Here is a 57,671-nt window from a genome sequence, read left to right as displayed (position 1 = left end):
CACGCCGAGCGCGGTCGTGCTCGGTGGCCCCGGCGCCGCCGAGGCGCTGAGCGCCAAGCTGGGCGAGTACGGCGCGGAGAAGGTCTACGCCGCAGAGGGCGAGGAGATCGACGGTTACCTGGTGGCCCCCAAGGCCACCGTGCTGGCCGAGTTGGTCAAGCGGGTCCAGCCCGCGGCCGTGCTGCTCGCCTCCGCCCAGGAGGGCAAGGAGATCGCCGCCCGGCTGGCCGTCAAGCTGGACAACGGCATCCTGACCGACGTGGTCGGCCTCGCGGCCGACGGCACCGCCACCCAGATCGCGTTCGCCGGCTCGGCCATCGTGAAGTCCAAGGTCACCAAGGGCCTCCCGCTGGTCACCGTCCGGCCGAACTCGGTCCCCCCGGTGCCGGCCGCCGCCACCCCGACCGTCGAGCAGCTCACCGTGTCGGTGACCGACACCGACAAGCTGGCCAAGGTCGTCGACCGGGTCGCCGAGCAGAAGGGCTCGCGCCCCGAACTGACCGAGGCCGGCGTGGTCGTCTCCGGCGGTCGTGGCGTCGGCAACGCCGACAACTTCAAGCTGGTCGAGGAGCTGGCCGACCTGCTCGGCGGTGCCGTCGGCGCGTCCCGTGCGGCCGTCGACTCCGGCTTCTACCCGCACCAGTTCCAGGTGGGCCAGACCGGCAAGACCGTCTCCCCGCAGCTCTACGTCGCGCTGGGCATCTCCGGGGCGATCCAGCACCGGGCCGGCATGCAGACCTCGAAGACCATCGTCGCCGTGAACAAGGACGGCGAGGCCCCGATCTTCGAGCTGGCCGACTTCGGCGTCGTCGGCGACCTGTTCAAGGTCGTCCCGCAGGCCGCCGAGGAGATCCGCAAGCGCAAGTGAACGAGGCCCCCTGGGGCTGCCCGCAGATACCCGGAAGGAGTGGCCGTCCCACGTGGGACGGCCACTCCTTCCCGTATTTGCCGCGTTCGGTGCCCGGGTGGGGGAGGGAACTGATCGGCGGGCCGGGGAGCTGAGCCGGCCCGCCGATCAGCCCGTCAAGGTGCCCCTCGACCGGCTGTCGCCGGAGTGGGCGGGGGGTGTCGGGTCGATGAGGCTGACCTTGTACTACCCCGGAACGCTCGGGAGATTCGCCACGTGGGGTACGGCGGGTCTGCTCTCGCCATTCGCCCGCGTCCCGGCGGGCTCCCCGGAGCTGGGCGAGGTGCCCTCCGGCTTCGGGTCGCCGGTGCCCCGGTCAGTAGGCTGAACGGTGATGGCATACCTGGATCACGCCGCGACGACTCCGATGCTCGACGAGGCACTGGAGGCGTACCTGGCCGCAGCCCGCGAGGTCGGCAACGCGTCGTCACTGCACGCGGCCGGCCGGCGTGCCCGGCGCCGGGTGGAGGAGTCCCGCGAGCAGGTGGCCGCCGCGCTGGGCGCCCGCCCGTCCGAGGTGATCTTCACCGGCGGCGGCACGGAGAGCGACAACCTCGCGGTCAAGGGGATCTTCTGGGCCCGCCGGTCCGCGTCCCCGGGCCGGCGGCGGCTGATCTCCAGCGCCGTCGAGCACCACGCCGTGCTCGACGCGGTCGACTGGCTGGTCGACCACGAGGGGGCCGAGGTGGGGTGGCTGCCGGTGGACGCCGCCGGCCGGCTCGCCCCGGAGACGCTGCGCGCCGAGCTGGCCGCGCACGGCGACGAGATGGCCCTGGTCACCGCCATGTGGGCCAATAACGAGGTGGGCACCCTCCAGCCGGTCGCCGCGCTGGCCGCCGTCGCCGCCGAGCACGGCGTGCCGTTCCACACCGACGCGATCCAGGCCGTCGGCCAGGTGCCGGTCGACTTCGCCGCCAGCGGCGTCTCGGCGCTCACCGTGACCGGGCACAAGCTGGGCGGCCCCGCGGGCGTCGGCGCGCTGGTGCTCGCCCGGGACGTCGCGGCCACCCCGCTGCTGCACGGCGGCGGGCAGGAGCGCGACGTCCGCTCCGGGACGCTGGACACCGCCGGCATCGTCGCCTTCGCGGTCGCGGTGGAGGCGGCCGTGAAGGGCCAGCAGGAGTACGCGGCCCGGGTGGCCGCCCTCCGCGACGACCTGGTGGAGCGGGTCCGGCACGCCGTCCCCGAGGTGGTCTTCAACGGCGATCCCGCCGACCGGCTCCCGGGCAACGCGCACTTCTCCTTCCCGGGCTGCGAGGGCGACGCCCTGCTCCTGCTGCTCGACGCCCAGGGCATCGCCTGCTCCACGGGCTCGGCCTGCTCGGCCGGCGTGGCCCAGCCCTCGCACGTGCTGATCGCGATGGGCGCCGATGACGACCGCGCCCGTTCCTCGCTCCGCTTCACGCTCGGCCACACCAGCACCCAGGCAGAGATCGACGCCCTGGTGACGGCCCTCCCGGCCGCAGTCGACCGCGCTCGCCGCGCCGCCGCCCTCCGCACCCCCCGCTAGCCCTCACCCCCGCCGACCGTGGGCTCGTGGTGCCCGGTTCGGTGCCGCGCGCCTTCGGCCCCCGACACCTTTCCATGATCGACGGGGCGGCGGGCGGTGCCGGTAGGCTCGGGTGGGGAAGGGAGCGTGACGGGGTGAGGGTTCTTGCGGCCATGTCGGGCGGGGTGGACTCCGCCGTGGCGGCGGCGCGGGCCGTGGAGGCCGGGCACGACGTGACCGGCGTGCACCTGGCGCTCGCCCGCAATCCGCAGACGTACCGCACCGGGGCGCGGGGGTGCTGCACGCTGGAGGACTCCCGGGATGCCCGGCGGGCCGCCGACGTGATCGGTATCCCGTTCTACGTGTGGGACATGGCCGACCGGTTCCACGAAGAGGTGGTCGACGACTTCGTCGCCGAGTACGCGGCCGGTCGTACCCCGAACCCCTGCCTGCGCTGCAACGAGAAGATCAAGTTCGCGGCGGTGCTGGACCGGGCCGTGGCGCTGGGCTTCGACGCCGTCGTCACCGGCCACCACGCCCGGCTCGGCCCGGACGGCCTGCTGCGCCGCAGCGTCGACCTCGCCAAGGACCAGTCGTACGTGCTGGCGGTGCTGACCCGTGCCCAGCTCGACCGGTCGGTCTTCCCGCTCGGCGACTCGACGAAGGCGCAGGTCCGCGAGGAGGCGGCCCGCCGCGGGCTGGCCGTGGCCGACAAGCCCGACTCGCACGACATCTGCTTCATCGCCGACGGCGACACCCGGGGCTTCCTGGCCGGACGACTCGGCGAGGCGTCGGGCGACGTGGTCGACGCGCTCACCGGCGCGGTGGTCGGCAGCCACACCGGCGCGTACGCGTACACGGTGGGGCAGCGGCGTGGCCTGCACCTGGACCGGCCCGCCCCGGACGGGCGGCCACGTTACGTGCTCTCGATCACACCGAAGACCAACACCGTCACCGTGGGGCCGGTCGAGGCGCTCGAGGTCTCCTCGGTGCGCGCGGAGCGTCCGGTCTGGACCGGTGGGGGGCGGCCGGCCGCGCCGATCGGGTGCGAGGTCCAGTTGCGCGCCCACGGCGACGTGGTGCCGGCCACCGTCGAGCTGACCGGGGACGCGCTGCGCGCCGAGCTGAGCCGTCCGGTGCGCGGAGTCGCCGCCGGACAGGCCGTGGTGGTGTACCGGCCGGACCCGGCCGGCGACGTGGTGCTCGGCTCCGCCACCATCACCGCCTGATCCGTATACCCTTCGCCCGTGACAGATCTTGCGTGGCCATGGCCGGCCGGCGCGGCGACCGGTATCGGCTCGCTGCCCGGCACCGACGTCGCCGAGGCGCAGCGGGTCGTCCTCGGGGAGCTGCCCGCGCTGCCGCACCTGCCCGAGCTGCCCGAGCGCGGCCCGGGCGCGGACCTGATCGGCCGCACCGGCGGCCTGCTGGTCGAGCTGCCGGTCGAGCTGTACGCGGGCCGGTGGCGGGTCGCCCCCCGGCCGGGCCGGGACCTGCGCCGCGCCCGGGACCTGATGGAACGCGACCTCGACCAGCTCGCCGAGCAGGCCGAGGAGTACGCGGGGACGGTCAAGGTGCAGGCGGCCGGCCCGTACACCCTGGCCGCCTCGCTCGATCTGCCGATCGGCGGGCGGATGCTGCGCGACCCGGGCGCGGTGCGGGACCTCACCGGGTCTCTCGCCGAAGGGCTGCGCGCGCACGTCGCGGCGGTGGCCCGCCGGCTGCCCCGGGCCACGGTGCTGCTCCAGCTCGACGAGCCGTCCCTGCCGGCCGTGCTGGCCGGGCGGGTGCCCACGGAGAGCGGCCTCGGCACGTACCGCCCGGTGGCGCAGCCCGACGCGGCGGACCTGCTGCGCACGGTGGTCGAGGCGGTCGGGGTCCCGGTCGTGCTGCACTGCTGCGCGCCGGACGTTCCGCTGGAGCTGTTCCGCTCGGCCGGCGCCGCCGCGGTCGCGCTGGACCTGAGCCTGGTGCGGGACCTGGACCCGCTCGGCGAGGCGATCGACGCCGGGCTCGGGCTGCTGGCCGGCGCCGCCCCGGCCACCCCGCCGCCGGCCGGTGGCGCGCCGACCTCCGCCCAGGTCGCCGACCGGGTACGTCAGGTCTGGGACCGCCTCGGCTTCCCGCGCCGCCGACTCGCCGAGCAGGTGGTGGTCACCCCGGCCTGCGGCCTCGCCGGGGCCGGCCCGCAGTACGTCCGGGCGGTGCTCGCGGCGTGCCGGGACGCGGGGCGGCGACTCGCCGAGGACTGAGGTTTCCTGTCGGACCCGGTGGGCAGAATGACCCCATGGTTGGACAACTGCGTTCCACGGTGATCGACTGCCCCGATCCCCGCGCCCTCGCGGCGTTCTACGCCGAGCTGCTGGGCCTGCCGGTGGCGGAGGAGGACTCCGAGGGCGACGAGTGGGTGGTGCTCGGCGGCCCGGTCGGCCGACATCCTCGGCTCGCCTTCCAGCAGGCGCCCGACCTGCGCCCGCCGGCCTGGCCGGACCCGGAGCGGCCCCAGCAGTTCCACCTCGATGTCACCGTCTCCGACATCGAGGCCGCCGAGGAGGCGGCGCTGGCCCTGGGCGCGCGGCGGCTGCCCGGTGAGGGCGAGGGTTTCCGGGTCTACGCCGACCCGGCGGGCCACCCGTTCTGCCTGTGCTGGGACTGACCCGCGCTCCCGTGGCGCGGCTTGCGACCGCCGGGCATGATCATGGGGGTGATCGACTCCTCGCTCCGGCGGGCCTCCGGCTCGCTCTTCGGCCTCGCCTACGGTGACGCGCTGGGCCGACCGACCGAGTTCCTGACCGTCGCCGAGATCCACCGCCGGTACGGCCCGTCCGGCCCGCGCGAGCTGGAGGGTAATCCGGCGCTGGTCACCGACGACACCCAGATGGCGCTCGCGGTGGCCTGGGCGTTGCACGACGCGCCGGCGTTCACCCCGGAGGCGGTCGAGCCGCTGCTGCGGGAGCGCTTCATGGCCTGGGCGGTCAGCCCGGACAACAACCGCGCCCCGGGGATGACCTGCCTGCGGGCCTGCGCCGAGCTGTCCCGGGGGGTGCGCTGGCAGGAGGCGACCGTCGCCGGCTCGAAGGGCTGCGGCGCCAACATGCGGGTCACCCCCGTCGGGCTGCTCCCCGTCGAACTGGACACCCTGGCCGGCCTCGCCCAGTTCCAGGCCGGGCTGACCCACGGCCACCCCACCGGGCTGGCCGCCAGTGAGCTGACCGCCTACGCGGTCCGGCTGCTGCGCGACGGCGTCGCCCTGGCCGAGTTGCCGGTGCTGCTCGCCGACCGGGCCCGGGAGCAGCGTCGGGTCTACCGGGGGGACTGGCTCGGCGACCTGTGGCAGCGCCCGGGGGTGGACTCCCCGGAGGAGTTCATCGCCCGTGGCTGGGACGAGTGCCTGGCCGCCCTGGGCCGGCTGACCACGACGCTCACCCGCCCCGACGACGGCGGCGACCCGTGCCGGCGTACCGGTGAGGGGTGGGTGGCCGAGGAGGCGCTGGCGACGGCGCTGCTCTGCGCGCTGTGGCATGCCGACGACCCGGTCGGCGCGCTGGCCCGGGGTGCGACCACCGCCGGCGACTCCGACTCCATCGCGGCCCTGGCCGGTGCCTTCGTCGGCGCCGCCCACGGCGTGTCCGCCTGGCCGCGCGACTGGTCCACCCGCATCGAGTACGCCGACCAACTGACCGCCCTCGCCACCCCCCACGACTGACCCCGCCCCCACCCGACCCCGTCGATCAAGAGGTCTGCGTCACGCACAGCCCCGCCGCCGGCGCGAACCTCTTGATCGGCTCTTCGGGGTCAGGAGGTGGGGAGGTGGGGGAGGGCGCGGAGTTGACGCCAGAGGGTGGGGTCGCACCTGCCCGCGTTGTCCCGGAAGGCCGAGGTGGTGATCCGGATGGGTTCGCTGATGTCGAGGTAGCTGTCGTGGTCGGCGCCGGGGTCCCAGTCGCGGGTGGGGATGCGGACGTGATCGTCCCGGTCGGACTTGTCCTGGCTGGTGATCTTGAGCACGTCGGCGCCCCGGTCGTCGGCCCGCAGCACCACGCAGGGGCGGACCTTCGAGCCGGTGCCGTCGGCGTACGGGACCTCGGCCCACCAGACCTCGCCGGGTCGGGGCGTACCGGCGGGGGCGGTGGTTCGCTCGGCGGCGCGCGGCCGGGGCGGTGCGGCCGGTCGGCCCGGGGCCCGCGTGCCGGCGCCCCGGCCGGGGCGCTGCCGGTCCCGCTGCGGCCGGGTCCGGTCCCGCCGGGCGCGCTCGGTCCCGGCGTTGCGCCGGCGCCACTCGCTCCACGCCCAGCCCGCCGCGACGGCCAGCACGATCGCCAGTGCCCAGAGCAGCCAGTCCGTCATCCGTGCCTCCCGCTGTCCGGCGTCGGCCCGGGCCCGCCGACGTGCGGCGATCCTCGCACGTCGGCGGGGTGACGGCCCGCCGGGCGCGGCGGGCGGCCGGCGGATTGTCACACCCGACCGATACGGTGCGGGGGTAGCTTGATCACGGGAGGTCGCACGACGTGTCCGGTGGCGGCAAGGTGTCGGGGAGCGGCGGGATGTCCGAGAGCGGCAGGGCGTCGGGGAGCGGCGGGATGTCCGAGGGCGGCGGGGCGTCGGGGGACGATCCGGCGTCGACGGCGGGTCCGGCCGGGCCGGACGGTGCTGAGGGTGTAGTCCCGCAGCAGGTCACCCCGGCACAGGAGGCGGCGGCGGGGGCCGAGCCGACCCCCGAGGCGCGGGAGCGGCACGCCACCCTCAGCCAGGAGCTGACCGAGCACCAGTACCGCTACTACGTGCTGGACTCCCCGATCGTCACCGATGCCGAGTTCGACCGACAGCTGCGCGACCTGGAGGCGCTGGAGGCCGAGTTCCCGGCCCTGCGCACCCCGGACTCCCCGACCCAGCGGGTCGGCGGCACCTTCTCCACCGACTTCACCCCGGTCGCCCACGCCGAGCGGATGCTCTCCCTGGACAACGCCTTCGCCGACGAGGAGTTGGCGGCCTGGGCCGAGCGGGTCGAGCGGGACGCCGGCGGCCCGGTGTCCTACCTGTGCGAGCTGAAGGTCGACGGGCTGGCGATCAACCTGACCTACGAGAAGGGCCGGCTGGTGCGCGCGGCCACCCGGGGCGACGGGCGCACCGGCGAGGACGTCACCGCCAACGTCCGCAGCATCCGGGACGTGCCGGCCCGGCTGGCCACGTCGGCCGAGTTCCCGGACGTGCCCGAGTTCATCGAGGTGCGCGGCGAGATCTACTTCCCGATCGCCGGCTTCGCCGACCTCAACGCCAGCCTGGTGGAGCAGGGCAAGGCCCCGTTCGCCAACCCGCGCAACGCCGCCGCCGGCAGCCTGCGCCAGAAGGACCCGCGGATCACCGCGTCCCGGCCGCTGCGGCTGGTGGTGCACGGCGTCGGCGCCCGGCGCGGCTTCACCCCGACCGCCCAGTCCGAGTCGTACGCGGCGCTGAAGGCGTGGGGGCTGCCGACCAGCGACCGTTGGCGGGTGGTGCCCGACCTGGCCGGCGTCGCGGAGTTCATCGCGTACTACGCCGCGCACCGGCACGACGTCGAGCACGAGATCGACGGCGTGGTGGTCAAGGTGGACCCGGTCTCCATCCAGGGCCGGCTCGGCTCCACCAGCCGGGCCCCGCGCTGGGCGATCGCCTTCAAGTACCCGCCGGAGGAGGTCAACACCAAGCTGCTCGACATCGACGTCAACGTCGGCCGCACCGGCCGGGTCACCCCGTTCGCCGTCCTGGAGCCGGTCCTGGTGGCCGGCTCGACGGTGGCCCTGGCCACCCTGCACAACGCGCAGGAGGTGGAGCGCAAGGGTGTGCTGATCGGCGACACGGTGGTGATCCGCAAGGCGGGCGACGTGATCCCCGAGGTGCTCGGCCCGGTGGTCGACCTGCGTCCGGCCGACGCCCGGCCGTTCGTCATGCCGACCACCTGCCCGGCCTGCGGCACCCCGCTGCGGCCGGAGAAGGAGGCGGACGTCGACATCCGCTGCCCGAACAGCCGCGGCTGCCCCGCGCAGTTGCGCGAGCGGGTCTTCCACCTGGCCGGCCGGGGCGCGTTCGACATCGAGGTGCTCGGCTACAAGGGCGCGGCGGCGCTGCTGGACGCGCAGGTCATCGCCGACGAGGGTGACCTGTTCTCCCTCGACGCCGAGCAGCTGGCCCGGTCGCCGTTCTTCGTCAACAAGGACGGCAGCCTCGGCAGCAACGCCGTGAAGCTGCTCGACAACCTTGCCGTGGCCCGCGAGCGCGACCTGTGGCGGGTGCTGGTGGCGCTCTCGATCCGGCACGTGGGCCCGACGGCAGCCCAGGCCCTCGCCCGGCACTTCCGCTCGATGGCGGGCATCGAGGCGGCCGGCGAGGAGGAACTGTCCTCGGTCGACGGCGTCGGCCCGACGATCGCGGCCAGCATCAAGGAGTGGTTCGCCGTCGACTGGCACCGCGAGGTGGTCCGCAAGTGGGCCGAGGCGGGCGTACGGATGGCTGAGGAGGCCGTCGACGAGGGGCCACGCCCGCTGGAGGGGCTCACCGTCGTGGTGACCGGCACCCTGGCCGGGTTCTCCCGGGACCAGGCCGCCGAGGCGATCCAGATCCGGGGCGGCAAGGTCACCGGCTCGGTCTCCAAGAAGACGGGCTTCGTCGTGGTCGGGGACAACCCCGGCTCCAAGGCCGACAAGGCGGTCAGCCTGAAGGTGCCGGTGTTGGACGAGGAGGGCTTCCGGGTCCTGCTCGACCAGGGCCCGGAAGCGGCCCGCGAGGTGGCCCGCGTCGGCGAGTGACCCGGCCGGAGGGCCTGCGGGGGCGGGTCGTGAATCTTGACCGCACCTGGTCGCGTATACCAACTTAATTACGACTACGACCGATTCGTGGCTGTCGTCTCGGAAAAAGCGGCACTCAGGGCGTTTCATGGGGGGCACGACGGGCGCAGGGCCCGCCGTGGCCGCTGCCCGGGAGGTGCGATGGAGCCCGCAGATCCGCGAAACTTCGTCCCGCCGGGACGGGTTACGCCCTTCTACGGCTTCGTCGCCGCCGTCGCGGTGCTGGCGCTGCTGGTCTCGGCCAAGCCGCTGATCGAGCTGCCGGGCCGGCTCGCCGGGCTGCCGGTGGCGTTCTGGACGATGGCGGCCCTCGCCGTGGTCTGCGACGCGCGGCCGTTCGTGCCCCCGGGGCGCCGGCAGTCCTCGGCGGTATTCCCGTCCACCTGCTTCACCTTCGCCATCCTGCTCGGCTGGGGGCTCGGTCCGGCCGTGGCGGTGCAGACGGTCGCGGTGGTCGTCTCCGGTTGGCGGATGGGGCACGCCGCCTGGCGGTCCGGCTTCAACGCCGCCCAGTACGCCTGCGCGCTGGCCGCCGCCGCGGCGGTCACGGGCCTGGGGCCGGGCGGGATCTTCGAGGGCGGGCACCTGGGCTGGAGCGACGTGCTGGCCGTCGGCGGGTCGGCGGCGGCCTGGTTCGTGGCCAACTACGGTCTGGTCAGCACCGCCATCCGATGGCGTTTCGGGGGCCGCTGGTGGCCCGGGTTCCGGTCGGGCCTGGGGTACGAGCTGATCTCCACCGGCTCGTTGTTGCTGCTCGCCCCGGTGCTGGTGACCGCGGCCCGGGCCAGTGCCGCGCTGATTCCGCTGGTGCTGGTGCCGCTGTTCGCGGTGTACCGGATGGCCCACCTCGCCGCCGAGCAGGAGCAGTTGGGCGCGCTCGACCCGCTCACCGGCCTGCCCAACCGCAAGGCGCTGCTCGCGGAGGTGGCCGAGCAGGTCCACCTGCACGCCGAGCGCGCCGCCCGGGGCGAGCCGGACGCCCACCTGGCGCTGCTGCTGATCGACCTGGACCGGTTCAAGAACGTCAACGACGCGCTCGGTCACGCCGTGGGCGACCGGCTGCTGGTCGAGGTGAGTGCCCGGCTGGCCGACGCGGTGGGGGAGCGGGACCTGCTCGCCCGCCTCGGCGGGGACGAGTTTGCCATCGTCAGCACCGGCCTGACCGGCGTGGACGCCGCCCGGGAGACCGCCGAGCGGCTGGTGGGCGCTCTCGCCGAGCCGGTGGCGCTGGACGGGCTGCCGCTGGACGTCGGCGGCTCCATCGGCATCGCGCTCTACCCCGAGCACGGGGAGGACTTCGCCACCCTGATGCGCCACGCCGACGTGGCGATGTACGACGCCAAGCAGCGCAGCGACACCGTCGCCGTGTACGCCGCCGAGTCCGACCACAACTCCGCCGAGCGGCTGGGTCTGCTGGCCGACCTGCGGCGCGTACTTGAAGCGGGGCCGGCGGGGCGGGACGACGGTCGGGGGGCGGCCGGGGTGCGCGGCGGGGACGGCGCCGCCCTGCCCGCCGCCCTCCCCCCGGCGGTCGCCGGCCCCGGTGGCGCGGGGCGCTCGACCGGCGGGTCGGCCCGCTGGGGCGCCCGCCGGCACCGGGAGCGCTCGGGGCCGGCCCACCCCGACGAGCTGATCCAGCGGATCGTCACCGCCGCCGACCCGATCCGCCGGCGGGCCGCGGCAACCGGCACCGGGCCAGATCAGCCGGTCGACCCCATCCGCCGGCGGGCCGCGACCGGTGTCGGACCGGAGCAGCCGGTCGAACCGGGCGGCGGCGCGGACGCGGCGGCGGATCCCGGGACCGGCCCGGGGACCGGGTTCGCGTACGCGGAGCGGACCGGCCGGCGGCCGGGGCCCGACGAGCCGGGCAGCCCCGGCGAGATCACCATGTACTACCAGCCGCAGATCGCCATCGCCACCGGCGAGGTGGTGGGCGTGGAGGCGTTGCTGCGCTGGCGGCATCCGCGCCGGGGAATGGTCGACCCGGAGGAGCTGATCCGGGTCGCCGAGCAGAGCGCGGTGATGCGGCTGCTCACCCGCCGGGTGGTCGACGACGTGGTGGAGCAGTTGGCGAAGTGGTCGGCGGCCGGGATCAGCCTGCGGGCGGCGCTCAACGTCAGCGTCCGGGACCTGCACACCGGCGAGATCGCCGACCAGATCGCCGACCGGCTGGCCCGCTTCGGCGTCCTGCCGGAGCGGCTGCAACTGGAGATCACCGAGGGCGCGCTGATGGCCGACCCGCGCCGGGTGCTGGCCACCATCTCCCGGCTGCACGCCATCGGGGTGGCCATCGCGCTGGACGACTTCGGCACCGGGTACTCGTCGATGCAGCACCTGCGTCGGTTGCCGCTGTCCGAGGTGAAGGTGGACCGGTCGTTCGTGCTCGGGATGGCCGACGACGCGGACGACGCCGCGATCGTCCGGTCGATGATCGAGCTGGCCGGGGCGCTCGGGCTGCGGGTCGTCGCGGAGGGGGTGGAGGACGAGCGGACCTGGCGGCTGCTGCACGCCGCCGGCTGCGACGTGGCGCAGGGCTGGTTCTACGCCCGGCCGATGCCGGCCGAGGAGTTGGCCGCGTGGCTCGCCCGGTACCGGCCGCTGCGGCCGGCCGCGCGGGAGGCGGAGAGCCGGCCCCCGCGTGCCCGCTGACCCGACGGCGTCCCGGGCACCGCAGGGCCGGAGGGGGAGTCGGGGACGCCGGGCCGGTGCTGGACAATAGACTCGCTCCGGTCACCGCACGTCATCGTCATCCCGACGCGCGGCCGGCCACCGCCAGAAATCAGCACGACAGCCACGAAGGGGGCACTGATGGCCGCCATCTCCCGCGAGGAGGTCGCGCACCTGGCGCGACTGTCGCGGCTCGCCGTCACGGAGGAGGAGCTGGACACCTTCGCCGGCCAGCTCGACACGATCCTCCAGGCGGTCGCCCAGGTGGGCGAGGTCGCCGCAGCGGACATCCCGCCGACCTCCCACTCCGTACCGCTGACGAACGTGCTGCGCGAGGACGTGGTGGTGCCGGGCCTGACCCCGGCGGAGGCCCTGTCGGGCGCGCCCGACGCGGAGGAACAGCGGTTCCGCGTTCCGCGGATCCTGGACGAGGATGTGGCGTCGTGACTGATCTGACCAAGCTGACCGCCGTCGAGATCGCCGGTCTCGTCGCCGGCGGGGAGACCTCGGCCGTCGAGGTGACCCGGGCCCACCTGGACCGGATCGCCGCCGTCGAGGGCCGGGTGCACGCCTTCCTGCACGTCGACACCGAGGGCGCGCTCGCCGCCGCCCGCGCGGTCGACGAGCGCCGGGCGGCCGGGGAGGAGCTGGGCCCGCTGGCCGGCGTCCCGGTGGCCGTGAAGGACGTGCTCACGACCAAGGGCGTGCCGACCACCGTCGGGTCGAAGATCCTTGAGGGCTGGCGTCCGCCGTACGACGCGACGATCGTGCAGCGGCTGCGGGCGGCCGGCACGGTGATGCTCGGCAAGACGAACATGGACGAGTTCGCCATGGGCTCCTCCACGGAGTACTCGGCGTACGGGCCGACCCACAACCCGTGGGACCTCGACCGCATCCCGGGCGGCTCCGGTGGCGGCAGCGCCGCCGCCATCGCGGCGTACGAGGCGCCGCTGGCGATCGGTTCGGACACCGGCGGCTCGATCCGCCAGCCGGGCGCGGTCACCGGCACCGTCGGGGCGAAGCCCACCTACGGCGGCACCTCCCGGTACGGCCTGGTGGCGTTCTCCTCCTCGCTGGACACCCCGGGCCCGTGCGCGCGTACGGTGCTGGACGCGGCGCTGCTGCACGCGGCAATCGGCGGCCACGACCCGCGCGACTCCACCTCCATCCCGCAGCCGGTGCCCGACGTGGTGGCCGCCGCGCGGCTCGGCGCGACCGGCGACCTGACCGGCGTACGGCTGGGCGTGGTCACCGAGTTCTCCGGCGAGGGCGGCGAGCCGGGCGTGACGGCCGCGTTCCGCGAGTCCGTCGACGCCCTGGCCAAGCTCGGCGCGGAGATCGTCGAGATCTCCTGCCCGCACTTCAAGTACGCCCTCCCGGCGTACTACCTGATCGCGCCGAGCGAGTGCTCGTCCAACCTGGCCCGGTTCGACGGCGTCCGGTTCGGCCTGCGGGAGGGCGACGACGGCAACCGGTCGCTGGAGGAGGTCATGTCGCTGACCCGCGACGTCGGCTTCGGCCCCGAGGTCAAGCGCCGGATCATGCTCGGCACGTACGCCCTCTCCTCGGGCTACTACGACGCCTACTACGGGCAGGCGCAGAAGGTCCGGACCCTGATCACCCGGGACTTCACCGCCGCGTTCGAGCAGGTCGACGCGCTGATCTCGCCGACCACGCCGTTCGTGGCGTTCCCGATCGGTGCGCGCACCGCCGACCCGTACCAGATGTACCTGGCCGACCTGTACACCATCCCGGCCAACCTGTACGGCGGGCCGGGCATCTCGGTGCCGTGCGGGCTCGCCGACGGGCTGCCGGTCGGTCTTCAGGTGATGGCCCCGACGATGGCCGACGACCGGATGTACCGGGTCGCCGCCGCGCTGGAGTCCGCGGTCGGCACGTTCACCCCACCGGCATTGTGAGGCGGGCGGGATGCTGACGCGAATCGAGATCGACGGTTTCAAGTCGTTTCGTGAGTTCTCGTTGGACATCCCGCCCTTTCTCGTGATCATCGGACGGAACGCGGCGGGCAAGTCGAACCTTTTCGATGCCATCCAGTTCCTGAGCAGGCTGGCCGGTGATCCCGTCCTGGAAGCCGCCCAGCACATGCGGGGCGACGTCGTGGACCTCTTCCACAGGCACACCGACGGTACGTCGGTCGATGTCATGTCGTTCGCGGTAGAGGTGCTGCTGGACCGCTCGGTCACTGACGCTTTCGGTGACACCGCCGAGGTCAACCACTCACGGCTCCGTTATGAGCTGACGATCGAACTGCGGTCCGTGGGTAGCAGCGGGACGCAACGTCCGTACGTCATCCGTGAGTCGGTGCGGCGGATCCGGCGTGCGGACGACCCCTGGACGGGACGGTTCACCGCGGAGCAACGAAGGCGGCTGGCCGCCTACCGAACGGGTGCCGACCCGCTGGAGACCGAGCACGACGACCAGGGGCGGCCGGTCTTCAGCATCCGGCAGCAGGGCAACCAGGGACGGAAGCGAAGGCTCCCGGCCACGGCGGCCACGGCCACGGTGCTGTCCAGTCTGACGACCGCCACCGACTTTCCGCTGCTCTACGCGCTCAAGCGAGAGATGCAGTCGTGGCGCCTGTTGCACCTCGACCCGAGCGCGCTGCGGGCTCCGGACTCCTACGACGATCCGGACAGCTTGGCTGCCAACGGTGGACACCTCGCCAACACCCTCCGCCGGTTGGCGGACGAGACAGGTAGCCCGGACCGGCCTGAGGGAGCTCTGAACGATCTCTCGGCTGACCTGGCAGCCGTCATTCCCGGCGTCGTTCGGGTGCGGTTGACCGAGGATGACGCGCGTCGGCAACGCCAGGTGGAGGTGGTCACCCGGGAGGAAGCGCCGTTCTCGGCGAGAGTGGCCTCGGACGGCACCCTCCGGGCGATCGCACTGTTGGCGGCACTCTACGATCCGCGCGGCGCGGGACTCATCTGCTTCGAGGAGCCGGAAAACGGCATTTTCCCACAGCGCCTCGCGCAGTTCGTCAGGTACCTCAGGAGCCTCGTCGAACGGGCTCTGTCAGCCGGCACTGACGGCACCGCCCTGACCCAGTTGGTGCTGAGCAGCCATTCGCCGGCGATTCTGCGCGCACTGGAACCCGCGCAGACAGGCCTGCGGTCCGACGCGGTGTTCATGGATGTGGTGAGCCGGGTTCAACGGGGTACGGCCCGTAGCCGGGTCAGCCGTTGGCGGTCGATTGCCGGCGCGCAACAACTCACGATCGATGACGCGCTGGACGTCGGCAGCGTGGTTAGCCCACGGGAGATCGCCGAGTTCGAGGTGATGGCGGAGCTGGACACCTGATGCGTTATCTCACCTCCGCGTTGGTGTCCGAGGGCATCACCGATGACCAGTTCCTGCCGAGGCTGCTGGCCAGGGCACTGACCGAGATCTGCCAGACCGAGTTCGAGGACGCGGTCGAGGTCGCTGACGTCCAGCCCCTGCGGGCCCGCAAGGGCCCGTGCTCGACGGCGGATGTGATGAAGCTCGTCGAGCAGAATTCCGCCAGTTTCTTGCTCGTGTTCTTCCACCATGACCAGGGCACCAGCGCCGACCGGGTCGCCGCCGAATGGCTGCGACCGCTGCGGCAACTGTGGGGAGACCGACCGGAGCAACTGATTGCCGTGGTGCCGGTCCGCGAGACGGAGGCCTGGCTGTTGACCGACGGCGACGCGCTGCGAAGTGCGCTCGGCGTCCGGTGGACGGATGCGGAGATGGGGCTCCCCGCCCAGCCGCGACGGGTGGAGCAAGTCGCTGACCCCAAGAAGGTGCTCAACGACATCATGGGTCGGGTCAGCCGCTCGACGGCCGACCATTTCGGGCAGTTGGGGGAACTGGTCTCGTTGGCCAGGCTCGACGATGTGCCCGCGTATCGCCAGTGGTGGTCCGACACGAGCGACGCGCTGGCGCGGCTGGGCTACCGGCGGGTCTGATCGGCCGCGCTGGCGGCGAACCCCGCCGTCGTCCTCCCCGTACTCCTGCCGCCCCCGGGCGCGGCGGGCCGGGATAGCGAAACCCGGGGAAGGGGCTGTCCGGCAACCCATTAGGCTGGACAGGTTCTGTCCGGATCGCGCCTGGAGCGTCTCTATGACCACGACGACACTGCCCGCGTACGACGACGTCGTCGCGCGCTACGAACCGGTGATCGGCCTGGAGACCCATGTCGAGCTGGGCACGAACACCAAGATGTTCTGCGGCTGCCCGACGGACTTCGGCGGCGAACCGAACACCCGGGTCTGTCCGGTCTGCCTCGGCCTGCCCGGATCGCTGCCGGTGGCGAACAAGGCGGCCATCGAGGCGACGATCCGGATCGGCCTCGCGCTGAACTGCTCCATCGCGCAGTGGTGCCGGTTCGCCCGGAAGAACTACTTCTACCCGGACATGCCGAAGAACTTCCAGATCAGCCAGTACGACGAGCCGCTCTGCGTCGACGGCTACCTCGACGTCGAGGTCAACGGCGAGCTGGTCCGGATCGGCATCGAGCGGGTGCACCTGGAGGAGGACACCGGCAAGACGCTGCACGTCGGCGGCGCCACCGGCCGCATCCACGGCGCGACGGAGTCGCTGGTCGACTACAACCGGGCCGGCATCCCGCTGGTGGAGATCGTCACCAAGCCGGTCCCGGGCATCGGGGCGCTCGCCCCCGAGGTGGCCCGCGCGTACGTCGCCGAGCTGCGCGACGTGATCCGTTCCCTGGGGGTCTCCGACGTGCGGATGGAGGAGGGCTCGCTGCGCTGCGACGTGAACACCTCCCTCAACCTCCCGGGCGCGGAGTGGGGCACCCGCACCGAGACGAAGAACGTCAACTCGCTGCGTTCGGTGGAGCGGGCGGTCCGCTCGGAGATGCTGCGCCAGGCGTCGGTGCTCGACGCGGGCGGCCGGATCACCCAGGAGACCCGGCACTTCCAGGAGGACACCGGGGGCACCCGGCCGGGCCGGTCCAAGGAGACCGCCACCGACTACCGGTACTTCCCGGAGCCGGACCTGGTGCCACTCGCCCCGGACACGGCGTGGGTGGCCGAGCTGAAGGCCGCCCTGCCGGAGCTGCCCCGGCTGCACCGCCGCCGGCTCCAGGAACAGTGGGGCCTGTCCGACACCGACATGCAGTCGGTGCTCAACGCCGGCGCGGTCGAGCTGATCGAGGCCACCATCGCCGCCGGGGCCACCCCCGCCGCCGCCCGCAAGTGGTGGCTGGGCGAGCTGTCCCGCCGGGCCAACGAGGCCGGCGTGGAGCTGGCCGACATCGGGGCCACCCCGAACCAGGTCGCCGAGCTCCAGGGGTTGGTCGACGCCGGCAAGCTCAACGACAAGCTGGCCCGCAGCGTCCTTGAGGGCGTGGTGGCCGGTGAGGGCTCACCCACCCAGATCATGGCCAACCGGGGCCTGGAGGTCGTCTCCGACACCGGCGCGCTCACCGCCGCCGTGGACGAGGCGATCGCCGCGAACCCGGGCATCGCCGAGAAGATCCGCAGCGGCAAGGTCGCGGCGGCCGGCGCGCTGGTCGGCGCGGTCATGAAGACCACCCGGGGCCAGGCCGACGCCAAGACCGTCCGCGAGCTGATCCTGGAGCGCCTCGGCGCCCAGGACTGAGGCCCGACCGGGAAGGCCGCCGCCGGGACCCGGCGGCGGCCTTCCCGCCTCTTTCGAGTACGCGGCCCCGCACCCCCTCGCGAGGGCGTCAACGACGACGCCCGGATGGAGCCACCGTGAACCAGCACGACCTCGATGTCCTCGACGAGATCCAGCGGCGGGTGCTCTGGCTCGCCACCCGGATCGTCGACGCCGCCAACCACGACCGGGACACCGGCGACGGGGTGAAGGTCGGGGGCCACCAGGCGTCCAGCGCCTCCCTGGTCACCGCGATGACCGCGCTGTGGTTCGCCCACCTCGACGCCGAGGACAGGGTCGCGGTCAAGCCGCACGCCTCCCCGGTCTTCCACGCCGTCCAGTACCTGCTGGGCAACCTGGACCGGTCGTACCTGCCGAGGCTGCGGGCCCGGGGCGGCCTCCAGTCCTATCCGTCGCGGACCAAGGACCCGGACGGCGTCGACTTCTCCACCGGCTCGGTCGGCCTCGGTGCCGCCGCGCCGCTGTTCGCCGCCGTCACCCGCCGGTACGTCGACGCCCACTTCGGCGAGCGCCCGCACTCCCGGTTCGTCGCGCTGATCGGCGACGCCGAGCTGGACGAGGGCAACATCTGGGAGGCCGTCGCCGACTCGGCCACGACCGGCCTGGGCAACGTGATGTGGCTGGTCGACTTCAACCGTCAGTCGCTGGACCGGGTCGTCCCGGGTATCCGGATCAACCAGTGGCGCGGCCAGTTCGAGGCCGCGGGCTGGCACGTCGTCGAGGTCAAGTACGGCCGCCGGCTCGCCCAGGCGTATGCCCGGCCGGGCGGGGAGGCGCTGCGCGACTGGATCGACGCGATGCCCAACGAGCAGTACCAGTCGCTGTTCGGGCTGGCCGGCCCGGCGCTGCGCGCGCAGTTCCTCGACGGGGCGCCCGCCGGGATCGCCGAACTCATCGCCGACATCGCCGACGACGAGCTGGGCCCGCTGGTCACCGACCTGGGCGGGCACGACCTCGCGGCGATGCTCGACGCGTACGCCCAGTGCGACGCGGTCACCGACCGGCCCAGCGTGGTCTTCGCGTACACGGTGAAGGGGTGGGGGCTGCCGATCGCCGGCAACCCGCGCAACCACTCCGCGTTGCTGTCCACCGAGCAGGTCGACGTCCTGCGCGCCGCGCAGGGCCTGACCGTCGAGACCGAGTGGGACCGCCTCGACCCGGCGACCCCGGCCGGCATCCGGGCCGGCGAGCGCCGCGAGGCGCTGTCCCGCGCGCCCCGCGAGCGGGCCCTGCCGGTCACCGTTCCGGAGACCACCCGGGTACGCGCAAACAAGCCCGTCTCCACCCAGGAGGTCTTCGGCCGGGTGCTGGTGGAGCTGGCCCGGGACGCGAACGTCGCCCCGTACCTGGTCACCACCGCCCCGGACGTGGCCACCTCCACCAACCTGGCCGGGTTCATCAACAAGACCGGGGTGTTCGCCCCGACCGCGCAGCGGTCCTGGACGGAGGACCGGATGCTGCGCTGGACGGAGAGCCCGTCGGGCCAGCACATCGAGCTGGGCATCTCGGAGATGAACCTGTTCCTCCTGCTCGGCCAGCTCGGCCTGTCCTGGGATCTGTCCGGGCAGCCGCTGCTGCCGGTCGGCACGGTCTACGACCCGTTCGTGCTGCGCGGGCTGGACGCGTTCCTGTACGGCACGTACTCCGGCTCCCGGTTCGTGGTCGCCGGCACCCCGTCGGGCATCACCCTCGCCCCGGAGGGCGGCGCCCACCAGTCGACGATCACCGCCTCGGTGGGGCTGGAGCTGCCCGGGGTCACCTTCGTCGAACCGGCGTACGCGGCCACCCTCGACTGGCTGCTCTGCGACGCGCTCGGGCAGATCGCCGCCGGTGGCGTGCCGGCCACCACCGCCGCGCCGGCCGAGGACGGGGCGTACTACTTCCGGCTCAGCACCCGCCCGATCGACCAGGCCCCGTTCGAGGCGGCCCGGGCCCGGATCGGCGACGCGGTGCTGCGCCGGCAGGCGGTCGCCGGGGCGTACCGGCTGGTGGACGCGCACGAGGCGTACCCGCACCTGGCCGAAGCCCCGGTGGTGCAGCTCGCCGCGTCCGGCGCGGTGCTGCCCGAGGTGCTGGCCGCCGCCGCCGAGCTGGCCGAGGAGGGCGTGGCCGCGCACGTGGTCGACGTGACCAGCCTGGACCGGCTCTACCGGGCCTGGCAGCGCACCCTGCGCCAGGGCGTGCGGACGGCCACCGTGCCGAGCGTGCCCGGGGCGCTGCGGTCGGCGTTCGTCGACCGGGTGCCGGTGGTGACCGTGCACGACGCCGCCTCGCACGCCATGGCCTGGCTCGGCTCGGCCCTCGGCGCGCACGCCGTGCCGCTGGGCGTGGACGAGTTCGGCCAGTCCGGCAGCGTCCGCGAGCTGTACGAGCTGCACGACCTGCTGCCGGGCAGCATCGTCAACGCCGCCCTGGCCGCCCTGTCCCTGCGCTGACCCGTCCCCGCCGTCCCCGGCCCGTCGCGCTCAGCGGGTCGGGGTGGGGGTGACGGGGACCTCTGCGCCGGCCCTCGGGTCCCGCACCACGTGCCGTTCCAGGCTGACCTGCGACTGGCCGGTCCCGCCGACGGTGATGTCGTCGTACGCCTGGAGCAGCTTGTCCTTGTCGAGGTAGAGCACCGTCATCGACAGCGGGGTGGGCTTCTCGCCCTCCAGGCCGCGCAGCCCGGCACCGCCGGTGGACCCCTCCACCATGAGCTGGGTGGGCATCCGGCCCGGCACCTGCGGCAGCTTGGAGACCTGCCGGGCGTGGGTGTGGCCGGCGAGGACCAGCGGGCAGGTGCCCGACAGCGGCCCGGCGGACGCCGGGTCGTGCACCAGGGCGATGTTCACCGGCTCGGGCGAGTTCCGGATGGTGGTGGCGAGCTGGTCGCCGGCCCCGATCACCTGGTCGGCGACCTGCTTGGTCAGGCCGCTGCCGGCGGGCGAGGTCTCCTTGTCCGGGGTGAACCGGGGATCGCCGATGCCGGCGATGGTCAGCCCGGCGACGGTGGTGGTCGAGTTGTTCAGCACGATCGCGTTCGGCTGCTGGGCCACCGCGGCCGCCGTCTTTCCCGAGTCGTGGTTGCCCCGGATGTACACGTACGGCTTCTTGAGCAGCCCGATCGACCCCACGTAGGACGCCTCCGGCTCGCTGCCCCAGTCGGTGAGGTCGCCGGTGTCGATCACCACGTCGATGCCGAACTGCGCGACCACGGTGCGGATGAGCTGCCAGCCGGTCGGGTTGAGATGCATGTCGGAGACGTGCAGGACCCGGGTGGTGCCGGGTGCCGGCTCGTACACCGGCAGCGCGGACACGGTGGTGTAGAGCTGGCTGACGTTGCCGACGAGGCGTTGGAGCTGCTCGGCGTACTTGGTGTAGTCGTTGGCGATCTTGCGGGCGTCACCGACGATCGCCGGGGCGTTGACCAGCAACCCCTCGTACCGGGGCTCCTCGATGGCCTGCGGGCGGAGGGTGGACGCGGCCAGGCCGAGGCTGCCGGCGGTGACGGCCAGGGCCAGCCCTCCGGCCCAGGCGGTGCGCCGGGTGTCCCGGAAGACCAGGGCGGCCAGCAGCAGGGTGACCAGCAACGTCGCCCCGGCGGTACGCAGGCCGAGGCGCATCACCCCGGTGCGGACGTCGGTGACGGCGGACTGGCTGGCCCGGCTGATGCTCGCCGGGTCGTCGATCAGCGCCTCCGTGCGTCGCTGGTCCAGTGCCCCCAGCCCCACGGTCAGATGGGTCGGCCCGTCGTGGCTGTTCAGTTGCAGGGCGCCCAGCGGCGGGATGTCGACGGTGGTGCCGCCGGTGAGCGCGGGCGCGAGGGTCAGCTCGGCCCGGAACGGACCGATGTCGGTCTGCACCCGTCCGCCGGCGAAGGTGCCGATCACCACCCCGGCCAGGGCGATCGCCACGACGGCGAGCGCCACGCCCACCCGGCGGGCCAGGGTCCGGCCCCGGCCGGACGAGACGTCTCCGCGTCGACGCCGGAGGGCCCAGCGCCGGCCACCACCGGTCGCCGGGGTGTCAAGGTCCCCGGTGTTCCGCTGTTCGTTCTCCTGGCCGTCCATGCTGAGATTCTGACCTGCCCAGTGAAGGATCTTGGCAAACCCCGGATTCCGCCGCGCCGCGCGGGCGGGGTGCTACGGCCGCTGCGCGTCGAGGCTAGCCACGCCCCGCGCCGCCGTCGGGGAAGACCAGCCGCAGGATGCGGTCGTCCTCGGGGGCCGGCTCGCCCCGCCCGTCGTGGTTGGAGGTGGTGACCCAGATCGACCCGTCGGGCGCGGCGACCGTCGCCCGCAGCCGACCGTATTTTCGGGTGAGCAGTTCCCGGGGCTCACCGAGCACGGTGCCGGTGTCGGTCAGCTCGGCCAGCCAGATCCGCTCCCCGCGCAGGCAGGAGGTGACCAGCAGCCGGGCGGTCGCCGCCAGGCCCGAGCAGGACGCGTCGGCGGTCTTCCACTGCACCAGCGGGTCGGTGTAGCGCTTGTCGCCGGCCTTCCCCTCGACCAGGGGCCAGCCGTAGTTGCCGCCCTTGGTGATCTGGTTGATCTCGTCCCAGGTGTTCTGGCCGAACTCGACCGCGTACATCCGCTTGCCGGCGTCCCAGGCGAGGCCCTGCACGTTGCGGTGCCCCAGTGACCAGACCGGGGACCCCGGGTACGGGTTGCCCGGGGCCGGCTTGCCGTCCGGGGTGATCCGCAGGATCTTGCCGCCGAGGCTCTTGCGGTCCTGCGCGGACTCCCGGTTGCCGGCGTCGCCGGCGCTGGCGTACAGGTAGCCGTCCGGGCCGAAGGCGAGCCCGCCGCCGTTGTGGGTCCCGGACCGGGGGATGCCGGTCAGGACCGGCGTCGGCCGGCCGCCCAGTTCCAGCCTGACGATCCGGTTGTCCTGCGCGGTGGTGTGGTAGACGAAGACCGTCCGGTCCGTCGCGTAGCGGGGGGACACGGCGATGCCGAGCAGGCCGCCCTCCCCGCCGGCCGCGACGTCGGGCACGGTCTGCACGGCGGTGACGGTCAGCCCGTCCCGCCCGGACCCGGGTCCGACCTTGAGGATCCGGCCGCTGTCCCGCTCGGTCACCAGCGCGCCGCCGTCGGGCAGGAACGCGATTCCCCACGGCACCCGCAGGCCCTTGGCCAGCACGGTGGCGACCATCTGCTGGCCGGTGCCGGGGGCGGAGGCGGACGGGGTCGGCAGGTTCGGCGGCTCGCCGGCCGGGTCGGGGTCCGGCTCGCCGAAGCTGCATCCGGCGGTGGCCAGCAGCAGCGCCGCGCACGACGCCGCGGCCACCGCGCGCACAGAGGTCTTCCGGGAGTACGGGCGACGGGGGCTCACCCGGCCCAGCCTAGCCGCCCGGACGGGTCCTGCGTGGGGCCCGCGCCGGGTGGGGCCGCCACGGAGACAGCCCGGGCCCCGCCACCGGGGCGGCCGGTCACCGCCGCGCCGGGCCCCGCCACCGGGTGGTTCGGCCCGCACCGGCGGGGGAGCGGCACCGCCGGGCGGCTATCGTCGTCGGGCGTGAAGGTATGGATTCCGCACCCGGCCGGTCGCGGCCTGCTCGGCGACGTGCCGCCCGGGGTGACCGTCGAGGTGGTCGAGTCGCCGTCCCGCCTCCCGTCCGACGGTGTCGACGTGCGGTTCTGGGTGCCCCCGTTCCTGTCCGGCGGGGACGCCACCGCCCTGCTCGGCGAGCTGCCCGACCTGCGGGTGGTGCAGCTCCTCTCGGCCGGGGCCGACGCCTGGGTCGGCCGGGTCCCGGCCGGGGTGACGCTCTGCGACGCGCGCGGGGTGCACGACTCCGGCACCGCCGAGTGGGTGGCCACCGCGGTCCTCTCCGCGCTGCGCGGCTTCCCCGCCTTCGCCGTCGCCCAGTCCCGCCGCGAGTGGGCGTACGACCGGGTCTGCCCGACCGACGAGCTGGCCGGCAAGCGGGTGCTGGTCGTCGGCGCGGGCTCGATCGGGGCGGCCGTGCGCGCCCGGCTGGCGCCGTTCGAGGTGACCTTCACCCTGGTCGCCCGGACGGCCCGCCCCGCCGAGGGGGTGCACGGGGTCGACGAGCTGCGGGCGCTGCTGCCCGAGGCCGACGTCGTGGTGCTGCTGGTGCCGCTCACCGAGGCGACCCGGGGCCTGGTCGACGAGGAGTTCCTCGCCGCGATGCCCGACGGCGCGCTGCTGGTCAACGCCGCACGCGGCCCGGTGGCCCGGACGGACGCGCTGGTCGCCGAGCTGGTCTCCGGCCGGCTACGGGCCGCGCTGGACGTCACCGACCCCGAGCCGCTGCCCGCCGACCACCCGCTGTGGGGCCTGCCCAACGTGCTGCTCACCCCGCACGTCGCCGGCTCGGTGCGCGGGCTGTTGCCCCGGGCGTACCGGCTGGTGGGGGAGCAGGTGCGGCGCTTCGCCGCCGGCCAGCCGCTGATCAACGCGGTTTCGGACGGCTACTGACCCGTCCGCCGGCCGGCCCGCCGACGTGTCCGGCCCGCCGGCCGGGTGGGCCGGGGCGGCACGGTCAGGTGGGTCAGGCTGCCGGGCCGGGCAGGGTCTGGCCGGTGGCGGCGACGAGTCGGGGCAGTTCGGTGCCGTGCACCGCGGGCAGGACCAGCCATTCGCCGTCGTCGAGCCGGGCGACGGCCCGGCCCCGGGCGTCGGCGGTCAGCTCGACGATCCGTTCCCAGCCGATCCGGCGCTGCCCGGTCAGCGCCCGCAGGCGCAGCTCCCGGGCGTCCGCCTCGGTGCCTGAGCGCCAGGCCCAGACGGCGACGGCGAGGGGGACGAGCAGCACCGGCATGAAGTACCACCCGGCGGCGGCCAGCGGCAGCGTCCCGATGAAGGCGATCACCGCCGCGACCAGGATCGCCTGGTTGGGGCGGAAGCGGACGGTCTCGGCGCGACTCACCCTTAGATGATCCCACCTGGGCGGGGGCGGCCCCCGGGCGGGCGGGGGCGCGGGTGACCGGCGCCATCGATGTGACCTGAATCACTCATGTTCATGGCCTGACAGCCGTTTCCTGCGGTGACGATGGATCGTTTCATCATGTTGGGCCGGCGAACCAGCCGCGCCCCGCCGCCCCGGATCGCCACGCCGGGCGACGCCGCCGACCGCAACCCGCACCGTCGTACCGCACCGCCCGTGCCCCCTCACGAAGGCGATCGCCGTGTCCGTCGCGTATCCCTCCGGCGCCTCCCGCAGCCTCCCGCGTCCCGCCGACCTGCTGGTGCTGGCGACGACGGCGCTGCTCGCCCTCGCCGGCCTGGCCGGCGTGATCCCGCCGCTGGCCGCGGTGGCGCTCGCCGGCGCCGCCGGCAGCGTCCTGGCCGGCGTCCGGCTGTCCCTGCTGGCCAGGCCCGTCCGGTACGCCGGGCCGCCCGGCGGCGGCCCCGACCGGGCCGGCCGCCACGCCACCCGCTGCCGCTCGGCCGCCGGGCTGCTCGACGCGGCGGTGGCCACGGTCGGGCTGACCGTCGCGGTGCTCCCCCTGGTCGGCACCGGCCTGCGGGTCGCCGTCGGCGCGGCCGGTCTCGGGACCGCCGCCCTGCTGCACACCGGCGGGCTGCTCCTGCTGCCCGGCCGCAGCCGGCTGCCGGACCGGGCCCGGGTCCGCCGCGTGGTCGACATCGTCAGCCTTGGACTGAGCCTGATCTTCGCCGCCTGGGTGCTGCTGCCGCCGGGGGCGACCCCGCCGGCGGCCCGGGTCGCGGTGGTGGCCGGCGGGTTCGGCCTCGCGGCGATCGGCGTCGCGGCGCTGGCCGACTGGCGGCGCCGGCCGGGCGCGGCGACCTGCCTGCTCGGTGCCGGGTCGGCCCAGTTCGGCCTGCTCGCGTTGATCGTGCTGCTCGCCTACGACGCCCCGGACCGGGCCCTGCTCACCACCGTCGGGCCGCTGGTGGTCGGGGCGCTGCTCACCGCCGCCGGGGTCCGCCGGGTGGCCGCCGGAGACCCGCGCCGCCCGGGTGGCCCGACGCCCGTCTGGCCCCGGGTTAGCGCGCCGGCCGCGATCGCCGCCCTGGCCGCCGTCGGGCACCTCTACGCGCACGGCGACTTCACGCCGGGGGCGATCCTGCTCGGGCTGGCGGTGACCCCGCCGCTGGTGGTCCGGGAACTGATGACCGCCACCGACAACCGCCGGTACGCCACCCGCCTCGCCGCCCAGGAGGCACACTTCCGGGCCCTGGTCTCGGGCGGCGACGACCTGATCCTGCTGCTGGACGACGCGCTGCGGGTGCGCTGGCAGTCCCCGGCCGCGACCCGGCTGTTCGGGCTGACCGACGCCGACGTGCTCGGCCGACCCTTCGCCGACCTGCTGCACCCCGCCGACGTCCCGCGCGCCGCGCTGCTGCTCGACGGGGTGCGCGCAGGCGCCCGGCCGACGCTGCTGGCCGCCCGCCTGCGCGACGGGCACGGGGCGTGGCGGGAGACCGAGTCCACGATCAGCGACCAGCGCGGGGTGCCCGAGGTGCACGCGCTGGCGCTGCACGTGCGTGACGTCGGCGAGCGTCGCCGGCTGGAGCGCGCGGTGCGCCAGCTCGCCGCGACCGACCAGCTCACCGGGTTGGCCAACCGGCGTGAGCTGCTGCGCGAGCTGGCCGCCCGGCGGAGCGGGGCGGGAACGCTGCTGGTGGTGGACCTGCACGGCCTGGGCGCGGTCAACGACGGTCGCGGCCACGCGGTCGGTGACGTGGTCGTGGTGGAGGTGGCCCGGCGGCTGCGCGCGGCGGTCGGCCCGGACGACCTGGTGGCCCGGCTGGTCGGCGACGAGTTCGGCGTGGTCACCACCGCCGGCCCGGTGCTGGCGTACGCCCTGGGCACCCGGCTGCTGGAGGCGCTGGGCGAGCCGTACCGGGTGGCGGGCGCCGAGGTCCGGTTGCAGGCCAGCATCGGCCTGGCCGAGGTCCCCGGTGCGGCCGCCGACGACGTGCTGCGCCAGGCGGACCTGGCCCGCCGGCGGGCCGCCCAGCTCGGCCGGGACCGGGTCGAGTGGTACGACGGGTACCTGGAGGAGCAGCTCGTCCGCCGGCTCGATCTGGAGCGGGAGCTGCCCGGCGCGGTGGCCCGGGGCGAGCTGGACCTGGTCTACCAGCCGGTGCTCGGGCTGGCCGACCGGCTGCCGGTGGGCACCGAGGCGCTGCTGCGCTGGCGCAGCCCGGTGCTGGGCACCGTGCTCCCGGCCGAGCTGATTCCGGTCGCCGAGGACCTGGACCTCGTCGGCGAGGTGGGCCGCTGGGTGCTGGACCGGGCCTGCCGCCAACTGGCCGACTGGTCGGCGGGGGGTTGGCAGCTCTGGATGTCGGTGAACGTCACCCCTCGGGAGCTGGCCGCGCCGGACTTCCTCCAGCGCACCGCGGCGGTCCTGGCCACTCACGGGCTGCCGCCGGAGCGGCTGGTGGTCGAGGTGGCCGAGCCGCGCGTCGGCGCGGAGCTGTCGACGGTGGTGGCCCGGCTCGCCGGGCTGCGTTCGCTCGGCGTACGTACCGCGCTGGACGACTTCCGGGCCGCGCACGCCTCGCTGGCCCAGCTCCGCCGGCTCCCCATCGACCTGCTCAAGCTGGCCCCGCACGGGGTGGACGGGGCCGACGGCGGGCACAACCAGCTGGTCGACGTGGTGGTCAGCCTCGGCGACCGGCTCGGCCTGGAGATCGTCGCCGCGCAGTTGGAGACGCCGGCCCAGGCGGACGCCGCCGGCCGGGCCGGCTGCCGCTACGGGCAGGGCTTCGCGCTGGCCCGCCCGGCGACGGCCGAGCGGGTGGAGGCGTACTTCGAGGAGTTCCCGTCCGCGTCCCGGTGAGGGCGCCCGGGCCGGCGGGGCGCGGAGTGCTGAACCGGTTCACCTGACCCGGGGCGGCGCGGTGCTGCCCCGGGGCGTGAGGTGGGCGGTCTCGTCCTGGAGCTCGCCGGTCGGCTCGCCGGCGATCACCCGGAGCAGTTGTCGGGCGGCGTGCGCCCCGTACGCGGGGATGTCCCGGCCGAGGGCGGTCAGCGGCGGGTGCACGAGCTGGCACAGCGGGGAGTCGTCCCAGGCGACGATCGACAGGTCGCCGGGGACCTGAAGGCCCATCTCCTGGGCCACGGACAGCCCCGCTATCGCCATCACGTCGTTGTCGTAGATGACGGCGGTGGGGCGGTTCGGCGAGCTGAGCAGCCGTCGGGTGGCCCGGGCCCCCTCCTCGCCGGTGTAGTCCGACCAGACGGTGACCGACTCGTCGAGTCCGAGCCGCCCGCACACCTGGGTGAACGCGTCGCTGCGGATCTCGGTGTGCAGCAGCGCGGGCAGGCCGCCGACCCGGGCGATCCGTCGGTGGCCCAGGGCCACCAGGTACTCCACCGTCTCGGCCAGCGCCGCGGCCTCGTCGGACCAGACGCTGGCCAGCGAGCCGGTGTGCCCGGGGCCGCCGATCACCACGGCCGGCAGTTGCAGTTCCTCCAGCGCCGGCACCCGCCGGTCGTCGGTGCGCAGGTCGCAGACGAAGACCCCGTCCACCCGGCGCTCGGCCCACCAGCGCCGGTAGACCGCGATCTCCGCGTCCTGGTCGGCGACGACCTGGAGGGTCAGCGCGTACGACCGGGCCGACAGCTCGGCCTCGACGCCGCTGATCAGCTCCATGAAGAACGGCTCGATGCCGAGGATCCGGGCCGGGCGGCACAGGGCCAGGCCGACCGCCTTGGCGGTGGCGCCGGAGAGCGCCCGCGCGGCGCTGCTCGGGCTGAACCCGATCTCGGCGGCGATGGCCAGGATGCGCTGCCGGGTCGCCTCGGAGACACCGGGCTGTCCGTTCATCGCGTACGAGACCGCGCCCTTGGACACCCCGGCCCGCCGCGCGACGTCGGCGATGGTCGGCCGCTTCACCGGCGTGTCTCCTCCACTTGCTGGGCCCGCCCCGGGGCGGGTGTCACGGCGCCGGGTGACCGGCGGCCCTCACGCTACTGCAACCGGCCTCGCGGGTGCCGGTTCCGGAGCCGCCTCGCCGCCCGACCGAACGAATTGCTTGCCCGGTTAAGCATACGGGTCGCCGTCCGGGCGCGGTTGACGCTGTCGTCGATCGGGGTGCCGGAGAGCGGTCAACCACGCATGGTCGCGCTCCCATGCGCCCGGAAGTTACGGAGCGGTCCCGGGCTTAACCGTTCGTTGACACCGCCGAGGCGGGATCGTACGGTGGCCTGACTTATCCGGTTCAGTCAACGTCTCTCGATGTCGGGAGCGTTCCCATCTTGCTCGGAGGATGACATGAGACGGTCCTGGACCCACTGGGCCCGCGCGGTCGCCGTGGGCGCGGTCAGCCTGGCCGTGGTGGCCGCGTGCAGCGGCAAGAGCACCAGCGACGGCGACGAGGCGGGCGACGGCGCGGTCACTCTGAAGATCAACTTTTGGGGCGACTTCGGGCTCCAGGACCTGAAGACCAAGTACGAGGCCGCACACCCGAACGTCAAGATCCAGCTCAACTCGGGCGAGTACAACGCGCAGCACGAGGACCTGCAGAAGAAGCTGGTCGCCGGCTCGGGCGCGGCGGACATCGCCGCCATCGACGAGGGCTTCATGGTCCAGTTCCGCAGCCAGTCCGACAAGTTCGTCAACCTGCTGGACAAGGGCGCTGGGCAGTACGAGAGCAAGTACCTGCCGTGGAAGTGGAAGCAGTCGCTGTCCGCCGACGGCAAGACCCAGATCGGCCTCGGCACCGACGTCGGCGGCCTCGCCATGTGCTACCGCACCGACCTGTTCAAGGCCGCCGGCCTGCCCACCGAGCGGGACCAGGTCTCCACGCTCTGGCCCACCTGGGACCGGTTCATCGAGGTCGGCCAGCAGTACACCGCCAAGACGAACAAGAAGTTCCTCGACGCCGGGACCAACCTGTTCAACCCGGTTCTCGGCCAGCAGCAGGCCGGCTTCTACAGCGAGCAGGAGCAGCTCCAGATGGAGGGCGGCCCGAAGGTCGCCTTCGACTACACGGTCAAGGCCCTCCAGGCCGACATCTCGGCCAACCTGACCAGCTTCCAGGCCGACTGGGACAAGGGCTTCACCAGCGGCGCCTTCGCCGTCCTCGCCTGCCCGGCGTGGATGCTGGGCCACATCAAGGACACCGCCCCCGGCACCAAGGGCAAGTGGGACATCGCGGCGGTGCCCGGCGGCGGAGGCAACTGGGGCGGGTCGTTCCTGACCGTCCCCAAGCAGAGCAAGCACGCCGACGAGGCGTACAAGCTGCTGGAGTGGCTGATCCAGCCGGAGCAGCAGATCGAGGTCTTCAAGAAGGTCGGCAACCTGCCGTCGCAGCCGGCCCTGTACTCCGACCCGGCCATCGCCGAGTTCAAGAACCCGTTCTTCAACGACGCGCCGGTCGGGCAGATCTTCCCGAAGATGGCGCAGGGCCTCACCCCGCAGTACCTGGGCAAGAAGAACGGACCGACCCGCGTCGCGGTGGAGAACGTCATCAAGCGGGTGGAGAACAAGACCCTCAAGCCGGACGCCGCCTGGGCGGAGGCGGTCAAGGAGGCCGAGAAGGCCGGCAGGTCCTGACGAACCGGTGACCGGTGGCGGGGCCGCCCCGCCCCGCCCCGCCACCGCCCCGGCGTCCCACCCGGAGACAGTCCACCTCGGCCCAGGAGCGTCCCATGTCCTCCACCCGTGCCGCGCCCGCCCCGCCGGGCCGTCGTACCCCGCGCAAGCGCGGCGCCGACGGCCCCGGGGCCGACGAGCGGCGGCTCACCTGGCGCAACCGGCTGTACCGCTTCGACATGCGCTACATGCCGTACCTGCTGATCGCCCCGTTCTTCCTGATCTTCGGAGTCTTCGGGCTCTTCCCGCTGATCTTCAACGGGGTCGTCTCGCTGCGGAACTACCAGCTCGACGACCCGACCCTGCCGCCCTGGGCGGGCTTCGACAACTTCGCGAGGCTGCTCGGCGACGAGGACTTCTGGAACGCGCTCTACAACACCTTCGGCATCTTCCTGCTCTCCTCGGTACCGCAGCTCCTGCTCGCCCTGGTGGTCGCCTCGCTGCTGAACCGGAAGCTGCGCGCGCAGACCTGGTGGCGGGTCGGCGTCCTGCTGCCGTACGTCACCCCGCTGGTCGCCTCGACCATGGTGTTCAGCGTCTTCTTCTCCCGCGACTTCGGCATGGCCAACTGGCTGCTCGGCCTCGTGGGCCTGGGCGGCGACGCCCCGGCCGACTGGCGGGCCGACAAGCTCCACTCCTGGATCGCCATCGCCACCATGGTCAACTGGAAGTGGATCGGCTACAACGCGCTGCTCTATCTGGCCGCGATGCAGTCCATCCCCCGCGACGTCTACGAGGCGTCCGCCATCGACGGCGCCGGCCCGTGGCGGCAGCTCTGGCGGATCACCGTGCCGATGATCCAGCCGGTCGTCGTCTTCACCGTGGTGCTCTCCACCATCGGCGGGCTCCAGCTCTTCACCGAGCCGATGCTGTTCGACCTGAACGCGCAGGCGGCCACCGGCGGCCCGAACGGTGAGTGGCAGACCATCGCCCAGCTCATCTACAAGGTCGGCTGGAAGGACCTCGACCTCGGGTACGCCGCCGCGATGTCCTGGGCCCTGTTCCTCATCATCCTCGTCGTCGCCGGCATCAACACGCTGCTGACGAACCGCCTGTCCGGAGGCCGCCAATGAGCGCCGTCGACACCGTGCGGGGGGCGGGCGACGCCGGGCCGCGCGGGCGCAACCGGGCGCGGCTGATGGGCCGGGCCCCGCAGGACACCGCGGCCGGCGTCTGGACGTACCTGCTGCTGGCGACGACGATCCTGCTCTCCGCGTTCCCGCTGTACTGGATGTTCGTCATCGCCACCAGCAACGACGAGGCGCTCGCGAAGATCCCGCCGGCGGTGGTCCCGGGCGACCAGTTCTTGACGAACCTGGACGAGGTCTTCTCCCTCCAGGACGTCTACTTCGCCGCCGGCCTGGTCAACAGCGCCCTCGTCTCCACCGCCGTCACCGCCTCGGTGCTGTTCTTCTGCTCGCTGGCCGGATTCGCCTTCGCGAAGCTGCGGTTCAGGGGCAGCAGGTGGCTGATGCTCTTCGTGGTGCTCACCCTCACCGTGCCCAACCAGCTCGGCATCGTCGCGCTCTACATCGTGATGGGCAAGCTCGGCTGGAACGGCACCCTGCTCGCGGTCATCGCCCCCGGCCTGGTCACCGCGTTCGGGGTGTTCTACATGCGGCAGTTCATCCTCAACACCGTGCCCGACGAACTGGTCGAGTCGGCCCGGATGGACGGCGCGACCACGATGCGCGTCTACTGGAACATCGTGCTGCCGGCGATCCGCCCGGCGCTGGCCGTGCTCGGCCTGCTCACCTTCGTCGGCACCTGGAACGACTTCCAGTGGCCGCTGATCACCCTCAGCGGCACCGACTTCCCCACCTCGATGGTGGCCATCTCCGACCTGGCCAGCGGCAACTACGTGATCTACCGGCGGGTGCTCGCGGGGGCGTTCGTCGCCACCGTGCCGCTGCTGGTCATGCTGGTCGTCGGTGGCCGTCAGATCGTTCGCGGAATCATGGAAGGTGCGGTGAAGTCGTGACCCGGCATCCGTTGTCCGAGGGGTGGGTGCTGCGGGCCGTTCCCGGTCCGCAGGTGCCGCCGGAGATCGTCGACCGGGCGGTCCCGGCGACCGTGCCCGGCTGTGTGCACACCGATCTGCTCGCCGCCGGCCTCATCCCCGACCCGTACCTGGACGACAACGAGACGGCGCTGGCCTGGATCGGGCGCACCGACTGGGTGTACGAGACGACCTTCGACGCGCCACCGGGCGACGCCGACCGGGTCGACCTGGCCTGTGCCGGCCTCGACACGGTCGCCTCGGTCACCCTCAACGGCGCCGAGGTCGGCCGCACCGAGAACATGCACCGTGGCCACCGCTTCGACGTCACGTCCGTGCTGCGGCCGGGGGCCAACACGCTGACCGTCCGCCTCGACTCGCCGTACCGGTACGCGGAGGCGCACCGGGACCGGCTCGGCGACCGGCCCAACGCGTACCCGGAGCCCTTCAACTTCATCCGGAAGACGGCCTGCAACTTCGGCTGGGACTGGGGACCGACGGTGGTCACCGCCGGCATCTGGCAGGACATCGCCCTGGACGCCTGGTCCACGGCCCGGCTGGCGACCGTCCGTCCGCTGGTCACCGTCGCCGACGGCGTCGGCCGGGTCGAGCTGCGCGTCGAGGTCGAGCGCGCCGCCGAGGAGCCGGTCACCGTCCGCGCCGAGGTGGCCGGCGTCGCCGCCGAGGCCGTCGTGGCGGCCGGACAGCGCACGGCCGCGCTGACCGTGGAGGTCCGCGACCCCGCGCTGTGGTGGCCCCGGGGGTACGGCGACCAGCCGCTGCACCCCCTCGCGGTGACCCTGCACGCCGCCGACGGGCGGGAGCTGGACGCCTGGTCCCGCCGGATCGGCTTCCGCACGGTCCACCTGGACACCGCCCCGGACGAGCACGGCTCCGCGTTCGCCCTGCACGTCAACGACGTGCCGGTGTTCGTGCGCGGCGTCAACTGGATCCCCGACGACGCCTTCCCCAACCGGGTGACCCGGCAGCGGCTGGCCGAGCGCTTCGACCAGGCTGCCGGGGCGAACATCAACCTGCTGCGGGTCTGGGGCGGCGGCCGGTACGAGTCGGCGGACTTCTACGAGCTGGCCGACGAGCGGGGGCTGCTGGTCCAGCAGGACTTCCTGTTCGCCTGCGCGGCGTACCCGGAGGAGGAGCCGTTCGGCTCCGAGGTGGAGGCCGAGGCCCGCGAGCAGGTCACCCGGCTGGCCGCCCACCCGTCACTGGTGCTGTGGACCGGCAACAACGAGAACATCTGGGGCTGGCACGACTGGGACTGGCAGGAGCCCCTCGCGGGCCGCACCTGGGGCCGGGGCTACTACCTGGACCTGCTGCCCCGGATCGTCGCCGAGCTGGACCCGACCCGCCCGTACTGGCCGGGCAGCCCCTGGTCGGGCAGCGAGACGCTCCACCCCAACGACCCGGCGCACGGCACCACCCACATCTGGGACGTGTGGAACACCCACGACTACACCAAGTACCGGGAGTACGTCCCCCGGTTCGTCGCCGAGTTCGGCTACCAGGCGCCCCCGGCGTACGCGACGCTGCGCCGGGCGATCTCCGACGACCCCCTCGCCCACGACTCGCCCGGCATGGCCCACCACCAGAAGGCCGCCGACGGCGACGCGAAGCTTCAGCGTGGCCTGGACGCCCACCTGCCGCCGCCGGTCGACTTCGACGAGTGGCACTACTTCACGCAGCTCAACCAGGCCCGGGCCATCCAGCTCGGGGTGGAGCACTTCCGCTCGCACCGGCCGGTCTGCGCAGGCACCATCGTCTGGCAGCTCAACGACTGCTGGCCGGTGACCTCCTGGTCGGCCGTCGACGGCGACGGCCGCCGCAAACCCCTGTGGTACGCGCTGCGCCGCGCGTACGCCGACCGGCTGCTCACCGTCCAGCCCTGCGACGGCGGGCTGGCGCTGGTGGCGGTCAACGAGACCGGCCGGCCGTGGCGAGCCCCCGCCACCGTCACCCGGCTCACCCTGGCCGGCGAGCCGAGGGCGAAGACGACGTACGACCTGGACGTGCCCGCGTACGCCTCGGTGACGCTGGTGCTGCCGGCGGACCTGGCGCGGCCGGAGGAGGCCCGGCGGGAGCTGCTGGTGGCCGAGGCGGGGGAGAGCGCCGAGCGGGCGCTGTGGTTCTTCGCCGAGGACAAGGACATCCCCTGGCCCGTGGCCGACTACGAGGCGACGGTGGAGGACGTCGACGGCGGCCAGCGGGTACGGGTCACCGCCCGCACGATCCTGCGCGACCTGGCCCTGTTCCCGGACCGGCTGGATCCGGCCGCCGAGGTCGACGACGCCCTGGTCACCCTGCTGCCGGGCGAGTCGGCGACGTTCGTCGTCCGTGCGCCGCGCCCGCTCGACCCGGCGGCCCTCACCACCCGGCCGGTCCTACGCACGGTCAACTGAGCAGAAAGGCCCGGGCCGTCCCGGCCTGACCGGCTGATCTGTGACCGTGCAGCCCGGTCACGTCCCCGAGATCAACGTGCAGTGAGGTGGCTAGAGTCGGAGCAGCGGTGAGGCCCCAGGTTTGGGCGCTGACCCGCAAGACTCGTACAGGGAGTGATCGATGACCCGGTCCTATTACGTGTATGTCGGCCGCGAGCATGCGGGCAATCTCGGGGTCGGCATTGAGCGCAGCGTATGGGGCTGGCGATCGTCCGCGTTGGATCTTTCAGGTGGTGACGCCCGTAGGGTGGCGCGTTCGATGCGGGCCGGGATCACCTGATCCTCGGTTGGTGGGGGCCGAATCCGAGGACGACGGACATCGAGGCATACCTTGCCGGCCGCGTGCGCCGGCTGGTGATCACCCGAATCGTGATGCCGCTCTTTGAGGACCACGAGCGGGTGTGGCCGGATGAGGACGAGGTCTTTCCCGAACGGGTCCGGCTTCGTGTTCTCGACGTCGTCGACGATGTGCAGGGGCAACTGTTGGGCCGGCCGGCAATGGTGGCTCTGAAGGACTCCGCCAACACGAAGGGGGTGCCGGTATCGGGGGCCCCTGTGCCGGTCGATGCGCTCACCGGCGAAGGCGAGGGCACTGCGACAGCCGCCGGAGCCGAGGAGGCATCCGACGGCACCGCGAGCGACGCCGAGGATCTCGACGTGTACGCCCTGGTGGCGCGGCGGAAAGAGCAGCGTCGACTGCGCCGGATGAAGTTCGGCGATCGGGCGCTCATTCCGTGCGACCTGTGCGGACGCGAAACGCCTCGGCACCTGGTCGTCCTGGCGCACATCAAGCGGCGGGCGGACTCGAGCTACGAGGAGAGGCTGAACCCCTCCAATGTCATGGCGGCCTGCCTGCTCGGATGCGACGCACTCTTCGAGCACGGGCATGTGTACGTCGATGCGGATGGCCGGATTCGCCCAGGGCGGGCAGCGGGTCAGAGTGTCGCCGCGAAGGTGGAGGGACTGAACGGCAGGGACTGCCCAGCCTTCGACCCAGTATCGGCGCCCTTCTTCGCCGCGCACACCGCACGGACCTTCGCAATTGACCAGGGCTCCGCTTGGAGCGTCGACTACGAAATGGGTAGCGATCACGGTGCCCACAAAGGGAGGGTGTTCGGCCAACCGGGCCGAACCGGGGCGACCTGGGACCGGTGATTGACCGCGCACGGGTGGCGTGACCAGCAGGGTCGCGCAGGTGGAGGGCGCTGCGTACAACCGCGTCATGATATCCCAGCAGCCAAAGCACCACAGTAGATGCCGGGAGACATCATGGACAGGGACAACATGAGTGGTCCGAAGACCGTCGCAGAGCTTGCCGAACAGCTCCGAAGCTTTGCGGAGGACCGGGACTGGCAGCAGTTCCACACGCCGAAGAACTTGGCGATGGCGCTGGCCGGGGAGGTGGGGGAACTGCTGGCGGAGCTGCAGTGGCTGACGCCGCAGGAGGCGGCGCACGCGATGGACGATCCGGAGCTGGGCGGCCGGGTGCGCGCGGAGATCGGGGACGTCATGATCTACCTGACCCGGCTGGCCGACGTGCTCGGAATCGATCTGGTTCGAGCGGCGGAGGACAAGCTGGTGGAGGTGGCCCGGCGGTACCCGGCGGATCAGGTGCGGGGGTCAGCCGCCAAGGCGCTGGGGTCGTAGCCGCGAATCGATCTTCTGGATAAGGTCTTCGGGTAGAAAAGCGGTCCGACGGGCTTCTGGATCACGGATATGCCCCCCGCGCGAACACTTCGTGCTGCCCGGAGGCGCTTCCCTGATGTCGGCGTACCGTACGTCTGCTGCTGGCCTGTTGCGTCTCGCCACCGATGGCACCCTGGTTGAGGTGCTGGCCGAGCGGGCCCGGCACAGCGGCCACGGAGTGGCTCCCGCCGAGAAGCGGGCCTGGGCGCGCAGTCTGCCGGTGCTGGCGCAGGATCTCGTCGACGCCGGGCTGGCCCAGGTCGAGGTGCTGGTCGAGTACCAGCTTCCGCTGACGAGCCGGCGCGTCGACGCGGTGCTGGCGGGGGTCGACCCACGTACCGGGGACGACTCGTACCTCGTGGTCGAGTTGAAGCAGTGGAGCTACGCCACGGCCTACGAGGAATCCGACACCCTGGTGGCTGTCGAGCAGGTCCGGGGACCACGGCTGCACCCGGGCATCCAGGTGGCCGACTACTGCCGCTACCTCGGTGACTTCCTGGGCGTCCTCGGGCGGGAGCAGAAGCGGTTGAGCGGTGCCGCCTACCTGCACAACGCCGTGGACCGGGACGTCATCGACCTGTTCGACCGGCCGGCCACCGAGCAGAGCCGGATCTTCACCGGGCAACGGCGGGGTCAGTGGCTCGACCATCTGCGCAGCCGGTTCTCCGCGAGTTCGGGGGCGGGTGCCGCGGACCGGTTCCTGGCCAGCACCGTGCGCCCGAGCCGGCACTTGCTGGCGTACGCGGCGGCCGAGCTGAAGGAAAGCTCGCACTTCACCCTGCTCGACGAGCAGCACCTCGCGTACGAGCTGGTCCTGCACGCCGTCGAGCGGGCCCGGACAGCGAACCACAAACGGGCCGTGGTGGTGGCCGGCGGTCCGGGCAGCGGCAAGAGCGTCATCGCCCTGTCGGTCCTCGGTGAGTTGGCGCGCCAGAACCGGTCCGTGTTGCATGCCACCGGCTCCCGGTCCTTCACCCAGACCCTGCGCCGGTACGCCGGCCGGGGATCGACTCGCCTGCAGAGCCTGTTCAAGTATTTCAACAGCTTCATGGATGCCGGCGTCAACGACATCGAGGTGCTGATCTGCGACGAGGCGCACCGGGTGCGCGAGACCTCGGTGAACCGCTACACGCCCAAGGCGCGGCGCGATGTCGCCCGTGACCAACTGGAGGAACTCGTCTCCGTCGCCCGGGTGCCGGTCTTCCTGCTCGACGAGCACCAGGTCGTCAAGCCGGGCGAGCTGGGCAGCGTCGAGGTCATCTCGGCGTACGCCGAGAAGCTGGGCCTGGAGGTCGACGTCGTCTCGCTGCACGACCAGTTCCGCTGTGGCGGCAGCGAGGCGTACGAGCAGTGGGTCCTGGACCTGCTTGGCCTCGACGGCGGCGAGCCGACCGCCTGGGTGGGCGACGGCCGGTTCGACGTGCGGTTCGCCGAGTCGCCGCAGGAGATGGAGGAGCACCTGGCCCGGCGGCAGGGTGTCAGCGGCACGGCTAGGACGTCGGCCGGCTACTGCTGGCCATGGAGCGATCCGAGGCCGGACGGCACGCTCGTGCCGGACGTGACGGTCGGTGGCTGGGCCAGGCCGTGGAACGTCAAGAGCGACCGCAGCGTCGGCGACGCCCCGGGCAGCGCGTACTGGGCTACCGATCCGAACGGGTTCGGGCAGGTTGGCTGCGTCTACACCGCCCAGGGCTTCGAGTACGACTGGTCCGGGGTGATCATCGGGCCGGACCTGGTGGCCCGGGACGGTCGGCTGGTGACCCGCCGCGAGGAGTCGAAGGATCCGGCGTTCCGTAGCAAGAAGTCGGTCAGCGACGAGGAGGCGGACCGGCTGATCCGCAACACGTACAAGGTGCTGCTCACCCGGGGGATGCGTGGCACGGTGCTGTACGCGACCGACCCGGAAACCCGCGAGTACCTGCGCGGCCTGGTGCGGGTCGAGCACGCGCCGGAAGTTCGTTTCGAGGAGCCTGTCGAGTAGCGGGGCCCGTCAGCCGCTCGCCCGGCACCTCTGCGAACTGGGGTTCGGTGACCTCGACGCAGGACTGTCGGATTCCCGACGGAAGAGCTGACAGGGTGGCGTGGGTTATCCGAATTCCCAGGTGACGCGCCGAATCGGGGCGGTCAATACCGCTTTCCAACGTCCGGTCCACCTGTCTTGACCTGACGGCTATGGGCAGCAATGAGAGTGGACGGTACCGTCCACCGGGCTGTGGGACGGTCTGGTTATCCGGGAGTGGCATCGATGATCGCGCAAGAATGCTCGGTGCGGCATGCGTGAGGACTCGCCGCGCTGGGAGCAGATCAACTCAAGTGCGTACCAGCACGAGCAGGAGGGCCTGCGCGAGCTGGCCGCCTACCTGCCTGACGCGGAGCCCTATCACGTCTGGGCCAACGTGGAGTTCGTCGGCACCGACGGCTCGATCAACGAGGTCGACGCGCTGGTGCTCACCCGCAGCGGCCTCTACGTGTTGGAACTCAAGCATTGGCAGGGCCGGATATCCGGTGACGGCCAGCAGTGGCGGCGGCACAAGCCCAATGGCGCGACCCAGGTGGTCGACAGCCCGCTGATCCTGGTCAATCGCAAGGCGAAGCGGCTGCGCAGCGTCATCCAGCAGTACGCGCCGCACGGCGCGAAGGTCCCGTACGTCCAGGCGGCGGTCTTTCTGCACGCCAAGAACATGCGCGGGGACCTGGACGACATCGGCCGCCAGCACGTCTACGGCCTGGACGGCAGCAGCACCTCCCGCCTGCCGAGCCTGAAGGAGCTGCTGCTCGCCCAGCCGGTCGACGCCCGCAACCGCGTCGACGCGGTCCGGGGTCGGCAGATCGTCGAGCTGGTGAAGGGCGCGCGGATCCGCCCCTCGGTCGCCGACCGCCGGGTCAACCAGCTCGTGCTGCACCAGCGGCCATTCGCCGAGGGCATCGGCTGGCAGGATTTCCTCGCCGACCACACCGTCGGCACCGAGCTGCTGCGCCGGGTGCGGTTCTACCTGACCAGCCGGGCGGCCGAGGAGGACGTACCGAGGATCAAGCTCGCGGCGGAGCGCGAGTTCCGGCTGCTGCAGGGCATCCACCATCCCGGCATCGCCCGCGCCCTGGACCTGGTCGAGCACCCGTGGGGGCCGGCGGTCGTCTTCGACCACCGCGCCGAGTGGGTACGCCTCGACCGGTGGCTGGCCGAGCGGGACGGCCGGCTGCAACTGGCCCAACGCCTCCAACTCGTGCAGGACCTCGCCGAGATCGTCGACCACGCCCACTCCCGGCGGCTGTCGCACCGGTCGTTGAACCCGCGGGCCGTCTTCGTGTGTGACCCGGACGGCCCCCGCCCGACCCTCGTGGTGACCGACTGGCAGACCGGCGGCCGGCTGCCCGGCACCCGGGTCACCACGCTCGGCTCCCTGACCGACCCGGCCAGCATCGAGCTGTTCTTCGACGACGTGGTCCGGCGGTACCAGGCCCCCGAGGCGGCCATCCTGGAGGAGCTGCCGGGCCACCAGCTCGACATCTTCTCCCTCGGCGCGCTGGCGTACCGGATCTTCGCCGGGGTCGAGCCGGCGACCTCCGCCGAGGGGTTGCTCGCGGCGGTCGCCGACGGCGGCCTGCACCTCGACGCGGTCGCCGACGGCATGCCGGACGCGCTGGTCTCGGCGGTCTACGACGCCACCCGGGGCGACCCGGGGCAGCGGATGAAGCGGGTGGGGGAGTTCCTCACCTGGATGGACCTGGTCTGGGAGGAGCTGACCGCGCCGGAGCCCGTGCCGGTGGTGGATCCGCTGCAGGCCCACCGGGGCGACGTGCTCGACGGCGGCCTGAGCGTGCTGGGCAACCTCGGCAGCGGCGCCACCGCCATCGCGCTCTCCGTCGTCCAGGAGACCCCGGAGGGCCGGCGGGAGCTGGTGCTCAAGGTCGCCCGCGACGAGCAGTACGCCGACCGGTTCGCCGCCGAGGCCCGCACCATCGACAAGCTCCGCGACTCCCGGGTGGCGGCGCTGGTGCAGGGCCCGATCAAGGTCGGCAACCGCACCGCCCTGCTGCTGGAGAACGCCGGCGACCGCACCCTCGCCGAGGAGCTACGCGGCGGCCGGCTGGCGCTGGACCTGCTGGAGCGCTACGGCCGGGACCTGCTGGAGATCGTGTCGTTCCTGGACGGGCGGGGGGTGTGGCACCGGGACATCAAGCCCGCCAACCTGGCGGCCCTGCCCCGGCCGAAGGACAAGCAGCCCCACCTGTGCATCTTCGACTTCTCCCTGGCGGGGGTGCCGGCCGACCAGCTCACCGCCGGCACCACCGCCTACCTCGACCCGTTCCTCGGGCCGCCGCGCCGGCTGCGCTTCGACGCCGCCGCCGAGCGGTTCGCCGCCGCCGTCACCCTGTACGAGATGGCCACGGGCACGCTGCCCCGCTGGGGCGACAACGCGAACCCGGCCGCCGTCGCCGACGAGGTGACCCTCGAACCTTCGGCCTTCGACCCCTCGGTCGCCGACCGGCTCGTCGCCTTCTTCGCCAAGGCCCTGGCCCGGGACACCGCCGACCGGTTCGACACCCTCGACGAGATGACCGACGCCTGGCGGGCGGTGTTCCGGGAGATTCCCGAGCCGGCGGCGGAGGCCACCGACGACACGGGGGCACTCGCCCCGCTGGGCCGTACCTCGCCCCTGGAGGCCACCGAGCTGACCGCGCGGGCCCGCTCGGCGTTGGAGCGGCTGGGCTTCACCACGGTCGGCGAGCTGCTGGACGCCGAACCGTCGGCGCTGACCCGGGCCCGGGGCGTCCCCGACGCCACCCGCAAGGAGATCCTGGCCCGCAGCCGGGAGCTGCGCGACCTCCTCGACGCCGAGCGGGAGCAGCCCACACCCGCCCACTCGCACGCACAGGGTGTCGAGGCGCTCTGCGCCACCCTGCTGCCGGAGGTCGTCGGCCGCACCGCCTGGCACCGCGCGGCCGTGCAGGTGCTGCTCGGCCAGGCCCCCGACGCCGAGGGCGGGTACCTGCGCTGGCCGTCCCAGTCGGACGTGGCCCGGGTGGCCGGCAAGCAGCAGCCGCAGATCTCCACCCTGATCAAGCGGTTCGTCGCCCGGGACTGGCAGCCGAACTCAGCCCTCGGCCTGGTCCGCGACGAGATCGTCGCCCTGCTCGACGGGCGGGGCGGGGTGGGCTCCGCCGAGGAGATCGCCGAGGCGCTGATCGTCGCCCGTGGCTCGTACACGGCCGAGCCGAGGCGCACCGCTCAGGCCATCGGCCTGGTCCGTGCCGCCGTGGAGACCGAGCTGGCCCGGGGCGGCGACGCCCGGCTGGCCATGCACCGGCTGCGCGGTGGCGACACCGTGCTCATCGGCCGGGAGCCCGACGACCCGGGCATCGAGCGCACGGCCGACGACCTGCTCGGGTACGTGACCCGGCTCGGCCGCCGTGCCGCCGCGCTGGCCGGCGCGGACCCGCTGCCCACCCGGGTCCGGGCCGTGGAGGAGCTGCGGGCGCTGGAGCCGCCGCCGGCCGGCACGCCGCCGCTGAGCGACGCCCGGCTGTTGCAGCTCGCCGCCGCAGGCAGCGGTGGCGAGGTGGCCGTCAACGCGCAGGGCCAGCTCTACCCGGCGGGGATGCCCGCCGAGCGCGCGCTGCGACTCGCCGCGGGCGCGCTGGTCGGCCAGAGCCTCGACCCCGAGACGGTACGCGCCAGAGTGCGCACCCGGTTCGCCCGAGCCCAGGAGCTCCCGCCCCGGCCGCAGCTCGACGGTCTGCTGCGGGAGCTGATCCCGCTGGTCTGGGACTCGAAGGAGGCCCGGTACGTCCCGCCGAACCGCACCTCCTCGGTCACCGGCACCCGATCGCTCACCACCGTCGGCCCGCTCCTGGAGCCGGACGCCGCCGCGCGCGCCAGCAGGCGGCTGGACGGCGTCATCGACCGGAGCGGCTTCCTGGTGGCGCTCACCTCGATCCGGCGGACCGCCCACGCCCGCCGGGCCCTGCTGAGGCGGTACGACCTCACCGAGGTCGACGTCACCGCGATCATGCTGGAGCGGCTGCGGTCGCTCAGCTTCCCCTGGGAGGTGATCGTCGCCGCCGACACCGGTTCGCCGACCGACGCCGACTTCCGGTCCCTGGTGGAGCTGTTCCAGCACGAGGTCATGCCCGCCGTCGAGCGGAGGCTCGCCGAGACCGACCGGCCGGTGCTGATCACCGAGGCCGCTCCGCTGGCCCGCTACGACCAGCTCCGACTGATCCAGGAGCTGGCCGACCCCACCCGGCACCGCCCCGCCGCCCGACTGCTGCTGCTGCCTGTCCGCCGCACCGAGCCGGTGCTGCTCGACGGCCGGCAACTCCCGCTCACCTCGCCGGCCAGCCAGTCCCTGTGGCTGCCCGAGGAGTGGAGCAACACCGCCATCCCGCAGATAAGGAATGCCCCCCGATGATCCCCCTGAAGGCCCTGCAGGCCCAGGTCACCACCCTCACCGACGACCTGCGCGGCGTGGTCGCCCGGGACTCCGAGCTGGAGTCGTCGCTGCGCAAGGAGCACGACCAGGCGAAAGACGCACGGCGTACGGCGGGGACGTTCGAGACCTGGCTGGAGGACGTCCTCGACCAGGCGGCGGTGGCCTGGGTGCTCGGCTGCGTCTTCGTGCGCTTCTGCGAGGACAACGAGCTGGTCGAGCCGCTCTGGATCGGCGGCCCGGAGCCGGCCGCTCCGGTCGAGCGGGCGGTGCAGCACCGCCAGCAGTACCTAATCGACAACCCCCGGCACAATGACCGGCACTGGCTGCGCGAGGCGTTCGGCTACCTGCGCACGCTCAAGGCCACCGGCAAGATCTTCGACGAGCACAACCCGGTGTGGCGGTTCGACATCTCCGGCGAGGCTTCCGAGCGGCTGTCGGAGTTCTTCCGGCGCGGGCCGGGCCTGGCGTCGCTGCGGGTCGAGGACCTCGACACCCGCTTCCTCGGCGACCTGTACCAGGACCTGTCGGTACACGCGAAGAAGACGTACGCGCTGCTGCAGACGCCCGACTTCGTGGAGGAGTTCATCCTCGACCGGACGTTCGAGCCGGCGGTGAAGGAGTTCGGGCCGTCGGAGACATCGGTCATCGACCCGACGTGCGGGTCAGGGCACTTCCTGCTCGGGGCGTTCGACCGGCTGGTGAAACTGTGGCGGAAGCGGGAGCCGACGACCGACGTGCGGGTGCTGGTCGAGCGGGCGCTCGGTCAGGTGACCGGGGTGGACATCAACCCGTTCGCGGTGGCGATCGCCCGCTTCCGGCTGCTGGTCGCGGCGATGAAGGAGTGCGGGCTGACGTCCCTGGAGCGCACGCCGGCCTGGCCGGTGCGGGTGGCGACGGGCGACTCGCTGCTGCACTGGGGGCGCAAATCCCGGCACCAGGGCGACCTGATGGCGGAACTGGAGGGCGAGAACGCCTTCGCGTACGTGACGGAGGAGGCCGACGTACTGGCCGGCTACCTGCTGGAGGGGCAGTACACAGTGGTGGTCGGCAACCCGCCGTACATCACGGTGGCCGACGCGGCTCGAAACAAGCTCTACCGCGACATCTACCCTGACGTCTGCCACCGGCAGTACGCGCTGACGGTGCCGTTCGCCAAGCGCTTCTTCGACCTAGCCCGGCGTTCCGACGAGCACGGTGAGGGGGCCGGCCACGTCGGTCAGATCACTGGCAACGCCTTCATGAAGCGTGAGTTCGGTAAAAAGTTGATCGAAAACTACTTCGCCCACAAAGTTGAGTTGACTGAAGTCATCGACGCCTCTGGTGCCTACATTCCCGGCCATGGCACGCCGACCGTAATTCTTGTTGGCCGTGCCAATCATCATCGACGGTCTCGTGTAATCCATGCTGTTCAAGGTTTGCGGGGGGAGCCCTCGCAGCCGGCCAACCCTGCTAAAGGTCTTGTGTGGAGTGCAATCATCGGCTTGATGAGGGGTTTAGTCAATGAATCAGAGTGGGTAAGTGCGGTCGACCTGCCAAGAGATAGCCTGGAGCGGCATCCGTGGAACCTGAATGGTGGAAATTCGTCAGGTGTAGTCAATTTGCTGAACTTGGCCTCTGGCGAGTCCCTGCGCCCGTTGATGCACCGTATAGGTTTCTATGGGATGACCCATGCCGACGAGGTGATGGTTCTTCCAGGACATGTGGTCCAGCGCTGGAAGGTTGAATCGGAGGCTAGCTCCGAGATTGTGGCTGGCGATCAGTTGCGCGACTGGGCCCAGTCTGGGTTTGATGTATCCTTCCATCCCTACGAGCTGACGAATCGAAAGCTAGTTCCTCTACATCTCTTGCCAATGTATGGCCGACGTCTCTGGTTATATCGCTCGGAGTTGGAGGCGCGAGGCACCTTCGGCGGCAAAAGCTATCGGTTGTCAGGGCGTCCTTGGTGGGAGTGGCATCAAATACCCAAGGATGTAGCGGCGCACCGGTGGTCAATTTCATTTGCTTTCGTGGCAACGCACAATCACTTCGTGTTGGATCGGTTTGGAAAAGCATTCAAGCAGTCGGCGCCGGTGATCAAGTTGCCGGAGGGGGCGACGGAGGACGATCACCTGCGGCTGCTCGGGGTGCTGAACAGTTCGACCGCCTGCTTCTGGCTTAAGCAGGTCAGCCACAACAAGGGGCGGCCTGGGGCTGAACAGGCAGGCGCGGACGAGCCATGGGAGCATCGATTCGAGTTCACCGGCACCAAGTTGCAGGAGCTTCCGTTGCCGGGGACATACCCGTTGGTGCGAGCACGGGCGCTCGACTCGCTGGCCCAGCGGCTCGCTGGCCTGACCCCGGCGGCAGTGGCTGAGTCCGGGGTGCCGACCCGCGAGCGGCTGCGCGAGGCGCACCGCGAGTACGACCTGAGCAGGGCAGAGATGATCGCGCTTCAAGAAGAACTGGACTGGGAGGTCTACCGGCTCTACGGGCTGTGCAGCGACGATCTGACTTGCGTAGATCCGCCGCCACTCAGCTCAAGTGAGCGAGCGTTCGCGATCTGCATGGCTAGAGATATCGCCGCTGGTCGAATCGAGACAACATGGTTCGAGCATCGAAACCACAAGTTCCAGCCGATCATTGAGCTGCCAGCGGATTGGCCGGACGATTACCGAGCGCTCGTGCAGCGGCGGATCGAGGCGATCGAGTCGGATCGCAACATCGGACTGATCGAGCGGCCGGAGTGCAAACGACGCTGGGCCACCGATGGCTGGGACGCTTTGCAGGCCAAGGCGCTGCGGGACTGGCTGCTCGACCGGCTGGAGGCCCCGGAGCTGTGGGGCGACCGCCCGGTGCCACAGTCGGTGGCGCAGCTCGCCGACAAAGTGCGCCACGACGACGACTTCCGGTCGGTGTTGGAGCTGTGGGTCGGCCGTGACGACTACGACCTGACGAAGACCGTGGCAAAGCTGATTGTGGACGAGCATGTGCCGTACCTTCCCGCCTACCGCTACAAGCCGTCAGGTCTGCGCAAGCGGGCGCAGTGGGAGCGGACTTGGGAGCAGCAGCGGTTGGAGGATGCGGGCGAGGGTGTGCAGATCGCGGTCCCGCCGAAGTACAGCTCGGCGGACTTCGCCAAGGCGTCGTACTGGAAGGCGCGCGGGAAGCTCGACGTGCCGAAGGAACGGTTCATCTCGTACCCGAAGGCGGGCCGGGATGGCGACGGCACGCAACTGCTCGGCTGGGCCGGGTGGGACCACCTCGCCCAGGCCCAAGCGCTGGCGACTGTCTACCTGGACCGGAAGCTCCAGGCGGCCTGGCCGGCGGAGCGGCTGTTGCCGCTGCTCGCCGGCATCGCCGAGGTTGAGCCGTGGCTGCACCAGTGGCACACGGACGAGCGGCCCGACTTCCCCGGCTCGCCCGCCCAGTTCTTCACCGACCTCATCGACTCCGAGCTGTCCCAGCTCGGAGTCGACCGTCTGACCCTGGTCGCGCTGCGCGGGCTGAACGCCCCGGCCGGTAGCGGTGAGTAGGGGGATGAGGGGCGTGAGCGACCAGGGGAAACTGAGTGGCCTGTTCGACGGCTTCGAGAGCTACCGCAACGTGGAGCGCGCGGACCTGAACGGGGTACTCCGCTCGGGCATCGTCGCGCTGGACACCAACCTGCTGCTCGACCTATACCGCTATTCGAAGGACGCCCGAGAGCAGGTCTTCTCGGCGCTGGAAGCGGTGGCACCCGCTCTGTTCATGCCGGCGCAGGTGCAGAGGGAGTTCTGGCGGAACCGGGACGAGGTCATCCGGCGGGTGATCGCCACCAACTCGGTGGCGGGGCTGCAGGAAGCCAGGAAAAAGGCTCTCGCTGAGATGGACTCGTGGGCGACCCGCACGATGCCGGGGAGCGAAGCGGTCGACAAGCGAGCGTTGCTGGAGAAGGCGTTCGGTGAGGCAATCGCATACGTAAAAAAGGGCGGCAGCGGGCTCAACCTCCGAGCAGCACTGAAGAACGTCGACGAGGACACAGTGCTCGACAAACTGCTCGCGCTCTTCAATGGGCGGGTGGGACGGCCGTTCGATGCTGAGCGGCAGGCCGATTTGGTGGCGATCGGGCGGCAGCGTTTCGCCAGCCGGGTGCCGCCGGGCTACATGGACGCGGACAAGCCGGAACAGCAGGAAGAGGGGACCGGGGACTTCCTGCTCTGGGAGCAACTGATCCAGCACGCTGCGGCCGAGAAGAAGGATCTGCTGTTCGTCACGCGCGACCGCAAGGAAGACTGGTGGCGGCTTGACGCGACCCGAGAGCCGATCGGACCACGCGTCGAACTGGTCAACGAAATGGCCGAGCGGGCTGGCGTCGGCTTCTTCATGGCCGTACCCGAGGAGTTCCTGGAGGCCGCCTCTGCCGCCTTCCACGTCGAGGTCAGCCAGCGCACGCTGGACACCACGGAGCGGCTGGCCGGGGAGACCGAGCCCGATGGGCCTATGCCCTGGTCTTGGGAGCAGTTCGAGATCCTGCTGTCCCGGCTTGAGGAGTCCGGCTACCCCTTGCGGGCCAAGGTGTTGCGGGAAGCCGCAGAGGATCCGAATGGCTTCGTGCCGAGGCAGCGGGTTTACGAACTCGGCAAGTACCCCGAAGATCGTCTTCTGGTCGGCTTCACTCGGCCGATCATGGGTGCCGTCCGCGATCTCGTTGCCTCGGGCAGTCTCCCCGAGGGTCTGGAGCCGGCGCTTCGTGCGCACTATCTGCGGCCGGGTAAGGCCGAGGGCTTCGTCGTCCCCCGCTCTATCGTGGAAAGTGTCGGAGGCGAGGACTAGCTGTGGGGGATCCGAACGTGAGCGATAGGGGTGAGCGGCAAGCCAGCCAAAGGCCGCAGTTGCTGCTGCAGTTGCGTGGTGGGGCCAGGGAGCGTGGCCCGCAGCACTACGCGCATTCTGTCAAGCGGGGCATTCGGTTGACGGAGATCGCGGCGGAACTCGGGCCCGAGCTGACGGTCCTGCGGCGCCTGTACCCGGATGGGGTCGCCCGGCTGTGGGGTTCGACGCCGAGCCAGCAGGTGAACAACGCCAAGGTCCGGGCGCTCCGCGACCGCCAGGTCGGCGACCACGTCTTCTTCTACGCCGAAAAGACCTTCTACTCCCGGGCTCGGATTCTGCACCTGTTTCGGAATCCGGCAGTGGCGAAGCGGGTGTGGCAGACCGCCGACGACGGGCAGACCTGGGAACACATCGTGGCGCTAGGCGAGGTTGAGCAGTTCGACCAGCCGGTGCCGGCCGGGCCTATCCTGGAACGACTCGGGCTGCCCAACCCGCTGCGCAGCCTCACCCTGGTCACCGCCGCTGAGTACGCCACCATTTCGTCGTTCCTGCCGGCCATGCCCGGCCCGGTTGCGCCCCCCGAGCCGCCTGCACACGGGATGAAGCGCAAGCAACTCTTCGCGGCGCTGCGAGACCTCGTCACCTCCTCGCGCCGCAGTAGGGGCGATGCGGCGGCGCAGAACCTGCCGTTGACGATTCTCTGGGCGATCGGAAGGATCGAGGCCGGTGAGAAGCGACTCATCGGGCCGGCGGACATCGCCGCCAGCCTGACGCCGATTCTCGACAAGTACGGTGCGGCAGCCAGGCCCGGGGCGACTGCGCGCTACCCGCTGGGCACTCTGGCCGGCAGTGGGCTGTGGGAGGTCAGGGCCCCGGAAGGCTGGGAAGCCGATCCTTCAGGCTTCCATGGCGAGGCCATGCCGGGTGCTTCCATGGGTTCCTCGCAGGGATTCCTGCCAGCCGTCGCGGAGCTGTTCGACAACGTCGAAGTGCGGGGCCGGGCCGTGGCGATGCTGTCCAGGGCGTTGGCCCCCGACGTTGACCGGCCGGCGCTGCTGTCCCAGGTCGGGCTCGCCGGCTACGACTCTGCTGCCGGCACAATCGATTTGGCGTCCCTGACCGGCGGCGAGCCAGGCGCGAGCGGGCCGGCCAGGAGAAGGTCCGCCCAGGCCGAGCGCATCGTCCGCAGCAGCAGGTTCGCGGCGGCCATCAAGCAGCTGTACGGCCACCAGTGCCAGGTCTGCGGCGTTCGACTGGAGACCCGCGACGGGTACTACAGCGAGGCCGCGCACATCCAGGGGCTGGGGAAGCCGCACGACGGCCCCGATGAGATCAGCAACCTGCTCTGCCTCTGCCCCAACCACCACGTCCAGTTCGACTTCTTCGCCATCTACATCGATGACAAGTTCGTGGTGCGGCGGACGAGCGACGAAAAGGAGATTGGCAGGCTGCACCGGCACAAGGAGCACGGCATCAACCTGAAGCGCCTGAAGCACCACCGTCGCTTCTGCGGCCTTCCCGAGTGACGGCGACGGCCAGGGCCGTTCCAAGATCATGAGTGGCTGTGCGTGGTAGCTTGCGCCTGGGAATCAGTCGCCTGTTTGGACCTTGCCCGTGTCCTCTGCCGGGAAGTCTGAGATCGTCGTCAGGAACTCGCTGGACACGAAGTACGGGCTGTTCGGATCGTTCAGGACTTCGATGAGGATCACATCGCCGTCGCACTCCAGAACCCGGTACTCGTCACCTGCACTGAGCTTCAAGCCGCTGCTGTCCTCACCGTCGGTGACGACCCTGAAGAGCTGGCCCTTCGTCGCGCATGGAGTGTTCCATTTCTTGAAGGCGGCTACCGGCGCCTTGAATGCCCTCTTGCCACCCGCTTCAATGGTCCGACCGATGATGTACCCACTGCCGAGAGTCGCGCACAGAAGCACCATCGGGCCACCGACCTTCTTGGCGATTGTCGTTATCAGTTGGTAGTTCCCTAGATTGCCCATCCGCGCCTTCCTCTCCCCAGCCCTATCCGAGCGATTCTATCGACTGGCACAAAGCTGATAACCGCCGATGCTTCGCACGCGGTCAAGGCCACCGCGTCGGAGACCCAGGGCTCCGGCAAAGTCGTGCGGGTCTCCGAGCTGGAAATGGTGGGTGGAGACGGCCATCGTCGCTGTTTTGGGCCGGCATCCGGCTTCGATCTACGCAGCGCCGGACACTCCGCGACTTCGCCGAGCCCTGGTCGGAGATTAATCTCGCGACCATGGCCGGACCGTGAGGTACCGGACGTTCGCCGGTCACTCTGCCGCGGCGTCATCCGAGCCTCCACGGGTAGCAAGGGCCTGCTCGAACAGGTCGGTGGACAGGTCGGGAATCGCGCCGTAGTTGCCGTTCAGGTAACGGCGCTGGCGGTTCTCACCTTCCTTGCGGGGTTTGAAGTCGGTCAACGGATACAGCGAGGAAGCGCCCTCGTCGTCCTTCTCCACGAACCAGATTTCATCACGGCGCAGGACCTCCTCGGCGTCGAGAGTGCCGAGTAGCGCCGCGTCGTGGCTGGTGAAGATGAGTTGACTGCCCAAGGGGTTGGCCTTCGGACTACGGAACAGGCTGATCAGCTTGGCAGTCAGGATCGGGTGCAGGCTGGCGTCGATCTCGTCGACCAGCATCGTTGCTCCGGTCCTGAGCACCTCAGCAGCGTGTAGACCGAGGGTTAGGAGCTGGCGGGTACCGGTCGACTGGTCATGGAGGTCGAGCAGTGCCGTGCCGTGGGGACCTTGATGGGCGAACTGGATCCGGAGCGGTGGTGACGCTGTGGACCGGCCGGAGAGTCTCCGAACGTACGTATACCCGTTTGGCAGTCGACGCCGGGGAGAGTCCCTGTCGTTCCGATCGGGGCGGACTACGAGGTCGACGATGCCCACATCAGCAGCCTGCAAGAGGTCGACCACGAGGTGACGTACCTGGTCGTTGTCCGCCCTGCCGTCGTCGAGCAGGATGGACAGCCCGGATATCCCGTTGGCTCGTGAGCTGGCCAGGTAGAACCATCGGTAGGTGTCGTGCAGCGGCTGAGGATTCGTCGGATCGGGTTCCGGCCGGCTGTGGCCGAAGCGTGCAGCGGTGCTGAGGAACAGGGCGGTCGGCGCGGTGATGCCGGCGATCTGCCCTAGGTCACTGCGTCGACCGGACTCCTCGCCCCAGGTGAACTCGTCCCCGTCACGTTCGAAGACGCGCCTCCGGCGTCCCAACGGATAGTGGTAGAGCCACTCCTCCAGCACCCGCTCGTCGTCGATCGCGAAGCCGTAGGTGTGCCGCGTCCCGCCGAGCAGAAGATCTACGACGTAGCGTGACGGCTGCAGGACACTGTCGGGATCCAGCCGAAATGGCTCCCGGGACAGCCCCTCACCTGGCTCGACCGCCCGGTCCGATCCGACGACCATCTCCCGCATGAATGCCAGCGCGCCCAGGGAGTTGGACTTGCCCGAGGCGTTTGCCCCGAACACGCCGACGACCGGGACTGCCTGCGGGGCCGACTCGCTCGCTTCGACGCCATCACCGTAGACGGGCGTGAGGTTGAGCTGTTGCTCGTCGCGGAACGAGCGATGGTTGGCGAAGCGGAAACTCAGCAGCATCGGCTGTCGGCCCCTCGATGGTGGGCTGCTACAAGCACGTCTCTGCGAGTAAATCACGAGGAGTTGACCCAAAGCCTACCGGAAAGCAGGCCGCGCCCCCGGCGGGTTCGCCGGGGGCGCGGCGCGATGCCAGGTTTGTCAGCGGCGGGCGGACCGGACGAAAGCGGTCCAGGCGGTGTGGGTAAAGGCGAGAGCCGGGCTGTGGGTCCTTGCCATTGCGTACGGCGACGACGCCGGGCAGGTTGCCGGCGGATCTTGTTGATCAGTTGCCCTGACTGTGTTGGATCGAGGATCGAGGCTTAAGAGCGGCAGACTCGATGATCGACCCCGCAACGAGCACGGCCGGGAGAAGCCCTCCGAGATATTCACCGAACTCGTCGAGGCAAATGCTTTCACTGGCTGAACCCGCCGCCGTCTCAGCCGAACGAGATGCCTCCGTGGATGTCGCGGGCTTGCACCACGGGCCCGCTGACGTCACCGGAGACGGAGTTGGCCACGCCGCCCGGACCCGCTGCGACGGCCGCGTCGGCCCGCTTCCACCGGGCCTGGAACTCTGCGCTGAACGCCGGGTCGCGTTGTGCCTCGCGATCCAGCAATTCCGCAAGAGGGCGCGCAGCGTCCGGTGACGGCTGGTGGAGCAGCCCTTCGATGACCTCGCGCGCCTCGGGCTCGCGCCGGAACCGGTCCCGCAGGAAGTCGATCAGTGCCGTTACCGCCAGCCGGCCGCCCTGGGCGAGTTCATTGGTCGTCCACGCGACGAGCGTTGTCGCCGCAGTAACCATGAGCGGGTCCACTGGCGGTTCCACCTCCAAAGCAGCCGACTTCGACCGACACGAAGATCAACCGGAGCGGCTAAATAGTTGATTGTCCTCGATGCTACTGCCGGGTTCCCGCTTCGGTATCGGCTTGTTCGGCCGCTACGCTGCGTACTACCCTCGTCGCAGGAGACGCCGGCTGGTCGTTTACTCGGAGGAGGTCGCGATGAAGCTGACCAAGCTCTACAAAGACCCGGGGTCGGGTGGCAACGGCTGCCCGACGGTCTACCTCGCCGAGAGCGGAGAGCTGGTCGTCCAAGGGCACCTGGTCGACGGAGACACCCTCGGCGAGCTGGAGAACGTGCTTCCTGGTGAGGGCGCGGTTCGGATCTCCGCCGAGGTGGTGCTCGGTGCGATTGAGCGCTACCGCGAGTCCGGGCAGCGGTGATCGAGGTTTGACCCGATCGTTCACGTCTCTGGATGACGAAGAGTTCAACCAACTGTTCCGCGACTTCCGTTACACGGCCTACCGGCTGGAGACGCGTCAGCGGTACGACGTGTCGTACGAGCAGGATGAGTTCGCCCGGTTCCTGGCGGGCCAGTCCCGCGGGGAGTTCCCCGGGATCGCCGCCTGGTGCGACACGGTGCGGGCAGCGGTGACGGCCGGCAAGCGGATGCACCGCGTCCATGTCGTGACCGAGCCGCTGTCGGACTACGTCCGCTTCGAATGCGGCTGGGCCTACGAACACACGGTCGAGGCGGGTGAGGATGTCCGCCTCATCGTGGCCTCCGGTAACGACTGGCCGGCCGCATTGCCGCACTACGACTACTGGCTGTTCGACTCCCACCAGCTCGTGGCGATGTACTACGACGAGGAGGGGCGGTTCGTCTCCGGCGCGTTGATCAGCGAGCCGGAGAAGATCGTGCAGGCCAACCTGTGGCGTGATGCCGCCGTCTCGGCGTCGATCCCCTACCGAACGTACGCAGCCGGGCTCCAGTCCGGTTCCCCATAGATGCCCTACTCGCCGTCGGGGAGGAGGCAGCGTGCGCCCGGCGCATAATGAGTCGTCAGGCGATGCTGAGGCTGTCGTCCAGGCTGGGACGGTGTACGGCGGGGTCAACCTGTTCGGGCACGCTGGGCCTCCTCCTTTACCGCCGCCCCGCCAACTGCCCCTCGACGCGACCCGCTTCGTCAACCGCAAGCAGACCCTCACCCGACTCGACGCGGCACTACCTGCCGGCAACGACGCCACGGCTGCGGGCGGCCCGTCGATGACTGTCGCGGCCATCGCGGGCGCCCCCGGTGTGGGCAAGACAGCGCTGGCCGTGCACTGGGCTCACCGGGTCAGGCAGTGGTTCTCCGACGGCGATCTCTACGTCGACATGCGAGGCTACGGGCCAGGACCCGCCCTGGACGTCGGACAGGCACTGGACACCTTCCTTCGCGCCCTTCACGTGCCGGCCGAACAGATCCCGACAGACACCGAGGGACGCGCAGCCCTCTACCGGTCAGCACTGACCGGCAAGCGGATACTGGTCGTGGTGGACAATGTCTCCACGGTCGGCCAGGTGCGGCCACTGCTGCCAGCCACACCGACCTGCATGGCGATCATCACCAGCCGCAGCCGGCTCTCCGGCCTTGTGGCGCGGGAAGGAGCGTCACGGATGACCCTGGACGTCCTGTCCCCAGACGAAGCGATTGCACTGCTGCATGACAGCATCGGCGGAGACCGCGTCAGCGCCGAACCGCAGGCCGCCGCCGAACTCGCCCGCCGCTGCGCCTACCTTCCGCTCGCCCTGCGGATCATTGGGGAACGCATCGCCAACACTCCCTACGTCACACTCGCGGAGTTCGTGGCTGATCTTGCGCTCGTCGACCATCAGCTTGATGCCCTGACGGTCGACGATGACGAGCTGTCCGACGTACGGGCCGTGTTTTCCTGGTCTTATCAGGCGTTACCCGAGGATGCGGCAGGGTTCTTCCGGCTCCTCGGGTTGCACGCCGGCTCCGACATCTCCGTCTCCGCAGCGGCAGCCATCGCCGGCGTGAGTCTCCCCCGAGCCCGCAGTCTCCTCGACCAGCTCACCGCAGCGCATCTTGTGCAGAGCCCTGCCCGCGACCGGTACCTGTTCCACGACCTTCTGCGCGCCTACGCCCTTGAACGTGCGCAGGCCGAGGAGAGGCCCGAGCAGCAACGCCGAGCGCGACGCCGCGTCCACACCTGGTATCTGTGGATGGCGGAGGAAGGCCGCAAGGTCATTCTTCCCTACTCCCATGCCATCGCTCTCGTCCCAGCCGAACCCGACGTGCCGATCACTCCCGTCAGGACTGTGGCCGAGGCGATGGCGTGGTTTGAGCGGGAGCGGCTGAACATCCTTGACGCCATTCGGCAAGCAGACGAGCTGGGTGACCACGACATCGCCTGGCAACTGCCCGTGGTCAGCGACGGATTCTTCGAACTCAAGTCGTACTGGGCCGACTGGCGCGACGTCCACCTCACCGGCCTTCGTGCCGCCCGGTCCGCTGGGTCACGCCTCGGCGAGGCCGCCAACCTGCGTTGCCTCGGCGACGCCTACTGGCGGATGGAGCAGCGCGAGACCGCCCTCGACTGCTACCGCCAAGGTGCCGACGCAAGCCGTGACGTCGAGGACCACTGGGTAGAAGGTTTCTGCCTGCGGGGCCTGGGCCTCATCCACGAGGAACTCGGCCAGATAGACGAGGCCCTCAACCTGTACGGCCAGGCGCGGGAGGTCTTCCGTCACCACGGCATCACCCGAGGCGAGGGCATGTCGATGCTCAGCCTCGGCAACTGCCATCGCGCACGCGGACACTTCGACACCGCCGTCGCCCATTACCAGGAAGCGGTCGCCATCCTCGACGGCATCAACGACCAGTGGAGCGTCGCCTGGGCCTCTTACCCCCTGGGCCTGGCCTACCAGCAGAGCGGCCGACTGGACGAGGCCCTCGAACAGCATCAGCGGGCTCTGGAACTCTTCCGCAGATTCGACGACCGACGCTGCGAAGGACTCACCCTCGCCGCGCTCGGCGATACCTTTCACGCCACCGACCGACACGACGACGCGCAGCGCTGCTGGCAGGAGGCACTTCAGATCCTCGATCCACTCGGAGACCCCCACGCCGACGCCGTCCGCCGGCTCGTAGAGGTGGTTCCTCCGACGCGGAGCGAATGAGCTGGTCGGCCGGCTGCCACAGCGCCCCCGCCGGGTTCGTCGGGAGCGCTGTGCGATGTCGGCGTACGTCAGCGGCGAGCGGACCGGATAAAGGCGGTCCAGGCGGTGGGGGTGAAGGCGAGGGCCTGGCCGTCCGGGTCCTTGCTGTCGCGTACGGCGACGATGCCGGGCAGGTTGTCGGCGACCTCGACGCACTCGCCGCCGTTACCGGCGCTGCGGGTGCTCTTGCGCCAGCGGGCGTTGCTCAGATCAGCCATGGTGGACCTCCCCGATGATCTTGTTGATCAGTTGCCTCGATTGTTCCTCATCGAGGGTAAGAGTGAGCAAGCTCGACCAGACCTTCTCGTAGGCTGCGAACTCGCTGGGCCGATCGAGGTAGAGAGCGCCGGTAATCGCCTCGCTGTAGACCACCGACGGCTCTGGGGTGCTTCGATTTCCGAGCGGGAAATCGAGCATGACGAACTCGCCAGCGACGGTGCCGTGGTGCGGACCGGCGGTCAGCGGCATGACGCGCACGGAGACGTTGGGCTGCTCGCTGAGCCTGAGGAGTTGCTGAAGCTGACCAGCCATGGTGGCCGCGTCGCCGACCGGCCGAAGTAGCACGGACTCGCAGAGCACGACCTGCACCTGCGGTGCCTTCGGCAGACGTCGGGTCAGTAGCGCCTGTCGTTGCAGGCGAAGCTCGACGGCTCGCTCGCGGTCATCCTCGCTCATGTCGGGCTGGTCGATCCCGTAGATGCCGAGCGCGTAGTCCCGGCTCTGGAGGATGCCCGGCACGAGGCTGTTCTTGTAGAAGCGCAGCCGGGAGGCGGCGGATTCGAGGCCCACGTACAGCTCGAACCAGTCGGGGATGGCGTCGCCGTAGGCGTGCCACCAGCCCTTCGCCTTGGTCTCGCCGGCCAGCGCGGCGAGCGCCTGGGTCAGCGGGGTCGCCGCCTCGTACAGCTCGCACATGGCGCGGACGTCGAGGCCGCGCACCGAGCCGAGCCCGCTCTCGATCCGCCACACCTTCTGCCGGCTGCACTCCAGCGCCTCGGCGGCGGCGTCCAGGGTTATCCCCGCCTCGGTGCGCAGGTCACGCAGCGCCTTGCCGAGCCGGCGTCGGGGCACTGTCGATCCCATGTCCTCGGCCATCCGGCCTCCCTCCGTTGAATTTTGCAACGTCCCGACGCCCACTGGAGGTACGGAAATGTTGCGCACGAATAGCGGAACAGTATGGGCTGACATTGGTTGTGATAGTGCCCCTGACCTTACAAGATGGCCCTGACAAAGGCGACGACCGTGGAATTCCCACCGTCTATTGAATGCCGCTCCCTATTGGTCATCGAGGAGGTGCTGGCGTGCGCGCGTTCTCCCGTCATCCGCGTCCGGTCGGGTCGACGAGGTCGTCGGCGTACCGGGTTGCCGACCACGTACCGCTGAAGCCCTGGCAGGTGCGCGAGCACCGGTTCACCCGGCGCGGCCGGCGTGGGGTGGACGCCGTCGAGGTCGCCGCATTCCTCGCCCGGGTCGCCGACGAACTGGCCGAGGCGTACGCGGCCCTCGACAGCAGCCGCCGGGAGATCGAGCGGATCAGGGAAGTCCTGCGGGCCTGGCAGTTGCAGCGCGCCCGCGCGGACCGGACGGCCCGGTGGTGAGCCCGCGCTGGGTGGTACATCTGCCCTTCACCGCCTCCGACCTGCCCACCGCCCGCCGGTTCGCGGCGGCGCTGGCCCGCTCGGTGACGTTCCTACCCGAGGTGGACGCCGGCGAGACCACCGTGTCGGCCGAGAACGAGCAGGGCGTACGCCAGCGGGTCTTCTGCGATCTGCCGCTGCCCGGCGGCCGGCGCTGCGTGCGCCGCACCGACCACGACGGGCCGTGCTCCGCCCGGCCGCCCCGATGACCGGCGCGACCACCGTCGCCTGCCCGGACTGCGACGGCGTCGCCTTCCGGCTCGACCCCTGCCGCTGCACCCGCTACGGCAACCGGCTCCTGGCCGACGAGGACGGCGGCAACAACGACGGCCCGGCCGGTGGCGCGGGCGGGCACCGGGAGCCGTACCGCGCGTGCTCCCTCTGCCGGGGTGCTGGCACGGTCGCCGTCGCCTGCCAGCGCTGCGGGCGGCGGGGCCGGCGGCGCGCTCAGCTCGTGCTGACCGTGGCCAACCTGGACACCGGCGCGGTCGCCTCCCACGAGATCCTGCCCGACGACCTTGACCCCCACCCGTCCCCGGAGGGTGGCTGGGCGGTCGAGCTGACGCCCCGGGTGCGCCAACTGGCCGCCGAGGCGGGCGTCGCCGCAGGCGTGGACCCGCTGACCGTACGGCTGCCGGCGGCCTGGCGGCCCGACCTGCCGGCGGCCGAACGGCACGAGCTGGCGGCGCGGGCCGTCGCGGAGGCCGCCCGGCCGGCGTGGCGGGTGCTGGTGGGCCGATCGGCCGCCCCGTCCCCGGTCGACCCGGCGCGGCGGCTGGCCCGGCTGTGCGCGGTGGCCGACCTGCTCCTGCTCGACCTGGTCGTGGAGGCCCGCCGGCACGGCGGCGGGCTGCGCTGGTCCGTCCGGTACGAGGTGCCCGGCTCCCCGGTGCCGGACGGGCCGCCGGAGTCGCGCTTCGCCGACCTGACCGCCGCGCTGACCGGCACGGACGTGGTCGACGCGCTCGCCGGGCTCGGCGAGCGCGGCCGGGACGCCCCCGCCCGGATGCACAG

The 57,671-nt window shown here is 71.6% G+C and carries 44 protein-coding genes (2 of these 44 cut by a window edge); 34 read left to right on the top strand and 10 right to left on the bottom strand.

Features of this window, described 5'->3' with window-relative positions; all coding sequences use genetic code 11:
• The 6 genes from ABT023_RS15975 to ABT023_RS15950 form a co-directional block, all read left to right on the top strand.
• Positions 1-868 carry the 3' portion of an electron transfer flavoprotein subunit alpha/FixB family protein gene (locus ABT023_RS15975; RefSeq protein ID WP_350885958.1) on the top strand. The gene continues 92 nt to the left of window position 1, outside the view, so 868 of the gene's 960 nt are visible here — the last part of the coding sequence; its start codon lies off the left edge, out of view; the stop codon is at positions 866-868.
• Positions 869-1,241: 373 nt separating this feature from the next.
• The gene (locus ABT023_RS15970; RefSeq protein WP_350885957.1) at positions 1,242-2,417 is read left to right on the top strand and encodes a cysteine desulfurase family protein; all 1,176 of its coding nucleotides are present in this window, start codon (positions 1,242-1,244) and stop codon (positions 2,415-2,417) included.
• A gap of 134 nt (positions 2,418-2,551) precedes the next feature.
• Positions 2,552-3,625, top strand: coding sequence for a tRNA 2-thiouridine(34) synthase MnmA (gene mnmA / locus ABT023_RS15965; RefSeq protein ID WP_350885955.1), 1,074 nt, complete (start codon positions 2,552-2,554; stop codon positions 3,623-3,625).
• A gap of 18 nt (positions 3,626-3,643) precedes the next feature.
• Entirely contained in the window at positions 3,644-4,648 is a 1,005-nt protein-coding gene (locus tag ABT023_RS15960; RefSeq protein ID WP_350885953.1) for a uroporphyrinogen decarboxylase/cobalamine-independent methonine synthase family protein, read from the top strand.
• 35 nt (positions 4,649-4,683) lie between these two features.
• Positions 4,684-5,052: a VOC family protein gene (locus tag ABT023_RS15955; protein ID WP_350885951.1), complete on the top strand. Its 369-nt coding sequence runs from the start codon at positions 4,684-4,686 to the stop codon at positions 5,050-5,052.
• 42 nt (positions 5,053-5,094) lie between these two features.
• Positions 5,095-6,102 carry an ADP-ribosylglycohydrolase family protein gene (locus tag ABT023_RS15950; RefSeq protein WP_350886012.1) on the top strand — a complete coding sequence of 336 codons (1,008 nt, stop codon included), beginning with the start codon at positions 5,095-5,097 and terminating at the stop codon, positions 6,100-6,102.
• A gap of 89 nt (positions 6,103-6,191) precedes the next feature.
• Here ABT023_RS15950 and ABT023_RS15945 read toward each other — a convergent pair whose 3' ends face one another.
• Complete coding sequence (locus ABT023_RS15945) at positions 6,192-6,743, bottom strand: type II toxin-antitoxin system PemK/MazF family toxin (protein WP_350885949.1); 552 nt, start codon at positions 6,741-6,743, stop codon at positions 6,192-6,194.
• A gap of 233 nt (positions 6,744-6,976) precedes the next feature.
• Here ABT023_RS15945 and ligA point away from each other — a divergent pair, with 233 nt between their 5' ends.
• The 8 genes from ligA (at position 6,977) to ABT023_RS15905 (ending at position 19,965) form a co-directional block, all read left to right on the top strand.
• Positions 6,977-9,178 (top strand): NAD-dependent DNA ligase LigA, encoded by a 2,202-nt coding sequence (gene ligA, locus ABT023_RS15940; protein WP_502890686.1) that lies wholly within the window; start codon positions 6,977-6,979, stop codon positions 9,176-9,178.
• Between the two features lie 180 nt (positions 9,179-9,358).
• The gene (locus ABT023_RS15935) at positions 9,359-11,866 is read left to right on the top strand and encodes a putative bifunctional diguanylate cyclase/phosphodiesterase (protein WP_350885945.1); all 2,508 of its coding nucleotides are present in this window, start codon (positions 9,359-9,361) and stop codon (positions 11,864-11,866) included.
• Positions 11,867-12,025: 159 nt separating this feature from the next.
• Positions 12,026-12,331 carry an Asp-tRNA(Asn)/Glu-tRNA(Gln) amidotransferase subunit GatC gene (gatC, locus tag ABT023_RS15930; RefSeq protein WP_007075103.1) on the top strand — a complete coding sequence of 102 codons (306 nt, stop codon included), beginning with the start codon at positions 12,026-12,028 and terminating at the stop codon, positions 12,329-12,331.
• Positions 12,328-13,803 carry an Asp-tRNA(Asn)/Glu-tRNA(Gln) amidotransferase subunit GatA gene (gene gatA, locus ABT023_RS15925; protein WP_350885943.1) on the top strand — a complete coding sequence of 492 codons (1,476 nt, stop codon included), beginning with the start codon at positions 12,328-12,330 and terminating at the stop codon, positions 13,801-13,803. The genes gatC and gatA overlap by 4 nt, the downstream gene beginning before the upstream one ends.
• A gap of 10 nt (positions 13,804-13,813) precedes the next feature.
• Entirely contained in the window at positions 13,814-15,205 is a 1,392-nt protein-coding gene (locus tag ABT023_RS15920; RefSeq protein WP_350885941.1) for an AAA family ATPase, read from the top strand.
• The gene (locus ABT023_RS15915) at positions 15,205-15,834 is read left to right on the top strand and encodes a DUF4276 family protein (protein WP_350885939.1); all 630 of its coding nucleotides are present in this window, start codon (positions 15,205-15,207) and stop codon (positions 15,832-15,834) included. The genes ABT023_RS15920 and ABT023_RS15915 overlap by 1 nt, the downstream gene beginning before the upstream one ends.
• 154 nt (positions 15,835-15,988) lie before the next feature.
• Positions 15,989-17,491: an Asp-tRNA(Asn)/Glu-tRNA(Gln) amidotransferase subunit GatB gene (gene gatB, locus ABT023_RS15910; protein WP_350885937.1), complete on the top strand. Its 1,503-nt coding sequence runs from the start codon at positions 15,989-15,991 to the stop codon at positions 17,489-17,491.
• Between the two features lie 116 nt (positions 17,492-17,607).
• Positions 17,608-19,965, top strand: a complete 2,358-nt coding sequence (locus ABT023_RS15905) for a thiamine pyrophosphate-binding protein (RefSeq protein ID WP_350885935.1) — start codon at positions 17,608-17,610, stop codon at positions 19,963-19,965.
• Between the two features lie 30 nt (positions 19,966-19,995).
• On the opposite strand, the gene ABT023_RS15900 is transcribed toward ABT023_RS15905, so the two are convergent.
• Both ABT023_RS15900 and ABT023_RS15895 read right to left on the bottom strand, forming a co-directional pair.
• The gene (locus tag ABT023_RS15900; protein ID WP_350885933.1) at positions 19,996-21,579 is read right to left on the bottom strand and encodes a metallophosphoesterase; all 1,584 of its coding nucleotides are present in this window, start codon (positions 21,577-21,579) and stop codon (positions 19,996-19,998) included.
• A gap of 94 nt (positions 21,580-21,673) precedes the next feature.
• Positions 21,674-22,843: a PQQ-dependent sugar dehydrogenase gene (locus tag ABT023_RS15895; RefSeq protein ID WP_350885931.1), complete on the bottom strand. Its 1,170-nt coding sequence runs from the start codon at positions 22,841-22,843 to the stop codon at positions 21,674-21,676.
• Positions 22,844-23,026: 183 nt separating this feature from the next.
• Here ABT023_RS15895 and ABT023_RS15890 point away from each other — a divergent pair, with 183 nt between their 5' ends.
• Complete coding sequence (locus ABT023_RS15890) at positions 23,027-23,953, top strand: 2-hydroxyacid dehydrogenase (RefSeq protein ID WP_350885929.1); 927 nt, start codon at positions 23,027-23,029, stop codon at positions 23,951-23,953.
• A gap of 73 nt (positions 23,954-24,026) precedes the next feature.
• Here the strand turns inward: ABT023_RS15890 and ABT023_RS15885 are convergent, their stop codons facing one another.
• Positions 24,027-24,404, bottom strand: coding sequence for a PH domain-containing protein (locus ABT023_RS15885; RefSeq protein WP_350885927.1), 378 nt, complete (start codon positions 24,402-24,404; stop codon positions 24,027-24,029).
• A 259-nt stretch (positions 24,405-24,663) separates the two neighbouring features.
• Between ABT023_RS15885 and ABT023_RS15880 the strand changes: the two genes are divergently transcribed.
• Positions 24,664-27,291: a putative bifunctional diguanylate cyclase/phosphodiesterase gene (locus ABT023_RS15880; RefSeq protein ID WP_350885925.1), complete on the top strand. Its 2,628-nt coding sequence runs from the start codon at positions 24,664-24,666 to the stop codon at positions 27,289-27,291.
• Positions 27,292-27,330: 39 nt separating this feature from the next.
• Here ABT023_RS15880 and ABT023_RS15875 read toward each other — a convergent pair whose 3' ends face one another.
• Positions 27,331-28,350, bottom strand: a complete 1,020-nt coding sequence (locus ABT023_RS15875; protein ID WP_350885923.1) for a LacI family DNA-binding transcriptional regulator — start codon at positions 28,348-28,350, stop codon at positions 27,331-27,333.
• Positions 28,351-28,728: 378 nt separating this feature from the next.
• On the opposite strand from ABT023_RS15875, the gene ABT023_RS15870 reads away from it, so the two are divergent.
• The 12 genes from ABT023_RS15870 (at position 28,729) to ABT023_RS15815 (ending at position 48,940) form a co-directional block, all read left to right on the top strand.
• Positions 28,729-30,012 (top strand): ABC transporter substrate-binding protein, encoded by a 1,284-nt coding sequence (locus tag ABT023_RS15870; RefSeq protein WP_350885921.1) that lies wholly within the window; start codon positions 28,729-28,731, stop codon positions 30,010-30,012.
• A 95-nt stretch (positions 30,013-30,107) separates the two neighbouring features.
• On the top strand, positions 30,108-31,124 hold the full coding sequence (locus ABT023_RS15865; protein ID WP_350885919.1) for a carbohydrate ABC transporter permease: 1,017 nt from the start codon (positions 30,108-30,110) through the stop codon (positions 31,122-31,124).
• Positions 31,125-31,189: 65 nt separating this feature from the next.
• Positions 31,190-32,032: a carbohydrate ABC transporter permease gene (locus ABT023_RS15860; RefSeq protein ID WP_350886010.1), complete on the top strand. Its 843-nt coding sequence runs from the start codon at positions 31,190-31,192 to the stop codon at positions 32,030-32,032.
• Positions 32,029-34,464: a glycoside hydrolase family 2 protein gene (locus tag ABT023_RS15855; RefSeq protein WP_350885917.1), complete on the top strand. Its 2,436-nt coding sequence runs from the start codon at positions 32,029-32,031 to the stop codon at positions 34,462-34,464. Before ABT023_RS15860 ends, ABT023_RS15855 begins: the two co-directional genes overlap by 4 nt.
• Before the next feature lie 160 nt (positions 34,465-34,624).
• Positions 34,625-34,783 (top strand): hypothetical protein, encoded by a 159-nt coding sequence (locus ABT023_RS15850; RefSeq protein WP_350885915.1) that lies wholly within the window; start codon positions 34,625-34,627, stop codon positions 34,781-34,783.
• 62 nt (positions 34,784-34,845) lie between these two features.
• Positions 34,846-35,658: a hypothetical protein gene (locus ABT023_RS15845; RefSeq protein ID WP_350885913.1), complete on the top strand. Its 813-nt coding sequence runs from the start codon at positions 34,846-34,848 to the stop codon at positions 35,656-35,658.
• A 114-nt stretch (positions 35,659-35,772) separates the two neighbouring features.
• On the top strand, positions 35,773-36,150 hold the full coding sequence (locus ABT023_RS15840) for a nucleotide pyrophosphohydrolase (RefSeq protein ID WP_350885911.1): 378 nt from the start codon (positions 35,773-35,775) through the stop codon (positions 36,148-36,150).
• Between the two features lie 115 nt (positions 36,151-36,265).
• Positions 36,266-38,170: a DNA/RNA helicase domain-containing protein gene (locus tag ABT023_RS15835; protein WP_350885909.1), complete on the top strand. Its 1,905-nt coding sequence runs from the start codon at positions 36,266-36,268 to the stop codon at positions 38,168-38,170.
• A gap of 292 nt (positions 38,171-38,462) precedes the next feature.
• Entirely contained in the window at positions 38,463-42,602 is a 4,140-nt protein-coding gene (pglW, locus tag ABT023_RS15830; RefSeq protein ID WP_350885907.1) for a BREX system serine/threonine kinase PglW, read from the top strand.
• A complete protein-coding gene (pglX, locus tag ABT023_RS15825) occupies positions 42,599-46,135 on the top strand; it encodes a BREX-2 system adenine-specific DNA-methyltransferase PglX (RefSeq protein WP_350885905.1) in 3,537 nt (1,178 codons plus the stop codon). The genes pglW and pglX overlap by 4 nt, the downstream gene beginning before the upstream one ends.
• A gap of 13 nt (positions 46,136-46,148) precedes the next feature.
• Positions 46,149-47,414 (top strand): PIN-like domain-containing protein, encoded by a 1,266-nt coding sequence (locus tag ABT023_RS15820; RefSeq protein ID WP_350885903.1) that lies wholly within the window; start codon positions 46,149-46,151, stop codon positions 47,412-47,414.
• A 2-nt stretch (positions 47,415-47,416) separates the two neighbouring features.
• Positions 47,417-48,940 (top strand): HNH endonuclease, encoded by a 1,524-nt coding sequence (locus ABT023_RS15815; RefSeq protein WP_350885901.1) that lies wholly within the window; start codon positions 47,417-47,419, stop codon positions 48,938-48,940.
• A gap of 63 nt (positions 48,941-49,003) precedes the next feature.
• Here the strand turns inward: ABT023_RS15815 and ABT023_RS15810 are convergent, their stop codons facing one another.
• The 3 genes from ABT023_RS15810 to ABT023_RS15800 all read right to left on the bottom strand — a co-directional run bounded on the left by ABT023_RS15810 (position 49,004) and on the right by ABT023_RS15800 (position 51,828).
• Positions 49,004-49,408: a hypothetical protein gene (locus tag ABT023_RS15810; protein WP_350885899.1), complete on the bottom strand. Its 405-nt coding sequence runs from the start codon at positions 49,406-49,408 to the stop codon at positions 49,004-49,006.
• A 294-nt stretch (positions 49,409-49,702) separates the two neighbouring features.
• Positions 49,703-51,034, bottom strand: coding sequence for an AAA family ATPase (locus ABT023_RS15805; RefSeq protein ID WP_350885897.1), 1,332 nt, complete (start codon positions 51,032-51,034; stop codon positions 49,703-49,705).
• A 416-nt stretch (positions 51,035-51,450) separates the two neighbouring features.
• Positions 51,451-51,828, bottom strand: a complete 378-nt coding sequence (locus ABT023_RS15800; RefSeq protein WP_350885895.1) for a hypothetical protein — start codon at positions 51,826-51,828, stop codon at positions 51,451-51,453.
• A 187-nt stretch (positions 51,829-52,015) separates the two neighbouring features.
• Between ABT023_RS15800 and ABT023_RS15795 the strand changes: the two genes are divergently transcribed.
• From ABT023_RS15795 to ABT023_RS15785, 3 genes are all read left to right on the top strand, one after another.
• Positions 52,016-52,237, top strand: a complete 222-nt coding sequence (locus ABT023_RS15795; RefSeq protein WP_117666929.1) for a hypothetical protein — start codon at positions 52,016-52,018, stop codon at positions 52,235-52,237.
• The gene (locus ABT023_RS15790; RefSeq protein WP_350885893.1) at positions 52,200-52,802 is read left to right on the top strand and encodes a DUF6879 family protein; all 603 of its coding nucleotides are present in this window, start codon (positions 52,200-52,202) and stop codon (positions 52,800-52,802) included. Before ABT023_RS15795 ends, ABT023_RS15790 begins: the two co-directional genes overlap by 38 nt.
• Positions 52,803-52,893: 91 nt before the next feature.
• Positions 52,894-54,981 (top strand): ATP-binding protein, encoded by a 2,088-nt coding sequence (locus ABT023_RS15785; RefSeq protein ID WP_350885891.1) that lies wholly within the window; start codon positions 52,894-52,896, stop codon positions 54,979-54,981.
• A gap of 68 nt (positions 54,982-55,049) precedes the next feature.
• On the opposite strand, the gene ABT023_RS15780 is transcribed toward ABT023_RS15785, so the two are convergent.
• Together ABT023_RS15780 and ABT023_RS15775 are read right to left on the bottom strand one after the other, a co-directional pair.
• Positions 55,050-55,238, bottom strand: a complete 189-nt coding sequence (locus ABT023_RS15780; RefSeq protein WP_350885889.1) for a DUF397 domain-containing protein — start codon at positions 55,236-55,238, stop codon at positions 55,050-55,052.
• Entirely contained in the window at positions 55,231-56,115 is an 885-nt protein-coding gene (locus ABT023_RS15775) for a helix-turn-helix domain-containing protein (protein WP_350885887.1), read from the bottom strand. Before ABT023_RS15775 ends, ABT023_RS15780 begins: the two co-directional genes overlap by 8 nt.
• Before the next feature lie 206 nt (positions 56,116-56,321).
• Between ABT023_RS15775 and ABT023_RS15770 the strand changes: the two genes are divergently transcribed.
• The 3 genes in view from ABT023_RS15770 to ABT023_RS15760 are tightly spaced (each overlapping or abutting the next) and all read left to right on the top strand, a layout consistent with a single transcriptional unit that may run on beyond the window.
• Complete coding sequence (locus ABT023_RS15770) at positions 56,322-56,618, top strand: DivIVA domain-containing protein (RefSeq protein WP_350885885.1); 297 nt, start codon at positions 56,322-56,324, stop codon at positions 56,616-56,618.
• Positions 56,615-56,866 (top strand): hypothetical protein, encoded by a 252-nt coding sequence (locus ABT023_RS15765; protein ID WP_350885883.1) that lies wholly within the window; start codon positions 56,615-56,617, stop codon positions 56,864-56,866. The genes ABT023_RS15770 and ABT023_RS15765 overlap by 4 nt, the downstream gene beginning before the upstream one ends.
• On the top strand, positions 56,842-57,671 hold the 5' portion of the coding sequence (locus ABT023_RS15760; RefSeq protein ID WP_350885881.1) for a hypothetical protein. It continues 1,144 nt past the right edge of the window; 830 of the gene's 1,974 nt are visible here — the first part of the coding sequence; the start codon lies at positions 56,842-56,844; the stop codon falls past the right edge of the window. Before ABT023_RS15765 ends, ABT023_RS15760 begins: the two co-directional genes overlap by 25 nt.

This window comes from Micromonospora sp. NPDC002296, from assembly GCF_040296145.1.
Classification (GTDB): domain Bacteria; phylum Actinomycetota; class Actinomycetes; order Mycobacteriales; family Micromonosporaceae; genus Micromonospora.
Note: the sequence above shows the minus strand (reverse complement) of the source record. Positions and strands in the feature narration are given on the sequence as shown.

Excerpts from the sequence above, each read along its gene's own strand:
- ABT023_RS15920 (WP_350885941.1), top strand. The coding sequence starts at position 13,814 with ATGCTGACGCGAATCGAGATCGACGGTTTCAAGTCGTTTCGTGAGTTC.
- ABT023_RS15850 (WP_350885915.1), top strand. The coding sequence starts at position 34,625 with ATGACCCGGTCCTATTACGTGTATGTCGGCCGCGAGCATGCGGGCAAT.
- ABT023_RS15840 (WP_350885911.1), top strand. The coding sequence starts at position 35,773 with ATGGACAGGGACAACATGAGTGGTCCGAAGACCGTCGCAGAGCTTGCC.
- ABT023_RS15860 (WP_350886010.1), top strand. The coding sequence starts at position 31,190 with ATGGGCCGGGCCCCGCAGGACACCGCGGCCGGCGTCTGGACGTACCTG.
- ABT023_RS15955 (WP_350885951.1), top strand. The coding sequence starts at position 4,684 with ATGGTTGGACAACTGCGTTCCACGGTGATCGACTGCCCCGATCCCCGC.
- ABT023_RS15810 (WP_350885899.1), bottom strand. The coding sequence starts at position 49,408 with ATGGGCAATCTAGGGAACTACCAACTGATAACGACAATCGCCAAGAAG.
- ABT023_RS15950 (WP_350886012.1), top strand. The coding sequence starts at position 5,095 with ATGGGGGTGATCGACTCCTCGCTCCGGCGGGCCTCCGGCTCGCTCTTC.
- ABT023_RS15865 (WP_350885919.1), top strand. The coding sequence starts at position 30,108 with ATGTCCTCCACCCGTGCCGCGCCCGCCCCGCCGGGCCGTCGTACCCCG.
- ABT023_RS15775 (WP_350885887.1), bottom strand. The coding sequence starts at position 56,115 with ATGGCCGAGGACATGGGATCGACAGTGCCCCGACGCCGGCTCGGCAAG.
- ligA (WP_502890686.1), top strand. The coding sequence starts at position 6,977 with ATGTCCGAGGGCGGCGGGGCGTCGGGGGACGATCCGGCGTCGACGGCG.
- ABT023_RS15805 (WP_350885897.1), bottom strand. The coding sequence starts at position 51,034 with ATGCTGCTGAGTTTCCGCTTCGCCAACCATCGCTCGTTCCGCGACGAG.
- ABT023_RS15835 (WP_350885909.1), top strand. The coding sequence starts at position 36,266 with ATGTCGGCGTACCGTACGTCTGCTGCTGGCCTGTTGCGTCTCGCCACC.
- gatB (WP_350885937.1), top strand. The coding sequence starts at position 15,989 with ATGACCACGACGACACTGCCCGCGTACGACGACGTCGTCGCGCGCTAC.
- pglW (WP_350885907.1), top strand. The coding sequence starts at position 38,463 with ATGCGTGAGGACTCGCCGCGCTGGGAGCAGATCAACTCAAGTGCGTAC.
- ABT023_RS15870 (WP_350885921.1), top strand. The coding sequence starts at position 28,729 with ATGAGACGGTCCTGGACCCACTGGGCCCGCGCGGTCGCCGTGGGCGCG.
- gatC (WP_007075103.1), top strand. The coding sequence starts at position 12,026 with ATGGCCGCCATCTCCCGCGAGGAGGTCGCGCACCTGGCGCGACTGTCG.
- ABT023_RS15945 (WP_350885949.1), bottom strand. The coding sequence starts at position 6,743 with ATGACGGACTGGCTGCTCTGGGCACTGGCGATCGTGCTGGCCGTCGCG.
- pglX (WP_350885905.1), top strand. The coding sequence starts at position 42,599 with ATGATCCCCCTGAAGGCCCTGCAGGCCCAGGTCACCACCCTCACCGAC.
- ABT023_RS15780 (WP_350885889.1), bottom strand. The coding sequence starts at position 55,238 with ATGGCTGATCTGAGCAACGCCCGCTGGCGCAAGAGCACCCGCAGCGCC.
- ABT023_RS15915 (WP_350885939.1), top strand. The coding sequence starts at position 15,205 with ATGCGTTATCTCACCTCCGCGTTGGTGTCCGAGGGCATCACCGATGAC.
- ABT023_RS15795 (WP_117666929.1), top strand. The coding sequence starts at position 52,016 with ATGAAGCTGACCAAGCTCTACAAAGACCCGGGGTCGGGTGGCAACGGC.
- ABT023_RS15900 (WP_350885933.1), bottom strand. The coding sequence starts at position 21,579 with ATGGACGGCCAGGAGAACGAACAGCGGAACACCGGGGACCTTGACACC.
- ABT023_RS15970 (WP_350885957.1), top strand. The coding sequence starts at position 1,242 with ATGGCATACCTGGATCACGCCGCGACGACTCCGATGCTCGACGAGGCA.
- ABT023_RS15935 (WP_350885945.1), top strand. The coding sequence starts at position 9,359 with ATGGAGCCCGCAGATCCGCGAAACTTCGTCCCGCCGGGACGGGTTACG.